Source organism: Haladaptatus paucihalophilus DX253 (assembly GCF_000376445.1).
Classification (GTDB): domain Archaea; phylum Halobacteriota; class Halobacteria; order Halobacteriales; family Haladaptataceae; genus Haladaptatus; species Haladaptatus paucihalophilus.
In genome coordinates this window covers 111030-166336 of record NZ_AQXI01000001.1, presented here as the reverse complement: position 1 = coordinate 166336, position 55307 = coordinate 111030, and the positions used below count along the sequence as shown (strand labels likewise).

Annotated in this window: 57 protein-coding genes and 1 pseudogene (2 of these 58 cut by a window edge); 34 read left to right on the top strand and 24 right to left on the bottom strand. The window is 63.3% G+C overall.

The window, feature by feature from the left end:
- On the top strand, positions 1-148 hold the 3' portion of the coding sequence (locus B208_RS0100960; RefSeq protein WP_026177688.1) for a BolA family protein. 101 nt of this gene lie to the left of the window's left edge; only the last 148 of its 249 coding nucleotides appear in the window; its start codon lies off the left edge, out of view; the stop codon is at positions 146-148.
- Between the two features lie 27 nt (positions 149-175).
- On the opposite strand, the gene B208_RS0100955 is transcribed toward B208_RS0100960, so the two are convergent.
- From B208_RS0100955 to B208_RS0100940, 4 genes are read right to left on the bottom strand one after another with little or no spacing between them, the layout of a single operon-like run.
- On the bottom strand, positions 176-1333 hold the full coding sequence (locus tag B208_RS0100955) for an ABC transporter ATP-binding protein (protein WP_007978524.1): 1158 nt from the start codon (positions 1331-1333) through the stop codon (positions 176-178).
- A gap of 36 nt (positions 1334-1369) precedes the next feature.
- A complete protein-coding gene (locus B208_RS0100950; RefSeq protein WP_007978523.1) occupies positions 1370-2305 on the bottom strand; it encodes a carbohydrate ABC transporter permease in 936 nt (311 codons plus the stop codon).
- Positions 2306-2330: 25 nt separating this feature from the next.
- Positions 2331-3317, bottom strand: a complete 987-nt coding sequence (locus tag B208_RS0100945) for a carbohydrate ABC transporter permease (RefSeq protein ID WP_007978521.1) — start codon at positions 3315-3317, stop codon at positions 2331-2333.
- 28 nt (positions 3318-3345) lie between these two features.
- Positions 3346-4701, bottom strand: coding sequence for an ABC transporter substrate-binding protein (locus tag B208_RS0100940; protein ID WP_026177687.1), 1356 nt, complete (start codon positions 4699-4701; stop codon positions 3346-3348).
- A 191-nt stretch (positions 4702-4892) separates the two neighbouring features.
- Between B208_RS0100940 and B208_RS0100935 the strand changes: the two genes are divergently transcribed.
- The gene (locus tag B208_RS0100935) at positions 4893-6305 is read left to right on the top strand and encodes a class II fumarate hydratase (protein ID WP_007978517.1); all 1413 of its coding nucleotides are present in this window, start codon (positions 4893-4895) and stop codon (positions 6303-6305) included.
- A gap of 54 nt (positions 6306-6359) precedes the next feature.
- Here B208_RS0100935 and B208_RS0100930 read toward each other — a convergent pair whose 3' ends face one another.
- The gene (locus tag B208_RS0100930; protein WP_007978515.1) at positions 6360-7283 is read right to left on the bottom strand and encodes a hypothetical protein; all 924 of its coding nucleotides are present in this window, start codon (positions 7281-7283) and stop codon (positions 6360-6362) included.
- Positions 7284-7520: 237 nt separating this feature from the next.
- Here B208_RS0100930 and B208_RS0100925 point away from each other — a divergent pair, with 237 nt between their 5' ends.
- Complete coding sequence (locus tag B208_RS0100925; RefSeq protein ID WP_007978513.1) at positions 7521-7982, top strand: PH domain-containing protein; 462 nt, start codon at positions 7521-7523, stop codon at positions 7980-7982.
- The gene (locus B208_RS0100920) at positions 7979-9496 is read left to right on the top strand and encodes a PH domain-containing protein (protein ID WP_007978511.1); all 1518 of its coding nucleotides are present in this window, start codon (positions 7979-7981) and stop codon (positions 9494-9496) included. The genes B208_RS0100925 and B208_RS0100920 overlap by 4 nt, the downstream gene beginning before the upstream one ends.
- Before the next feature lie 32 nt (positions 9497-9528).
- On the opposite strand, the gene B208_RS0100915 is transcribed toward B208_RS0100920, so the two are convergent.
- Positions 9529-10710, bottom strand: a complete 1182-nt coding sequence (locus B208_RS0100915; RefSeq protein WP_007978508.1) for a PAS domain-containing response regulator — start codon at positions 10708-10710, stop codon at positions 9529-9531.
- A 280-nt stretch (positions 10711-10990) separates the two neighbouring features.
- On the opposite strand from B208_RS0100915, the gene gatE reads away from it, so the two are divergent.
- On the top strand, positions 10991-12859 hold the full coding sequence (gatE, locus tag B208_RS0100910) for a Glu-tRNA(Gln) amidotransferase subunit GatE (protein ID WP_007978507.1): 1869 nt from the start codon (positions 10991-10993) through the stop codon (positions 12857-12859).
- A gap of 16 nt (positions 12860-12875) precedes the next feature.
- On the opposite strand, the gene B208_RS0100905 is transcribed toward gatE, so the two are convergent.
- From B208_RS0100905 to B208_RS0100895, 3 genes are read right to left on the bottom strand one after another with little or no spacing between them, the layout of a single operon-like run.
- Positions 12876-13763, bottom strand: a complete 888-nt coding sequence (locus tag B208_RS0100905) for an ABC transporter permease (RefSeq protein WP_007978505.1) — start codon at positions 13761-13763, stop codon at positions 12876-12878.
- Between the two features lies 1 nt (position 13764).
- Positions 13765-14688 carry an ABC transporter permease gene (locus B208_RS0100900; protein WP_007978503.1) on the bottom strand — a complete coding sequence of 308 codons (924 nt, stop codon included), beginning with the start codon at positions 14686-14688 and terminating at the stop codon, positions 13765-13767.
- Positions 14689-14697: 9 nt separating this feature from the next.
- Positions 14698-15831, bottom strand: a complete 1134-nt coding sequence (locus tag B208_RS0100895; protein WP_171970511.1) for an ABC transporter substrate-binding protein — start codon at positions 15829-15831, stop codon at positions 14698-14700.
- A 171-nt stretch (positions 15832-16002) separates the two neighbouring features.
- On the opposite strand from B208_RS0100895, the gene B208_RS0100890 reads away from it, so the two are divergent.
- On the top strand, positions 16003-17067 hold the full coding sequence (locus tag B208_RS0100890) for an ABC transporter ATP-binding protein (protein WP_007978500.1): 1065 nt from the start codon (positions 16003-16005) through the stop codon (positions 17065-17067).
- Positions 17068-17195: 128 nt separating this feature from the next.
- Here B208_RS0100890 and B208_RS0100885 read toward each other — a convergent pair whose 3' ends face one another.
- From B208_RS0100885 to B208_RS0100875, 3 genes are read right to left on the bottom strand one after another with little or no spacing between them, the layout of a single operon-like run.
- A complete protein-coding gene (locus tag B208_RS0100885; protein ID WP_007978498.1) occupies positions 17196-18032 on the bottom strand; it encodes a phosphatase PAP2 family protein in 837 nt (278 codons plus the stop codon).
- A gap of 36 nt (positions 18033-18068) precedes the next feature.
- Positions 18069-18818, bottom strand: coding sequence for an RNA methyltransferase (locus B208_RS0100880; RefSeq protein WP_007978495.1), 750 nt, complete (start codon positions 18816-18818; stop codon positions 18069-18071).
- Positions 18815-19339 (bottom strand): hypothetical protein, encoded by a 525-nt coding sequence (locus tag B208_RS0100875; protein WP_007978494.1) that lies wholly within the window; start codon positions 19337-19339, stop codon positions 18815-18817. Before B208_RS0100875 ends, B208_RS0100880 begins: the two co-directional genes overlap by 4 nt.
- A 204-nt stretch (positions 19340-19543) precedes the next feature.
- On the opposite strand from B208_RS0100875, the gene B208_RS0100865 reads away from it, so the two are divergent.
- From B208_RS0100865 to B208_RS0100840, 6 genes and pseudogenes are all read left to right on the top strand, one after another.
- A complete protein-coding gene (locus B208_RS0100865) occupies positions 19544-20245 on the top strand; it encodes a DUF7504 family protein (RefSeq protein WP_007978491.1) in 702 nt (233 codons plus the stop codon).
- Entirely contained in the window at positions 20242-22350 is a 2109-nt protein-coding gene (locus tag B208_RS0100860) for a hypothetical protein (protein WP_007978489.1), read from the top strand. The genes B208_RS0100865 and B208_RS0100860 overlap by 4 nt, the downstream gene beginning before the upstream one ends.
- Before the next feature lie 40 nt (positions 22351-22390).
- Positions 22391-23203, top strand: a pseudogene (gene folP / locus B208_RS0100855) (dihydropteroate synthase); the annotation flags it as partial.
- Positions 23204-23213: 10 nt separating this feature from the next.
- Positions 23214-23933 (top strand): 6-hydroxymethylpterin diphosphokinase MptE-like protein, encoded by a 720-nt coding sequence (locus B208_RS0100850; RefSeq protein WP_007978485.1) that lies wholly within the window; start codon positions 23214-23216, stop codon positions 23931-23933.
- A 67-nt stretch (positions 23934-24000) separates the two neighbouring features.
- A complete protein-coding gene (locus B208_RS0100845; protein WP_007978483.1) occupies positions 24001-24561 on the top strand; it encodes a maltose acetyltransferase domain-containing protein in 561 nt (186 codons plus the stop codon).
- 63 nt (positions 24562-24624) lie between these two features.
- A complete protein-coding gene (locus tag B208_RS0100840) occupies positions 24625-26034 on the top strand; it encodes an FAD-binding oxidoreductase (protein ID WP_007978481.1) in 1410 nt (469 codons plus the stop codon).
- 11 nt (positions 26035-26045) lie between these two features.
- Here the strand turns inward: B208_RS0100840 and B208_RS0100835 are convergent, their stop codons facing one another.
- On the bottom strand, positions 26046-26318 hold the full coding sequence (locus tag B208_RS0100835; RefSeq protein ID WP_007978479.1) for a hypothetical protein: 273 nt from the start codon (positions 26316-26318) through the stop codon (positions 26046-26048).
- 126 nt (positions 26319-26444) lie between these two features.
- Between B208_RS0100835 and B208_RS0100830 the strand changes: the two genes are divergently transcribed.
- Complete coding sequence (locus tag B208_RS0100830) at positions 26445-27092, top strand: class I SAM-dependent methyltransferase (RefSeq protein ID WP_007978478.1); 648 nt, start codon at positions 26445-26447, stop codon at positions 27090-27092.
- A gap of 54 nt (positions 27093-27146) precedes the next feature.
- Here the strand turns inward: B208_RS0100830 and B208_RS0100825 are convergent, their stop codons facing one another.
- Positions 27147-28835 carry a thiamine pyrophosphate-binding protein gene (locus B208_RS0100825; protein WP_007978476.1) on the bottom strand — a complete coding sequence of 563 codons (1689 nt, stop codon included), beginning with the start codon at positions 28833-28835 and terminating at the stop codon, positions 27147-27149.
- A gap of 166 nt (positions 28836-29001) precedes the next feature.
- Here B208_RS0100825 and B208_RS0100820 point away from each other — a divergent pair, with 166 nt between their 5' ends.
- The 3 genes from B208_RS0100820 to B208_RS0100810 all read left to right on the top strand — a co-directional run bounded on the left by B208_RS0100820 (position 29002) and on the right by B208_RS0100810 (position 30525).
- Complete coding sequence (locus B208_RS0100820; RefSeq protein WP_232423683.1) at positions 29002-29991, top strand: DMT family transporter; 990 nt, start codon at positions 29002-29004, stop codon at positions 29989-29991.
- Positions 29992-30151: 160 nt separating this feature from the next.
- Complete coding sequence (locus B208_RS0100815) at positions 30152-30295, top strand: hypothetical protein (protein ID WP_232423682.1); 144 nt, start codon at positions 30152-30154, stop codon at positions 30293-30295.
- A complete protein-coding gene (locus B208_RS0100810; protein ID WP_007978469.1) occupies positions 30295-30525 on the top strand; it encodes a hypothetical protein in 231 nt (76 codons plus the stop codon). The genes B208_RS0100815 and B208_RS0100810 overlap by 1 nt, the downstream gene beginning before the upstream one ends.
- On the opposite strand, the gene B208_RS0100805 is transcribed toward B208_RS0100810, so the two are convergent.
- The 4 genes from B208_RS0100805 to B208_RS0100790 all read right to left on the bottom strand — a co-directional run bounded on the left by B208_RS0100805 (position 30522) and on the right by B208_RS0100790 (position 33876).
- A complete protein-coding gene (locus tag B208_RS0100805; protein WP_007978467.1) occupies positions 30522-30932 on the bottom strand; it encodes a luciferase domain-containing protein in 411 nt (136 codons plus the stop codon). The genes B208_RS0100810 and B208_RS0100805 overlap by 4 nt on opposite strands.
- Entirely contained in the window at positions 30929-31249 is a 321-nt protein-coding gene (locus B208_RS0100800) for a 2Fe-2S iron-sulfur cluster-binding protein (protein WP_007978465.1), read from the bottom strand. The genes B208_RS0100805 and B208_RS0100800 overlap by 4 nt, the downstream gene beginning before the upstream one ends.
- A 245-nt stretch (positions 31250-31494) precedes the next feature.
- The gene (locus tag B208_RS0100795; RefSeq protein WP_007978463.1) at positions 31495-32496 is read right to left on the bottom strand and encodes a TIGR04024 family LLM class F420-dependent oxidoreductase; all 1002 of its coding nucleotides are present in this window, start codon (positions 32494-32496) and stop codon (positions 31495-31497) included.
- 90 nt (positions 32497-32586) lie between these two features.
- Positions 32587-33876 carry an MFS transporter gene (locus B208_RS0100790; RefSeq protein ID WP_007978461.1) on the bottom strand — a complete coding sequence of 430 codons (1290 nt, stop codon included), beginning with the start codon at positions 33874-33876 and terminating at the stop codon, positions 32587-32589.
- Between the two features lie 88 nt (positions 33877-33964).
- Here B208_RS0100790 and B208_RS22865 point away from each other — a divergent pair, with 88 nt between their 5' ends.
- From B208_RS22865 to B208_RS0100755, 5 genes are all read left to right on the top strand, one after another.
- Positions 33965-34351, top strand: coding sequence for a winged helix-turn-helix domain-containing protein (locus B208_RS22865; RefSeq protein WP_007978459.1), 387 nt, complete (start codon positions 33965-33967; stop codon positions 34349-34351).
- A 173-nt stretch (positions 34352-34524) separates the two neighbouring features.
- Entirely contained in the window at positions 34525-35601 is a 1077-nt protein-coding gene (locus tag B208_RS0100775) for a putative sulfate/molybdate transporter (RefSeq protein WP_007978457.1), read from the top strand.
- 25 nt (positions 35602-35626) lie between these two features.
- Positions 35627-36811 (top strand): alpha-hydroxy-acid oxidizing protein, encoded by a 1185-nt coding sequence (locus B208_RS0100770; protein ID WP_007978456.1) that lies wholly within the window; start codon positions 35627-35629, stop codon positions 36809-36811.
- A gap of 69 nt (positions 36812-36880) precedes the next feature.
- Positions 36881-37855, top strand: coding sequence for a PrsW family intramembrane metalloprotease (locus B208_RS0100765; protein ID WP_007978453.1), 975 nt, complete (start codon positions 36881-36883; stop codon positions 37853-37855).
- A gap of 201 nt (positions 37856-38056) precedes the next feature.
- Positions 38057-38503 (top strand): plastocyanin/azurin family copper-binding protein, encoded by a 447-nt coding sequence (locus B208_RS0100755; protein ID WP_007978449.1) that lies wholly within the window; start codon positions 38057-38059, stop codon positions 38501-38503.
- A 233-nt stretch (positions 38504-38736) separates the two neighbouring features.
- On the opposite strand, the gene B208_RS0100745 is transcribed toward B208_RS0100755, so the two are convergent.
- Complete coding sequence (locus B208_RS0100745) at positions 38737-40293, bottom strand: long-chain-fatty-acid--CoA ligase (protein WP_007978447.1); 1557 nt, start codon at positions 40291-40293, stop codon at positions 38737-38739.
- Positions 40294-40440: 147 nt separating this feature from the next.
- On the opposite strand from B208_RS0100745, the gene B208_RS0100740 reads away from it, so the two are divergent.
- Complete coding sequence (locus tag B208_RS0100740) at positions 40441-41835, top strand: cryptochrome/photolyase family protein (RefSeq protein ID WP_007978445.1); 1395 nt, start codon at positions 40441-40443, stop codon at positions 41833-41835.
- A gap of 365 nt (positions 41836-42200) precedes the next feature.
- The gene (locus tag B208_RS0100735) at positions 42201-42566 is read left to right on the top strand and encodes a hypothetical protein (RefSeq protein ID WP_007978444.1); all 366 of its coding nucleotides are present in this window, start codon (positions 42201-42203) and stop codon (positions 42564-42566) included.
- A gap of 111 nt (positions 42567-42677) precedes the next feature.
- Here B208_RS0100735 and B208_RS0100730 read toward each other — a convergent pair whose 3' ends face one another.
- Positions 42678-42941, bottom strand: a complete 264-nt coding sequence (locus B208_RS0100730; protein WP_007978443.1) for a DUF7521 family protein — start codon at positions 42939-42941, stop codon at positions 42678-42680.
- 2 nt (positions 42942-42943) lie between these two features.
- The gene (locus B208_RS0100725; protein WP_007978442.1) at positions 42944-43294 is read right to left on the bottom strand and encodes a winged helix-turn-helix domain-containing protein; all 351 of its coding nucleotides are present in this window, start codon (positions 43292-43294) and stop codon (positions 42944-42946) included.
- 118 nt (positions 43295-43412) lie between these two features.
- Between B208_RS0100725 and B208_RS0100720 the strand changes: the two genes are divergently transcribed.
- The 5 genes from B208_RS0100720 (at position 43413) to B208_RS0100700 (ending at position 46992) form a co-directional block, all read left to right on the top strand.
- Complete coding sequence (locus B208_RS0100720; protein WP_139025491.1) at positions 43413-44210, top strand: DsbA family protein; 798 nt, start codon at positions 43413-43415, stop codon at positions 44208-44210.
- Complete coding sequence (locus B208_RS0100715) at positions 44207-44743, top strand: hypothetical protein (RefSeq protein ID WP_007978440.1); 537 nt, start codon at positions 44207-44209, stop codon at positions 44741-44743. The genes B208_RS0100720 and B208_RS0100715 overlap by 4 nt, the downstream gene beginning before the upstream one ends.
- Positions 44744-44814: 71 nt before the next feature.
- Entirely contained in the window at positions 44815-45417 is a 603-nt protein-coding gene (locus B208_RS0100710; RefSeq protein WP_007978439.1) for a superoxide dismutase, read from the top strand.
- 120 nt (positions 45418-45537) lie between these two features.
- Positions 45538-46149, top strand: a complete 612-nt coding sequence (sod, locus tag B208_RS0100705) for a superoxide dismutase (protein ID WP_007978438.1) — start codon at positions 45538-45540, stop codon at positions 46147-46149.
- A gap of 183 nt (positions 46150-46332) precedes the next feature.
- Positions 46333-46992, top strand: a complete 660-nt coding sequence (locus B208_RS0100700; RefSeq protein WP_007978437.1) for a hypothetical protein — start codon at positions 46333-46335, stop codon at positions 46990-46992.
- A gap of 146 nt (positions 46993-47138) precedes the next feature.
- On the opposite strand, the gene B208_RS0100695 is transcribed toward B208_RS0100700, so the two are convergent.
- Complete coding sequence (locus B208_RS0100695; protein ID WP_007978436.1) at positions 47139-47567, bottom strand: DUF7522 family protein; 429 nt, start codon at positions 47565-47567, stop codon at positions 47139-47141.
- Positions 47568-47710: 143 nt separating this feature from the next.
- Between B208_RS0100695 and B208_RS0100690 the strand changes: the two genes are divergently transcribed.
- Both B208_RS0100690 and B208_RS0100685 read left to right on the top strand, forming a co-directional pair.
- Positions 47711-47977: a DUF5827 family protein gene (locus B208_RS0100690; protein WP_007978435.1), complete on the top strand. Its 267-nt coding sequence runs from the start codon at positions 47711-47713 to the stop codon at positions 47975-47977.
- Positions 47974-48762 carry a hypothetical protein gene (locus B208_RS0100685; protein WP_007978433.1) on the top strand — a complete coding sequence of 263 codons (789 nt, stop codon included), beginning with the start codon at positions 47974-47976 and terminating at the stop codon, positions 48760-48762. Before B208_RS0100690 ends, B208_RS0100685 begins: the two co-directional genes overlap by 4 nt.
- Before the next feature lie 10 nt (positions 48763-48772).
- Here B208_RS0100685 and B208_RS0100680 read toward each other — a convergent pair whose 3' ends face one another.
- Positions 48773-49351 carry an MBL fold metallo-hydrolase gene (locus B208_RS0100680; RefSeq protein ID WP_007978431.1) on the bottom strand — a complete coding sequence of 193 codons (579 nt, stop codon included), beginning with the start codon at positions 49349-49351 and terminating at the stop codon, positions 48773-48775.
- A gap of 86 nt (positions 49352-49437) precedes the next feature.
- Between B208_RS0100680 and B208_RS0100675 the strand changes: the two genes are divergently transcribed.
- A complete protein-coding gene (locus tag B208_RS0100675) occupies positions 49438-49938 on the top strand; it encodes a twin-arginine translocation signal domain-containing protein (protein ID WP_007978429.1) in 501 nt (166 codons plus the stop codon).
- A 30-nt stretch (positions 49939-49968) separates the two neighbouring features.
- On the opposite strand, the gene B208_RS0100670 is transcribed toward B208_RS0100675, so the two are convergent.
- Positions 49969-50454, bottom strand: a complete 486-nt coding sequence (locus B208_RS0100670; protein WP_007978427.1) for an Lrp/AsnC family transcriptional regulator — start codon at positions 50452-50454, stop codon at positions 49969-49971.
- A 250-nt stretch (positions 50455-50704) separates the two neighbouring features.
- Here B208_RS0100670 and B208_RS0100665 point away from each other — a divergent pair, with 250 nt between their 5' ends.
- The 3 genes from B208_RS0100665 to B208_RS0100650 all read left to right on the top strand — a co-directional run.
- A complete protein-coding gene (locus B208_RS0100665) occupies positions 50705-51604 on the top strand; it encodes a DMT family transporter (protein ID WP_232423681.1) in 900 nt (299 codons plus the stop codon).
- Between the two features lie 280 nt (positions 51605-51884).
- Positions 51885-54905 (top strand): FAD-binding and (Fe-S)-binding domain-containing protein, encoded by a 3021-nt coding sequence (locus B208_RS0100655; RefSeq protein WP_007978421.1) that lies wholly within the window; start codon positions 51885-51887, stop codon positions 54903-54905.
- A 148-nt stretch (positions 54906-55053) separates the two neighbouring features.
- Positions 55054-55307, top strand: the 5' end (the start) of a protein-coding gene (locus B208_RS0100650; protein ID WP_026177684.1) for a ferredoxin--NADP reductase. Its footprint extends 784 nt past the window's final position; the window shows 254 of its 1038 coding nt (coding positions 1-254); it begins with the start codon at positions 55054-55056; its stop codon lies beyond the right edge, outside the window.

Below are 55307 nucleotides of genomic sequence, written 5' to 3'. Positions count from 1 at the left end.
CGCGACCGTCGTCTCCCCGGCGTTCGAGGGCAAGACGCTGGTCGAACAACACCAGTTGGTCTACGACGCGCTCGGCGACCACATGACGACGGATATCCACGCGCTCGAACTGAAAACGTACACGCCAGAAGAGTACGACCAGCGGTAGGTCGGGATTTCAAATACCGATTCGGGGTCAGCGATTCGGAATCGTCGCCTCTTGGTCGAGACGCCGGTTGCGAAGCGCCGTTCCCGTCTCGGCATCGAACAGGTGTATCGCTTCCTCGGGAATCCGGGCGATGACCTCCTGCCCGTCCTCGATGGTCCGCATTCCGCTGAGCGTCGCGACGAAGGTTTCCCGTTCCTCCATCGGTTTCGACTCGTCGCCGCCCGCGAACCGAAGGTAGACGTTGTTCTCGTTACCCATCGGTTCGACGACATCGACGACGGTCCGGAATTCGTGGTCGCCGCTGCCGCTGGCGACGAGTTCCACGTCCTCGGGTCGGACGCCGAGCGTCACGCGCTCGGCGTCGTCGAGTTCCGCTGCCGTCTCCGAGGACAGCGGATATTCGAACCACTCGCCGACGAGCGAATCGCCGTTCCGCTCCATCTCGAAGAAGTTCATCGACGGCTCGCCGATGAACCCGGCGACGAATCGGTTCGCCGGTTGGTGATACGCCTCGATGGGGGTGGCGACCTGCTGGAGTTTCCCGTCGTTGAGGATGGCGATTTTATCGCCCATCGTCATCGCCTCCGTCTGGTCGTGGGTGACGTAGACGGTCGTCACGCCGAGGTCCTCCTGCAACCGCTGGAGTTCGGTGCGCATCTGCGACCGAAGCTTCGCGTCGAGGTTCGACAGCGGCTCGTCCATCAGGAACACTTCCGGGTCCCGGACGATGGCGCGGCCGAGCGCGACGCGCTGTTGTTGCCCGCCGGAAAGTTCGCCGGGTTTGCGGTCGAGGAGGTCCGCGATGCCGAGCATCTCGGCGGCGTCCTCGACAGTCTGCGTGATTTCGCTTTTCGGCATGTCCGTCGATTCCTCCAGCCCGAAGCTCATGTTCTGGCGCACGGTCATGTGCGGATAGAGCGCGTAGGACTGGAACACCATGGCGATGTTGCGCGCCGTCGGCGGTTGGTCGTTGATGACCGTCTCGCCGAGGCGAATCTCGCCAGTCGAGACGGTTTCGAGCCCCGCTATCATGCGGAGCGTCGTCGATTTTCCGCATCCGGACGGACCGACGAGGACGAGGAATTCGCCGTCGTCGATGTCGACGTCCGCCGAATCGACCGCAACGATGTCGTCGCCGCCGTCGTCGAACACCTTCGTCACGCCGTCGAGTGTGAGCTTAGCCATCCGTACTCCTCCGTTGTGTCGTGTATATCGATATCATTAGCTTGCAACTCCTTTTGCGAACTGGTCTCCGAACAGGACGTAGACGATGAGCGTGGGTATCGCCGCGATGAACGCCCCGGCCATCTGCAGGCCGAACGATTGGATGATACCGCCGCTCAAGTTGTTCAACGCGACCGTCACCGGTGCCGACGAACCGCTCCCGCTCGGGATGATGACCAGCGCGAACAGGAGGTCGTTCCAGACCTGCGTGAACTGGTAAATGAGCGTCACGGCGAACATCGGCTTCGACAGCGGAAGGACGATGTTCCGGTAGATGCTGAACACGCTCGCGCCGTCGAGTCGCGCCGCCTCCAACATCTCGTCCGAGAAGTTCCGGTAGTACGACCGGAACAGCAGGAACGTGATGGGAATCCCGTACGCCGTGTGCGCGATGATGAGATTGATGAGGTTCGCGTAGTACTCGTGCATGAACGGCAGTCCCCACAGCGGCGAGAGAAGCGCCTGCGTGTCCACGATGGTGAACAACCGTGCGAGCGGCACCAGCACCGCCTGATACGGGATGAAGATACCCGCGACGAACAGCGCGACGATGGGCATCTGGTACTTCCAATCGACGTTGGTGATGCCGTAGGCGGCGAAACTACCGAGCGTCGCCGACAGGACGGTCGCCGGGATGGCCAACAGCAGGCTGTTCACCAACCCGGACTGAAGTTTGTCCAACGCGACGCGCCACGCTTCGAGCGTGAACCCGTCTCCGAGCGGGGGGAAGAACGGCAGCGACGTGTTGAACGCGTTTTGGGTCTTGAACGCCGTCATGATACCCGCTTCCAGCGGTGCGAGGTAGAACGCGACGAGCGCGAACAACACGACGTACAACAGCGCCCTGCTCGTGCTCGTCGTTCGAACGCTGCGTCTCACCCGGTCCGTCCACGTCCGATTTTCGGGGTCGGGTGCGGCCGGTGTTCCGCTCATCGCTGCCTCCGTTGAAGTCGTGTCGTCATAGTTCACCTCGTCGATATTCGTTGTACAGGTACGGCGTCACGACTGCCAGCGCCATCACGAAGAGGACGATGGCGATGGCGGACCCGTACGCCCAGTGAAGCGAGCCGAACGCCTCGCGGTACATCATCGTCGCGAGGATGTCCGCGGCGGGACCGGGCTGACGGCCGAACATCACGTACAGGAAGTCGAACGCCTTCAGCGCGAAGACCATGAGCACGACCGCCGCGCTGACGGTCGAGGCCCGAAGCTGCGGCACGATGACGCGGCGGTACATGCGCCACGTGCTCGCGCCGTCGACCCGCGCCGCCTCGAAGTGCTCGTCCGGAATCGCCCGCAAGCCCGCGAGGTAGACGACCATCGCGTACCCGCTGAACTGCCAGATGAGCGCGAAGATGACCGCGGCCAACTTCGTCGTCGGGTCGCTTATCCACTGGTGGGCCAGAAAGTCGAGACCGAAGCTCCGGAAGGTGACGTTGATCATCCCGCTGTTGAAGTTGTACATCCACGCCCAGAACTTCGCCGTCACCACGAACGAGAGGCTCATGGGGAGCAAGTAGATGGTTCGGAACGTGTTCTCGAACCGGATGTCCCGGTCGACGATGATGGCCAGGATCAACCCGAAGACGAGACACAACCCGGTGAACGCGACGAGCAGGACGAGCGTGTTCCGCGCCGCCGTCCAGAATCCCGGGTCGTTGAACAACTGCCGGTACATCTCGAAATCGAGCGCCGAGAGTTTGTACGTCGGCAGTTGGAACGTCTCGAAATCCGTAAGCGAGATGATGAAGTTCCAGCCGATGGCACCGTACACGAAAAAGCCCATCAACAGGAACGGCGGCAACCAGAACGGGAGGCTCTGGACGAACTCGCTCGATAGCAGTGACTCGCTCTCCGCGTGCTCGACCGTCGTTCCGCCGTCGGCGCGGAGCGATTCGTCCTCGCCGGATACCAACCGCTTCAATTTTCTGTATATTCGTTGCATGTGGAAAAGTTTGGTGTGCGTTTCGGATTTAGTTGAACGAATTCGAGAACTGGTTGGCCGTTTTATCGACGTTCCAGTTCGAGATGAACGACGCCGTTGCGTCTTTCAGGTTCGTCAACGTTTCCGGCGTCGTCGCCAATCCGTGGGCGACGGACGGCGGCTGCGATTTCGAGTTCTTGAAGTCATCCATCTGCTGGGAGAGGAACGGCCCGAACTTCTCCTTGGAGATGTCGGTCCGCGGCGGAATCGACCCCTTCTTGGGGTTGAACCGCTCCTGTGCGTCCTTCGAACCCACGTACTGGAGGAACTTCTTGGTCGCCTCCGGCGACGGGTTCTGTTTCGGGAAGGGGAACGAGTCCATGTTGAGCGCGTACATCTTCTCGGTTCCGGGGAACGGAACGTGGTTCCACTGCTTTTCATACTCGAAGTTCTCCTGTTCGCGGTACATGCTCGCCGCCCAGTCGCCTTGGTGGAAGAACGCCGCCTCGCCCTTGAGGATCTTCTTGTTGGCCTGTTGCCAGTCGAGCGACCCGGAGTCCTTGTTGAAGTGCGCCTTGTACTCCTTGACGATGGAGAGGGCGTTTTTCACGGCCTTCTTGTTCGCGTCGACCTTGCCGCTCATCACGGCGTTGTAGGTCTTCACGCCCGACTCGCCGAGGAGGACCTGCGCCCACAGTTGGAGGGTGGACCACGGCGATTTCGTCTGCTGGGCCATCCCGACCGCATCCGTGTTGCTCTCCACCTTCTTCATCGCGGCGGTGAGGTCGGACGGCTTCGAGATGGATTTCGGATCGACGCCCGCGTCTTCGACGACCTTCGTGTTGTAAAAGAGGTTGTTCAGCCGGTGGATGTTCAGCGGAACGGCGACGAACTTCCCGTCCAGCTTGGCGACCTCCTTCGGACCGCTCCGATAGGCGTCCTTCATTCCGTTTTCCGACCAGACCGAATCGCTGATGTCGTGAAGGATGTCGTTGTCGACGTAGGGCGTGAGGTTCTTTCCGGGCCACGCCTGCCACGAGCTCGGCGGCTTGCCTTGGAGGACGCGCTTTTTCACGACGTCTTTCAGGTTCTGTCCCGCACCACCCGCGATGGGGTTCGGTTTGACTTCGATGTCCGGGTACTCCTCCTTGAATCCGTCGAGGAGGGCCGTAATCGCGGCGTGACCGTCGCCGCCCGTCCACCAGTGCTGGAGTTCGAGCTTCTTGTAGTCCGTCTTACCGTCCTTTCCGCTTCCGTCGTCGTTCTTGTTTTCGTTGTCGCCGCCGTTGTCGTCGTCACCGCCGCCGGTGCATCCGGCGAGACCAGCGACTCCGGCAGTACCGGCGAGACCCATTCCTTTGACGTACGTCCGTCGATTCAATCCGTTGTCGTTATTGCCTGTCATATTGATGCCTCGGTATGCGTCTATTTACCTATTCGGTAAGAGCTACTTAATTATTTTTAAATTAATTCTACTCCGAGTGAATGCTTACAGCCAGGATAGTGTTTGAATTCAGTTGTTTCGGCCTCGTAGCCCCATTTCGGTAGCCCCGTTTCGATGGGTTTTACGCTCGCCCACATCGACCCTCCACACGCATGAGCGACGAGGATTATCGAATCGAGGAGGACAGCCTCGGGGAGATGAAAGTTCCGGCGGACGCCTACTGGGGCGCACAGACCCAGCGCGCGGTCGAAAACTTCCCCATCTCGGGAATCACGTTCGGGCGGCGGTTCATCCGCGCGCTCGGAATCGTGAAGAAGGCCGCCGCGCAGGCGAACGAGGAACTCGGGATGATAGAAGAGGACGAAGCGGAAGCCATCGTCGAGGCCGCCGACGAGGTTATCGCGGGCGAACACGACGACCAGTTCCCGGTGGACGTCTTCCAAACCGGGTCCGGTACGTCCTCGAACATGAACGCGAACGAGGTCATCGCCAACCGCGCCGCCGAAATCTACGGGGAGGAAATCGGGGACCGCGTGATTCACCCGAACGACCACGTTAACTTCGGCCAGTCGAGCAACGACGTGATTCCGACCGCGATGCACGTCTCCGCGCTCGAAGCCGTCGAAAAGGACGTGCTTCCGGCCCTCGACACCCTCCGCGAGGCGCTCGCGGAGAAAGAAGAGGAGTACGACGGCGTGGTGAAGACGGGCCGCACGCACCTGCAGGACGCCACCCCCGTCCGCGTCGGGCAGGAGTTCGGCGGCTACCGCTCGCAGATAGAGAAGGGACTCTCCCGCGTCGACCACGTTAGGGACCACCTAAGCGAACTCGCGCTCGGCGGAACGGCGGTCGGGACGGGGCTGAACACCCACCCCGAGTTCCCCGCGCTCGCCGCCGACTACATCAGCGAGGAGACCGGCATCCGATTCCGCGAGGCCGACAACCACTTCGAGGCGCAGGCCGCCCACGACGCGATGGCCGAGGCGCACGGCGCGCTCCGCACCGTCGCCGGGTCGCTCAACAAGATAGCGAACGACCTCCGCCTGCTGGCGTCGGGACCGCGCAACGGACTCGGCGAAATCGACCAGCCCGAGAACCAGCCCGGCAGTTCCATCATGCCCGGCAAGATCAACCCCGTCGTCGCGGAAGCCGTCAATCAGGTTCACAAGCAGGTCGTCGGTAACGACACCACCGTCGAGTACGGCGCGGCCGAGGGCCAGATAGACCTCAACCTGTACAAACCCGTCCTCGCGCACAACTTCCTCGAATCGGCGGAACTCCTCTCGAACGTCAGCGAGACGTTCGCGGACAAGTTCGTTCGAAAACTCGACGTCGACGCGGAGTATTGCGAGGAGCAGGTCGAACAGAGCATGGCGCTCGCCACGGCGCTCAACCCGCACATCGGCTACGACAAGGCGTCGAAAGCCGCGAAGGAGGCGCTCAAGGAGGACAAGACCGTCCGGCAGGTCGTCATCGAGAAGGGCTACCTGAGCGAGGAGGAAGCGAACGAGATCATCGACCCCGAAGCGATGACTCACCGCGGCATCCTCGGACAGGACGAGTAAACAGCCGTCCCGTTTTTTATTCGGCGCGTCTGCCGCGAAAAACGTTTCTCCGCGTCAGAACAAGCTGGTGAAGAAGGATACGACCCCTTCGATGAGGGAGACGAACCCGCTCCAGAGCTTGCCGAAGAAGCCTTGACTCTCGTTGGAGGGCGGAGTCGTCGTCGTCGTCCCCTCCATCGGAGTGGTCGTCTCCCCCGACCCTTCCGTCGTCTGCTGGGTCGTCTGCGTCGTCGTTTCGGACTGACACGCTTTCGAGGAGATGGTGATGGGCTTGTTCATGTTCAGCTTCGTGCGGGTGGGGTTGTTCACGTCACCCGACAGCACCTCCCATTTCTTGATTTTACCGTCGTACACCCCTCCTTCCCCCGCCAGTACCGCCTTCTCGTTGAACTGCGGGTTGATAGTGATCTTGAAATCTTTACCTAGACTGCGATAGACGGCACCGTCGGCGCGACCCTCCTGCCACGTCCAACTGACGTTCGCACTTGCGCTTTCCTTCCCGTTCCAGTTGCGATGTTTCGAGTAGTCGAACGTGTCTCGGTTCGTCGAGGCGTCGTAGGAGTCATCTTTGACGATGAACTTCCCCTTGACGGGGAGGTTGGTTATGCGGAACGTCACCGCACCTCCCGCACCGGCGTCGATCTTGTCGTGAATCATCACGAGGCTCAGCCCCTTCGGTCCCTGATAGAGGAAGAGGATGCTGGTGTCCTTTCGTTGGAGGTTTTGCGTCCCGAAGGAGGCGTACTTGTACGACGACGGGTCGGTGTCCGGCGTTCGGTAGTCGTAAAACTCCTCGACCGGTAGTCCCGACATCGAGAGCGGTTCGATGGGGATGCATTTCCCGTCCTGTTCGATGGAGAACTGGGCGTTCCCCCCGGATTGGGCATTTGCCGACGAGACGCCTCCGAGTATGGCAGTCGAGGCGACAGTCGCCTGAACGAATCGGCGACGGTTGATAGTGGGCGAGTTCTCGGTCATGCTGTCCACGAAATGTACGATTTCCCGGCGTCTTTGTTCCACGCCGACTGACTGAAATCAGTACCAGCCGAACGAAACGGTAGGGAATCCGTACTCCTCCGGTACGGGTGGTATTCCGGCACAGTAAGTGTGACATACCTTTCCAAGGTCGTGCCCCGGCTCGGGGGTGCGTTCGTTCGACGACGCGACCGGTAGACCACGCCTACCTTTATCCCCTATCCACCCTGTCGTGTAGATATGGAGACACTCAACCCCCGCGTCCGCGTCGTTTGGTTCGTGAGCGTCCTCGTCCTCGCGGCGCTCGTCGGCGGTGTGCTCGCCGGGGTTCGTCGGTTTCTCGTCGAGTTCGCGCTCACCCTCGTCGGCGCGGGCGTTCTCGCCGCTGCCGTCATCGGGGTCGCGTACGTCCTGTTCAAGTATCGCACGTGGCGGTTCGAAATCCGCGACGACGACCTGTACCTCGAACGCGGGGTTTTCACCCGCGTCACGACCGTCGTTCCCTTCGTCCGCGTTCAACACGTCGATACGCAACGCGGTCCCATCGAGCGACTGCTCGGCCTCGGCAGCGTCGTCGTCTACACCGCCGGGTCGCGGGGAGCGGACGTGACGATACCCGGACTCACGCCCGAACGGGCGAGCGAACTACAGGGCCGTCTTCGGAACCTCGCGGTCGAGAGCGAGTACGAGGACGCGGTATGAAGTTACACCCCCGCTCGCTCCCCTATCGGATGCTCACCCGCGGTGGCCGCGTCGTTTCCACCGTTTTGTTCGCCGGATTCGCGGCCATCGGCGCGATAGAGTGGTTGAATCTCGAACTCTTCGCGGTCCTCCTGCTCGCCGTCCTGCTCATCGTGATGGCCTGGGAAGTCGCCTACCACCGCCGGTTCGAGTACGAACTCACGGACAACTCGCTCGACATCGAATCCGGCGTCTTCTCGCGTCGACGGCGGGAGATTCCGCTCCGACGAGTACAGAACGTGGACATCCACCGGAACGTCGTCCAGCGAATCGCCGGAATCGCCTCGCTCGGACTGGAAACCGCGGGCGGCGGCGAAACCGAAGCCAGCCTCGAATACGTCGCCTACGAGGAGGCGCGACGACTCCAACGCGAGATACAGCGCCGAAAGAACGGAATCTCGACCGGTCGGGAGGCGGAAGACGAAACCGACGGTCCCGACGAGGAAGTGTTGTACGAGATCAGTTCGGAGGAACTGCTGTTGCTCTCGGCCGTTTCGATCGAGCCGCGCGCCGTCGGATTGGTGTTTCTCATCGTCCCGTTCGTCACGAGCACGGTGGACCTCGCCAGCGTGACGTTCCTCGTCGGTCTCGCCCAGATAGTGTTCTCCGCGCTCATCCTGTGGGTGAGCAGCGGGATGATAACGTTCGCGCGCCACTACGGCTTTCGGCTGACACGCGTCGGCGACGAACTCCGCTACGAACGGGGATTGCTCCAGCGCTACGACGGGAGCATCCCGATAGACAAGATACAGACGCTCACGGTCCGGGAAAACCCCGTCATGCGATTGGCCGGTTACGCGGCGCTCTCCGTCGAAACGGCGGGCTACGCACCCGGACAGGGACCCTCCGCCTCCGGCGGGTCCGAGGCGGCGATTCCCCTCGCGGTCCGAAGCCGCGTCCGCTCGCTCGCCCACTCGCTCGAATCGTTCGAGGACCCGACGTTCCAGCGCCCGCCGAAGCGGGCGCGACGGCGTTACACCGTCCGCTACGCCATCGCGGCCGCGCTCCTGACCGGCGTCGCCTACGGTATCGACCGATTCACCGGCTTCGTCGATTTCTGGTACGCGCCGCTCGCCCTCCTGCTTCTCGCACCGGTCGCCGGACTGTATCAGTGGAAACATCGCGGCTATCACGTCGGCGACGAACACGTCGTGACGCGAAACGGATTTTGGCGACGGACGACGCGCATCGTGCCCTACTATCGGGTGCAGACGGTTATCCAGCGCGAAACGCTCTTCCAGCGACGGTGGTCGTTGGCGACGGTCGTCGTGGACACCGCGAGTTCCATCGGCTTTCGAAGCAAGGACTCACACGCCGCCGACGTGGACGCCGACGACGCGGCCGAACTCCGTGAACTGGTGGCCCGTCGTCTCGGCCGAGCGGTGAAACGCAGGCGGACCGAACGCGGTCGAGAGGGCGGACGAAAACGGGCGGAAGCGGTGTCAGACCAACCGACGGACTCCGAAAACGACTGATTTCCGCGTCTCCACGGTCGGCCATCGGGTCGTCAACACGCCGGGTCGATTTCCGAGTCGGTCACGTCCTCGACGATGAAGACGATTCGTTCCACGGTGCCGTCCTCGGCGTGGACGGGTGCCCCGTTCACGGAGAAGTGACGCCACTCCCCGTCCGGGGTCCGGTATCGCGTCCGCACGCCACGAAGCGTCGTTTCGTCCTCGAAAATCGTCGTCAACGGGTGGCCGTTCTCTCCGATGGGTGTCCCGTCCTCGTCAGTCACCGTCCACTCCGAGGAGTCGTAATTCCTGTTCGTGATTCGCTCCTTCGGAAGTGCCAGCATTTCGGCCATCCGCTCGTTGACCCGCTCTATCTCACCGTCCGTGTCGAGGATGATGATGCCGACGGGACTCGTTTCGAACACGCGTTCGAGCAGCTCCCGCTCGCGGCGGTGTTCCTTCCGAATCCGGGTTTCGTCGGTGACGTCGCGGAAGTACACCGACAACCCTTCCGTCGAGGGGTAGGCGTGGACTTCGAACAGGGTTTCGAGGGGTTCGAAGTAGGCTTCGAACGTGGTCGGTTCCTGTCGCTCCATCGCCCGTCGGTACTCCGATTCGAACGTCGAGTTGACCGATTCGGGGAACTCCTCCCAGACGACGTTTCCGAGGAGGTCCGCCTCGGGACGGTCGAGCAGTTCCTCGCCGCGCGCGTTGACGAACGTGAACCGCCAGTCGGCGTCCAACGCTAAAAACGCGTCCGTCACCCGGTCGTAGACGGCGTTCATGTGCCGTCGGTACGCGTCCGTCGCTCGTTCGGCGCGATGGCGGCTGACGACGTTTTCGATGCGGTTCGCCAGCACCGCGTATCTGTCGGGGCCGCCCTTCTGGAGGTAGTCGGTGACGCCCGCGGAGATGGCTTCGCTGGCTATCTCTTCGCTCCCTTTGCCGGTGAAGAGGATGAACGGCAGTTCGGGCGAGCGCTCACGAACCGCTTCCAAGAATTCGAGTCCGTCCATCGACCCCATGTCGAAATCGCTGACGATACAATCCACCGTGAGGGAATCGAGACGGTCGATGGCTTTCGTGGGTGCCGTTTCGGTGTAAACGGCGATATCGGAGATGTGTTCGGACAGCAACGGGTCGGAGAGGCGCAACCGTGCCGGGTCGTCATCGACGTGGAGGATACGAATCGGCGCGTCCGCTGTTGGATTCCTCGACGCGAGGAAATCGTTCATATCCGGTTTACTGTTCGTATCATTTTTATATCTATGGGGAGCATGCCGATATCGAATTCATATCTTCGAAGAAATTCACGAATGAGTAAGCATTTGCGTGTCATTTATGCGGTCGTCCCTCTCGCTCGTCGGTGGCGTGCGCGAACCGTGACCCGACGGTTCCGCGGTACGTCCGCGCCCGGTCACGGCCCCACGTTTCGGACCTCTTGTCGACGGTTCGAATGGACAGACTCGCCCGAACTGGTCGGTTTTTTACCCCTCCACATCTCATGTCCGACCAATGAGTGAGTACGACTACGAGAACCTCGGTCTCGTGGCGGGGCTGGAGATACACCAGCAACTCGACACCGAGACGAAGTTGTTCTGTGGCTGTCCGACCGAACTACGCGACCCCGAGGAGTCGTCCCGAACGTTCACCCGCTATCTCCATCCGACGCGGAGCGAACTCGGCGAGATAGACGAAGCGGCCCTCGAAGAGAGCCAAATCGACCGCGAATTCGAATATCTCGGCTACGACTCCACTTGTCTCGTGGAGGCCGACGACGAACCGCCACACCGACTGGACGGGGAAGCCCAGCAGGTCGTCCTCGAAATCGCCCAACTGCTCGACATGGACGTGGTGGACCAAGCGCACATCATGCGAAAAATCGTCGTTGACGGGTCGAACACCTCGGGATTCCAGCGGTCCACGCTCGTCGCAACCGGCGGCGAAATCCAGACCAGCGACGGTCCGGTCGGCGTCGAGGACCTGATGCTCGAAGAGGAGAGCGCCCAGCGCGTCGAGGAGCGCGAGGACGGCGTTACCTTCAGCCTCGACCGCCTCGGAATCCCGCTGGTCGAAATCGGCACCAGCCCTGACATCAGTTCGCCCGAACAGGCTCGTGAGGCCGCAGAACGCATCGGTATGCTCCTCCGCTCGACCGGCCACGTCAAACGCGGTCTCGGGACTATCCGCCAGGACGTGAACGTCTCCATCGAGGACGGCGCACGCGTGGAGATGAAGGGTGTCCAGAGTCTGGACGACATCGACGACCTCGTTCGGTTGGAGGTCGGCCGACAGGTCGAACTCCTCGACATCCGCGACGAACTCCAGTCGCGCGACGCCGAGGTCGGCGAGGTACAAGACGTGACGGACGTGTTCGAGGGGACGGAAAGCGGCGTCATCGAGGGCGCGCTCGACAGCGGTGGGAAAGTCACCGCGGTTCCCCTCTTCGGCTTCGACGGCCTCGTCGGCCGGGAGATTCAGCCCGACCGACGCCTCGGCACGGAACTGTCTGACCACGCCAAGCGCCACGGCGCGGGTGGCATCTTCCACACCGACGAACTGCCCGCCTACGGCGTCACGGAGGAGGAAGTCGATGCGCTCCGAGACGCGGTGGACGCGGGCGAGGAGGATGCAGTCGCCATCGTCGCCGCCAGCCCCGAGGTCGCTGACGGGGCCATCGAGGCCGCCGCGGAGCGCGCGGCAGTCGCCATCGAAGCAGTCCCCGAGGAGACCCGCGGCGCGAACGAGGACGGCACCTCGGGCTACCTCCGTCCGCTCCCCGGCGCGGCGCGGATGTACCCCGAAACCGACGTTCCGCCGGTCGATTTGGACCCGACGGAGGTCGAGACGCCCGAACTGCTCACCGAGAAGGTCGAACGCTACCAGTCCGAGTTCTCGCTCGGCGCGGGACTCGCCGAACAGGTCGCCTACGGCCGCCGGATGCCGCTGTTCGAGCGGGCGGTCGAAACCGGTGCTGACCCGACGTTCGTCGCCGGACTGGTCGAGAGCACGGTGACGGAACTCCGGCGCGACGACGTGCCGGTCGAAAATCTCGACGACGAGCACTTCCTCGCCGTCATCGCGCTCGTCACCGACGGCGAGTTGGCGAAGGAAGGCGTCAACGACGTGATGACGCTGCTGGCGGAGAACCCCGAACTGACGGCGGAAGAGGCCGTCGAAGAAGCGGGGCTCTCCGGCGTGGACGACGAGGAGGTTCGAGAAGCGGTGGTCGAAGTCGTCGAGCGCAACGAAGAACAGGTCGAAGAGGAGGGAATGGGTGCCTTCTCCGGGCTGATGGGTGAATGCATGGGAAGCCTTCGCGGGAAGGCGGACGGCGACCTCGTGAGTCAGCTTCTGCGCGAGGAAATCCAAAAGCGCGCCTAGAAAAGAAATCAGCTCGCTACTCTTCTTCTCCGCCGCCCGTCCCGGCCACGTAGCCGGTGACGTTGCCGACGTTCATCGCCACCGCCAGCGCGACGGCGATGACGAAGACGATGAACGTCGAGATGGCGTTCATCTTCGGCGCGGTTCCGTACTTTATCATCGAGTACATCGACACGGTTATGACGTTCATCGTGCCGCCGACGAAGTGCGCCCGGATGAAGTCCTCGAACGACCGAATCCACGCGAAGAGGAATCCGGCACCGATGGCGGGGGCGACGATGGGGAGCGTCACGTCCCAGAACGTCGTGAGCGGGTCGGCCCCCAAATCGCGCGCCGCGTCCTCCAACGACCTGTCGAAGGTGTAGAGGCGGGCCGTCACCATCAACAGGACGAACGGGAAGCCGTAGATGCTGTGGGTGAGGATGAGCGTGATGGGTCCCATGGTCATCCCGAGGACCGTCTGGAAGTAGATGATGAGCGCGATGCCCAACACGACGCCCGGAATGACCATCGGGAGGATGCCGAACGTCCGGTACAGCTCCTTGAGCGGGAAGTCGTAGCGGACGAGGGCGAAGCTCGCCAGCACGCCGAGAACCGTCGCTATCAGCGCCGAGAACGTCGCCACTTGGACGCTGTTCAACAGCGCGGTCATCAGCGACCCGTCGGCGAACGTCGCCGTGTAGTGGGCGAACGTGAACCCTTGGAACGGGAAGAACGTGCTGGAGTTGACGGCGAACGAGAGGAACATCATGGCGACCAGCGGTATCCACAGGAACACCAACAGCAGTCCCACGATGACGTACAGGCCGCGGCGGAGCAGTCGCTGTCTCCGCTCGTGTCCGAACGTCGGCGATTCACTCGACTCGTCGGCTCGCTCCGTCGTGGTTCCGGTTTCGGCAGCCATCTCAGACACCTCCCAACTCTTCGATGCTGACGTAGCGGAACGCGAGCGCGAAGGCGACCACGATGGAGACGACGATGAACATCGACGCCGCGCTTCCGTAGTCGATGGCGTACTGTCCCGTGATTCGTCCCTCGATGAGTTGCCCGACCATCAACACCCTCCCCTGCCCGAGGAACCGCGGCGTGATGAACGCGCCGAGCGCGGGGACGAACACGAACAGGCTTCCGCTGATGATTCCCGGCAAGGTCAGCGGCAGAATGACGTCACGAAGCGTTCCCGTCCGGGACGCCCCTAAATCGCGCGCCGCCTCGACGAGCGAGAAGTCCAGCCCCTCCATGCTCGCGTACAGCGAGAGGAGCATGTACGGGAAGTAGGCGTGCACCAGACCGACCACGATGGCCGGGATGCCGTAGTTGAACAGCCCGATGGGACCGTTCACGATGCCGGTTTTCAGCAGCGTTCGGTTGATGACGCCGCTCGGACCGAACATGAGGTACCACGAGTACGCACGTACGAGGTACATCGTGAAGAACGGCAACAGCACGAGGAAGATGATTACCTTGAACGTTCGGCCGCCGCGACGGGCGAGGAAGTACGCGAGCGGGAACGCCATCACCAGACAGAGGATAGTGGTGATGCCCGCAATCGCGTACGAGAGCATGAGCGAGTGGAAAAACGGCGTCTCCCAGAACGGCCCGCTCCCCGTGAACAGCCCCGAGTAGTTGGCCATCGTCGGCTGCCAGACGATTTCGTAGGCGTCGTTGATGCTCATGAAGCTGATGACCACCATGAACGTCAGCGGCGCCATCAACAGGAGCAACAGCCAGAGTAGGCTGGGACTGAGCGTGAAGCCGAGCGTTCGCTTCCGCGAGGCGAAGGCACTGATGACTGCTTGGCGTTTGGACCCTGAAGTATCGGAAGACATTGTGGGTGGTTATGCCGTTTTCACTTCGTCCCACGCGTTCTGCCACGCGTCCTCGTTCTCGACGGCCTTGAACGGGATGAAGTCCTCCAAGCGTGACGGCTTGATGGACCCGAACATGTCGTTCTGTTCCTTCGAGAGGTGTTCCTGCGTCTTCGGGTTACAGCTCGGCGAGTAGCCCGCCTTGGCGAGGTCGGCACCGAGTTTCGGCGCGATGAACTCGTTTATCACCTTCCACGCGAGGTCCTTGTTCTCGGACTTCTTCGAGACGACGGCGGACTCGAACCACGCGAGCGACCCCTCCTTCGGCGTCGCCATCTTCGGCCACTCGGTGCCGTTCGACCACATCTCGACGATTTCGTTGCGGCCGGATTGGCCGACCAGGAAGTTGCCCTGCTTGAACGATTTGATGTACGTCGGGTCGGCCGCGATGTACCCCTGCAGCTTCGGCTTCTGCTCGATGAGGGTCTTTTTGACCTTCTGTATCTGCTTTTCCGAGAGGGTCACTTTGTTGCCTTCGAAGGCCTTCTTGTACCCGAGGTACAGCGCCGTCGCGCTCATCGCCTTGAAGTGGTTGTCGTACATGACGACCTTCCCGTTCAGGTCGGTCCCCTTGTACTCGTCACTGAACAGCACGTCGTAGCTCTGTTCGTGGTCCTCGGGAATCTTGCGCGAGTCGTAGGAGTAGCCGTACCAGCCGAATCGGATGGGAACGCCGTACTGCTCGCCGTCCTTCGTGAACTGGTTCTCGCTGAACCCTTTGAACGTGTCGTAGATGTCGGACTTGTTTGTCACGATGTCGTCGGGCACCGGTTCCACGAGTCCCGCGTCCATCATCTTCGGGACGTAGTTGTTGTTCGGAACCGCGATGTCGAACTGTTCGTCCTTCCCGGACTTCCACCCGGTGAACATGTTCGAAGAGGACGTAGATTTGGTGAATTTGACGGTCACGTCCAAGCGGTCCTCTATCTCCTTTTTCAGGTCCGCGTACTCCTCCCACGTGAGGATGTTGATGGTGTTACCGCCGCCGCTTCCGCCACCGCCGCTGAAGAGACATCCCGAGAGACCGGTAATTCCGACCGCACCCGCCGTTCCCGCGGCCTTCAGGAACGTTCGACGACCGCTCCCCGTGCTACTATTCGTCATGTTTTCTCCACCCATGTCTTTGTCATCCATACTCATGAGAAAGTCACGGATTCACATGATATTAATTCTTCGGCACATAACCGTTACTCGGCAATTAATAATTAATACTACTGAAGTAATTACCTAAATTTCCCCAGTAGGTTTATACCAAGTGCTGATAGTGGGTAGCACATGGTAGATGATAACGATGTCCTCATCGATCTGCAGGCGGTCAGAAAGGAGTACGACGAGGTGACGGCGGTCGAGAGCATCGATTTCACCATCCGGCGCGGGGAGTTCTTCTCGCTCGTCGGTCCGTCCGGGTGCGGCAAGACGACCACGCTCCGCATGATAAGCGGCTTCGAGACGCCGACGCAAGGACGCGTCTCGCTCAACGGCGAGGACATGACCGGCGTCCCCCCCAACGCTCGGGACACCAACCTCGTCTTCCAGCACCTCTCGCTGTTCCCCCACATGAGCGTCGGGGAGAACGTGGCCTACGGTCTGAAGAAGGCGGGCATCGATTCGACGACGCGGGAACGGAAAGTGAGCGACTACCTCGAACTCGTGAATCTGGGCGGCTACGAGGACCGCCGTCCCGACGAGTTGTCCGGCGGCCAGCAACAGCGGGTCGCCCTCGCCCGTGCCCTCGTCAACGAACCCAGCGTCCTCCTGTTCGACGAACCGCTGTCGAGCCTCGACCGGAAACTCCGCAAGCAGATGCAGGTCGAACTCAGGAAAATTCACGAGAAGACGCAAGGCTCCTTTTTCTACGTCACCCACGACCAGGAGGTCGCCATGACGCTCTCCGACCGGATGGCCGTGATGAACGACGGCACCATCGAACAGGTCGGCAAGCCCGAGGACATCTATCGCAACCCCGCCAGCCCCTTCGTCGCCGACTTCATCGGCGACACCAACCTCTTCGACGGGGAGGCGCGAACCCAGAACGGCGCGACGACGGTCGATATCGACCGGGATTTCTCGTTCGTCGCCGAGGAAAGCGTCCGCGACGGTCCCGTTACCGTCTCGATTCGACCCGAGGAGTTCGTCCTCACGGACGGTAACGGACCCGTCAAGGGACGAATCGTCGAGCGCTACTTCCAAGGTGATCAGACGAACTACATCGTCGAACCCGACTCGGAATCCCTGTCGGACGTTCGCGTCGTGATGCAGGGCCGCGAATCGCCGGTCTCGCGCGGTGAACGCGCGGCGTTCGACGTTCGGGACGGCGCGCCGGTCGTCTTCGAGGCGTAGTCGCTCTCGTTTCTATTCAGCGCGTTTGGCGTCGAATCGCGTCGCTCGGCGACGAGTTACATCAACCGCACGGCTGGATGAACGAGCGACAGCCTAACAGCGGTCGTGGCCCGTCGCGCGGCGCGACGCTATCGGTTGGTCGTGCGGCGAACTGCCGCAACCGCCTCGCGCGAGACGACCGACCAGCGCGGTTCGCTGAACTGGCGCGAAAGCGTGTACGCACAGGCGACGAGGACGAGGGCGAAGGCCGCGTCGGTCAACCAGTGGACGCCCAGATAGAGCGTGGACACGACGATGGCCGTCGAGAGGAAGGCCATCGTGTAGGCGTACGCTGTATCGGCTTTTCGAGCATAGAGCGCCGCGAGTACCGACAGGCCGGTGTGGAGGCTGGGGAATGCCTTCACCAGCGTATCCGTCGAGAAGATACCGTACTGGATGGCGGGGCTGAGTTGGTACATCAGCGGTTGTACCGAGGTCAGATACAGCGACGACACCTTCACCGGGAAGAGGACGAAGAACGGAACCGCCAGCGTGACGAGGATGACGTACGCCAGCGCGTAGCGGTGTGCCTCTTCCTCGTCGTGGGCCTTCAGTTTGAAGTACGTGAACAGCACGGCGAACGGGAAGCCCACGAGGTACACGGCGGTAAACGCGAGTGTGAGCGGTTGCGAGGCCACGGTTTGGAACGTGGCGACGGTCGCGCCTTCGATGGCGTAGACGAACCCGGTGAAGGTCCGCCCCACGTGGAAGTGGAGCGCGACGCTGTTGACGGCCTGTGTGACGACCCACGCGACGCCGAGGTATTTCCAGTCGGTCTTGAGGAAGTCTCGGAGGAGGGTCGTGAGTCGTTCCTCCGGCAAGAACACCTGCTTGCCGACGAACATCACGAGAACGCTCGGTACAGCGACGAGGAGGGTAAACTGCGTCCCGAGCGGGAGGGAATGAAATTGGAGGGCGGGAAGCATCGCTACACCCTACTTTATCGACAGAATATAAAGAAGTTACTTATCGTTGCGGGACGTCCGCGGCGTGTCCGACGCTGACGCCCGCTGGTTCGCCCGTCGAACGATTCCTCGCAGTGTCGCTATTTCCCTGCCGGTGGGATGCGCGCGGCCGAACACGCGCCGAATCATCCGCATGTTCTTCTCGTGTTTCTCGGTCGGTTGGCCGACGGTTTCGAGCAGGTCGGAGAACGCTCCGTAAAACCCCTCAATTTCCGCTTCGTCCGCACGCTCCCGCGAGACGTCCGGGAGTTGGGTCTCCTCGACCGTCAGCGTTCGGAGTTCGTAGAGGGTGACGGTCGCCGCCTGTCCGAGGTTCAACGCCGGGTACGACGCGCTGGCGGGAATCGAACACACCTCGTCGATGCGCGAGAGTTCCTCGTTCGTCAGGCCGTTCGCCTCCCGGCCGAAGATGAGGACGGTATCCGTCGTCACGTCCTGCAAGCTTTCGGCGAGTTCGCGCGGCGTCTTGAACGGGAACCGAACGTGGTGGCTCGCGTCCTCGTTCGTCGTCGCCGTCATCCCGACGGTGTGGTAGTTCTCGATCAACTCGTCGAACGTCACCTCGTCGTAGTTCGGCAATACGTCCTCGCGGGCCTGTCCAGCGAAGCCGTAGGCCTCGCTGTCGCGGCCGAACTCCGGCGGATTCACGAGTTTCAGGTCGTCCATTCCGAAATTTTTCATCGCGCGTGCGATGGTCCCGATGTTGCCGGGCGTCTTCGGTTCGACGATGGCGACCGCGGGTTTCATTTCGGATACTCTCGGGACATGTCCACGTCCCGCAAGTCGATTCGCTCCTGTTCCTCCTCGGGGAGGTCTACGTTCAGTTCGCTCTGGTCGGCCTCCGGCGGTTCCGGCAGGTCGTCCGGGTCGGTATCCACGTGTTCCATCCCTTCGTACCCGTCCGGCGCGCGCCCGCCGTCGGCGAACCATTCGAGGAACTCGTCCTGCAGTTCCTCCTCGCCGCGGAACCGGTCGCCGCCCTCCTCGAAGTACCAGTAGAGGAAGTCGGTCTCGTGGTCCGAACAGACGCCGACCTCCGCCAGCGGTTCGCCGTAGACGACTTCCATCACGTTACACATCGTGATGTTCTCGTCGCCGTGTATTAACCAGCAGGCGTGGCACGGGGACCCCACGAGCGCCGACAGCCGAAAGAGCCGCGTCCGCGTGTCCTCGTCCATGTCGTCCATCGGTCGGTATTCACCGTTCTCGGTGAACACCTCCTCCTCGTCGAATCGCCACCCGCGAAGTCCGATGCTCACTTTACCCATCACGTTCCCGTAGCGACCGGAAGGACAAAAAGAGCATGTCTGCGGGGCGTGCGTGCGAACGCATCGAAACCGGTCTCGAACTGGTCGTCGAGCAAACGGGAGCAATTCGAGACGTGAAGGAGGTGTAGGGCCGAGATGGCGGATCGAACGCTCCACCATCCATCCGAATGTTTATCATCTTTCACCCGAATCTCGTATCAAACAATGCGTTCTGCAGAGATTTCGTTCCGTGGTGGGGATGATTCGCCGAAGTTCCACGACGTTCTCTCCGACCTCAAACGGCGGGGCTGTAACATCCTCGTCACCGGCCGAGTCTCTGAGACGACGACGAACAGGACGACGATGCAACTGTTGGGAGCGTCCACCGAGGAACGGAAACGCATCCTCGTCCTCACCGACACCGTGGCCCGGTACGCGAACTCGAAGCTCCCCGGCGGGACGAACGCCGACGACCCGGACGTCTGGGTCATCGATTGGGGCGATGACGAGCGCGCGGCTTCGCGGTCGATGGCGGCACCGTCGCAACCGGGCGTTACGGTCTCTTCCGAGGAGTCACTACGGGAACTCCGGGGCGACATCGTTACCGCCGTCAGCTTCTTCGACGAATGGGCCGACGGGCTGTCCACGTCCGAGTTACGGCTTTCGTTCGACTCGCTCATCAAACCGCTCGAACAGTGTGAGCAGGAGACGGTCGAGCAGTTCCTCAGAACCGTCACGGCCCTCGTTCGGGGGGTCTCCGGGATGGCACACTACCATCTTCCGGTACCCGATTCGAATTCGGTGGTGCAGGAACTCACGCCGCTGTTCGACGCGCGCGTCGAACTCCGACAGACGAACGGGCTGGTTCCGGAACAGCGCTGGCACATCCCGGAATACGGCCAGACGACCAACTGGGTTCGACTATGAGTTTCGAGTGGGACACCGAAGAGCCGCTCGGCGTACCGACGTTCGAATCCAACCCCGACGCGCCAGGGGTTAGAATTTGGGACCCCATCGACAAGGGGAGCTTCGTCTTTCTGACACCATCCCCGGTTTCGCTCCGGCCGGGTGAGACGGAAGATTTCGTCGTTCCGTTGGACTCCGCCGTCGAATTCCGAACGAGCGAACTCGAAATTCCCGAGCGTATCGATTTCAACGTCTGGAACTCCCCGGAAGGAGTCTCCGAGCAGGTTTTCCCGTCCGGCGACGGCTGGCAGTCCTCGGAACCCGTCGAATACCTCGAACTGCCGTCCACCGCGGTGAAAATCTACATCCGCGTCGGTTGTGACCTCACCATCCGAGAGCGGGACGGCTCGATGTGCGTGGAACTGGACGCCGAACGGACGATTTCCATCGGCTGTCGGTCGCTCAACGAGTCACCGGCGGGAACGATAACCGTCACGGACGACATCGAGGACGTGATGCGGGCCGTTTCGCTGTTCGGGTCCGCACTGAAGACGCTCTCGCCCGAGCGGTCGTTTCCCAGTTTGCGCGGCCACCCACCGCTCATCGAACGCGGGGAGGAGTTTTCCGTCCCCTCGCACATCACCCGTCCCGACTCGGAGGTTCGACTGGTGCTCCCGCCGGAACGACGGTACGTCTACGCCGCCACGTCGCTCGCGTACTATCTAGGTGCCGAGGTGGTTCCCGGCGACACCCCGAGGCTCGAAACCCCGGTGGGCGAGTATTCGTTAGCGGGCGGTGGGGGTTTCGACGGGTTCGAAGCCGAGGTTCCCCGCGTGTTTCAGCACGTCTTCTTCTTCGATTGTGTCATCCGGGAGGAGGGGTTCTACGACGTCCCGGTCTACGAGCGCCAGCAGGTCGAACCCCTCGTCGAGTTCGACTTCGACGACCTGTATGCGAAATCGCTCCCGGAACAGTTGGACGCGTATCTGTCCGTGCCGTTCGACGCCATCGAGGCCGTTCTACCGCCGTGGCACCTGACCATGGACATCGTTCCGTCGGCGGAAAACGCCGACGTGCTTCCGTTCGTCGCCGACGAGCTCCCGCTGATTCGATGTCCGACGCCGACGACAGCGAGCCGCGTCGAGGCGCAACCGACGGAGATAACCGACTTTTGTCGAAGCCCCCGGACGGAAACGAGTGAGCCGCTCGAAACGCGGCCCGTGAGCCCGGAGCCGGTGGAGACGATAGAACACGTCTGGGTCGGCGACGGCGTTCCGATGGGGAGTAACAAAGCGACGGTCGAATCCTACCGTCGTCGCGTCGATTCCGAGACGTCGAATCGCTCGACGATTCACGTCCAAATCGTCTGTAACGACCCGATGATGAAAGCCGAGGGAACGGTACGAGAGCGCTATCAGTTCGGGGATTCGACATGCCACGAGGTCGATATCGCGTACGGCGTGACGACGGACGAACTTCGGTCCCTGTTCGCCACGGAGGTTGACTTCCTTCACTACATCGGTCACGTCAACCACGACGGAATCGAGTGTATCGACGGCGTGCTCGACACGAGAACGCTCGACACCGTGAACGTCGAATCGTTCCTGCTCAACGCCTGTCGCTCCTACGAACAGGGGGCCACGCTGGTGGAGAAAGGCAGTCGTGCGGGCGTCGCCACGCTCTCCGAAGTGCCCAACGAACCGGCCACCAAAATGGGTTGCTTAATCGCTCGCGGACTCGGGTCGGCGCTCTCGTTTCGAACCGCACTCTCCATCGCACAGTCACAGACGCTGTTAGGTGACCGGTACGTGACTATCGGCGACGGCGGAATGTGTCTCTGTCTTCCGTTTTCGGGCACCACTTCGATGGTCCACATCGAGGACATCCGCGACGGAATCTACACCGTTCGGCTGAAACCGTACAGGACACCACGCTACAGCGCCGGGTCGATGAGCGGGTCGATCTGGGACGACGACGCCAAACTGTATTTAGCGCCCAAATCGCACACCACGTTCGAGATGACGGGGGACGAGTTCGAGGCGGGGGTGTGCGAGCAGTCGATGCCGATCGAATACGAAGGGGAACTGTACTGGAGCGAGGATATCACCGCCGCGGACCTGCACTGAAAGGGCCGATTTTTATCCCTTCGTTCCCCCTATTTCTGGTATGCAGAACGTTGTCGCCGCGGGACTTGGCATCGGGCCGGAACATCCGCCGCGAATCATGGGTGTGTTGAACGTCAGCGAGGAGTCGCCGTACGACCCGAGCGTGTACGACGACCCGGCTGACGCCGCGGAGTACGTGGACGAAGAACTCGTCGGAGAAGGCGCGGACATCGTGGACGTCGGTCTGGAGTCGGCGAACAAACGCTTCGACGTGCTATCCGCCGAGGAGGAACTCGACCGACTTGGTACCGCCCTCGAAACCATCGAACTCGTCGAAGGGAATCCCGTCTTCTCCATCGAAACCCGCTACGCCGAGGTCGCTGACGAGGCGCTGTCGGGCGGGTTCGACATGGTGAACGACATCTGTGGCTTCGCGGACCCTGAGATGGCGACGGTCTGTGAGCGACACGACGCCGCGGTCGTGAAGATGGCTAGCCCGCCGGATTTGACCCGACCGGGTGCCATCGAACGCGTGGACGACATCTACGACGCGCTGGCGTCCGAACCGCTGACGGACAAGACCATCCTCGACCCGGCGTTCGGCGGGTGGAGCGAAGCGAAGACGCTCGCCGACGACAGGGAGACGTTCCACCGACTCGGCGAGTTCCGAGAACTGGGCCGTCCCATCCTCGTCTCCATCAATCGGAAGAACTTCATCGGCGACGTGGTGGGACGGGACACGGAAGAGCGCCTTCCGGCCAGCCTCGCCGCGACGGCGCTGGCGGTCGAACGCGGCGCGGACGTCATCCGAACGCACGACGTGGCGGAGACGCGCGACGCCGCCCTCATCGGCCACGCGTTCGGTCGGGAGCGCCAATGACGCGATGGCGTCGGTTCGGAGGAACCTCGTGAAGTTCGCCGAGTGGGAACCGGCCTATCGCGCAATCCTCTCCGATTTCGGGTTTTCCCGCGACCGGGACGAGCACGCCCGCGACGTGCTCGCCGACTTCGCGCTCCCGTTCGACCACGCTCGGTTCGATTCCGTTTCGGGGAGCACCGTCGCCGTCGCCGGTGCCGCTCCGTCGCTCGCGGACGAACTCGACGTGGCTCGGGCGGCGGACGTCGTGTTCGCCGCATCGACGGCGGCCGACGTCCTCCTCGACGCCGGAATCGACGTGGACTGCATGGTGACGGACCTCGACAAGAACCCCGAGACGGCCCGCGAATTGAGCAAACGGGGGGTTCCGGTCGCGGCACACGCGCACGGGGACAACATCCCCGCGATTCGAACCTACGTCGCCACGTTCGACGCGGACAACGTGTTGGCGACGACGCAAGCGAAACCGCGGGAGGCGGTCGAGAACTTCGGCGGGTTCACGGACGGCGACCGGGCGGCGTTCCTCGCCGACCACTTCGGGGCGAGCGAACTGGTCTTCCCCGGATGGGACTTCGACGACCCGAGCGTCGATTCGATGAAGCGGCGAAAACTCGACTGGGCGGAACGCCTCCTGTACTGGTTGGAACGGCGGCGGGACGAGCGGTTCTCCGTACTGGACGGTCGGCGGAAAGCCATCGACGCCGACGTATCGGGATTCGACCGATAATCGGGGTCGGGCGACGACTGGAACCGAAGGATGATTTTAGTGCGTCGGCGAGAAAGCGACTCGGACGATGGTTTCCGAGAAGGAAAAGATGCTGGCGGGCGAGTTGTACGACCCTGCCGACCCGGAACTCGCGGACGAGCGACGGCGGGCGCGGGAACTCACGCGACGGTTCAACGCGACGGACGAGACGGAAACCGAGACGCGAGAATCGCTGGTACAGGAATTGTTCGGTTCGACGGGGGAGCAGCCGCACGTCGAACCGCCGTTTCGGTGCGATTACGGGTACAACATCCACGTCGGGAACGGCTTCTACGCGAACTTCGACTGCGTGATTCTGGACGTGTGTCCCGTCGAGATGGGACGGAACTGCTGGCTCGGTCCGAGCGTCCACGTGTACACGGCGACGCATCCGCTCGACGCCGAAACGCGGGTCCAAGGCCCGGAGTACGGGAAACCGGTGGCGATGGGCGACGACGTTTGGGTCGGCGGCAGGGCGGTCATCACCCCTGGCGTGACGGTCGGCGACGGGGCCGTCGTCGCCGCCGGTGCCGTAGTGACCGACGACGTTCCGGAGAACACGGTCGTCGGTGGGAATCCGGCGACGGTCGTCGAGGAACTGGACGGCTGAGCGGCCCCGTTTCTTCACCGACGGTCGAACAGGTTTATTTCATAGGCCGTCGAGTGCTACCGCATGACGCACGACTGTTCGTTTCTCCGCGACCTGCCGTTAGACGACGACCGATACTCCTTCGGCGACTCACACCGCGCCGGACACGCGGGCGATTGGGGAACGCGGGAGACGGAGGAGGTACGACCGGATGCCGTCGTCTGGCCGGAATCCACGGCGGAGGTGTCGGCGGTGCTCGCGGCGGCGGACGAGCGAGGCGTTCCGGTGACGCCCTACGCCGCCGGAACGGGACTGGAGGGCAACGCGGCACCGACCCGCGGCGGCATCAGCCTCGACATGACGCGGATGGACGCGGTGCTCGACGTGCGGCCGGACGACTTTCAGGTGGACGTCGAACCGGGAATCATGGGAACGGCCGTGGACGAAGCGGTCGCCAAACACGGCCTGTTCTTCCCGCCGCTCCCCTCCTCCGGCGACATCTCGACGGTCGGCGGGATGATAGCCAACGACGCGAGCGGGATGCAGACGGTGAAGTACGGCGAGATTCACGACTGGGTGCTCGAACTGGAAGCCGTCCTCGCCGACGGGTCGGTCGTCACGGCGGGGAGCAAGGCGGTCAAAACGTCGAGCGGGTACAACCTCAAGGACCTGCTCGTCGGGAGCGAGGGGACGCTCGCGGTCGTCACCCGTGCGACGCTCGAACTCGCCGGACGACCCGAACAGATTCGCGGCGGCCGCGCCATCTTCGACTCCTTTTCGGACGCCGTGGACGCGATTTCCGATGCGGTACGCTCCGGCGTGGACGTGGCGAAGATAGAACTCGTGGACGAGACGAGCGCGACGATGGCGAACGCGTACACGGGGTCGTCGCTGCCCGACATCCCGATGGTGTTCCTCGAATTCCACGCGAACCACGGCATCGAGGACGAAATCGCGTTCTGTCGCTCGGTGTTCGAAGCCCACGACGTGTCCCGATTCGAGGTCGGGGACGAGGAGGAGATGGACGACCTCTGGCAAATTCGGCGGGAGATGGCCTTCGCGGTCGAAGCGTACGACCCCGACCTCTCGCCGCTCCACCTCGGCGACGTGACGGTTCCCATCAGCGAGTACCCCGAGATGGTCCGTCTCGTGCGGCGACTCGCCGACGAACTCGATCTATTGATTCCCTGTTTCGGCCACGCCGGGGACGGCAACCTCCACTACTCCGTTTTGGTGGACGAATCCGACGACGACCACATCGAACGCGCGCGCGAGGCACAGACCGAAATCGTCCACACCGCCATCGAGTGGGGCGGTACCTGCACCGGCGAACACGGTATCGGACGCGGAAAACGGGAGTACCTCGAACTGGAACACGGCGAGGAGAGCGTCGAGGCGATGCGACGGCTAAAGCGCGCGCTCGACCCGAACGACACGCTCAATCCGGGGAAGATGTTCCCCGAGACAGTCGATGGCGGGCGAATCGAGAACTGAACCGCCGAGCCTCAGGCGTCGAGGTCGCGTTTCGGCACTTCCCGGTAGCGCTCGCGTCCGACGGGGGTTCGCGTCTGCACGAGGTAGGTCTCCTCGGTGAGGTCGTAGATGGTCTTCGTCCGACCCGATTCGGTCCGTTCCGTCACGCGCGGAACGTCGTTACAGTCCGAGAGGTGGTCTCCGAGTTCCCAGCTGATCGGGGTACCGCGCGCCGACGGCTCCGCCGAGGAGGGGGTCGCTCCAGATGTACGTGTGCCGTTCTGACATTCCCCACGCAAATCCATATCACATAGAATGATAGTAGGTGATAAAACAATATCGGCATCGAATTGGCTAAAAAGAACCGGGAAAAACGCCGGGACGGTTCCGAACGTCGGGGGGTTTTACGGGTGGACCACATAGGGAGACGGATGGACCCCAACAGCGTCCGCCAACAGTGGGCAAAACGGTCGGGAGAGTACTCGCCGGACTACTACGCCTACTACGGCCCCAACGAGACGAGCGAACTGATACGCGCCCGCCTCGACGCCGCCGTCGCGCCGGACGCGTCGATTCTCGAACTCGGCTGTAGTTCGGGTCGGCACCTCGCCCACCTCCGCGAGGCGGGGTACGAGAACCTCCACGGCATCGAAATCAACGACGAAGCGCTCTCGGTGATGGAGGACACGTATCCGACCCTCGCCGAGGAGGGAACGTTCCACATCGATTCCATCGAGAACACCGTCCCCGAGTTCGACGACGGTCGGTTCGACGTGGTGTTTTCCGTCGAGACCCTCCAACACCTCCACCCCGACGACGAGTGGGTGTTCGACGAACTGTCCCGGATAACCGACGACCGCCTCATCACCGTCGAAAACGAGGGGGGAAACGGAGAGGAAGACGAAGCAGAGGATGAAAATGGGGACGAGGAACCGGACGAAACGGACGTGAACTACGTCCGCGACGAGTTCCCGCTGTACTATCGAAACTGGAACCGCATCTTCACCAAGCGCGGGTTCGTCGAAATCGATTCCGAACCCCTCGACCGGGACACGCTTCGGGTGTTTCGACCCAATTGATTCGGCCGATTCCGTCGAGCCCTCCGATTCTCCTTCGTCGGCCGATTCCCCTTCTCAGTCGTGAACCAACACGTCTACGACGCTCGGCCCGTCCTCCGCGAGGGCCGTCTCCAGCGTCTCCGCGATGTCCTCCGGTGACTCGACGAGATAGCCGGACGCGCCGTGGCTCTCCGCGTTCGTCGGAATATCGACGGGGGGTTCGAAGTCCATGCCGACGTACTCGTGGTCGTCGTCCTCGCCGCCGAACAGCTTCAGCGTGTTGTCCTTCAGGATGCGATAGTTGCGGTTGTCGGGGACGACGACGGTCAGGTCCACGTCGTACCGCGCCGCCGAGTAGAGCGTGTGGGGGTAGTAGAGATACGACCCGTCGCCGACGAACCCGACGACCCGCCGCGGGTCGTCCGTCTCGGCTTCGGCCATCGCGGCACCGACCGCGGCGGGGAGACCGTAGCCGAGGCCGCCGCCCTTGTTCGAGATGTAGGACTCGCGTTCGAAGGGCCAGCGGAGGAGCATGACGTACTTCGAGGTGATGCCTTCGTCCACGATGTAGGGGGACGACAGCGTTTCGCGGAGGGTATCGACGAGTTCGGCTTTCGACGCGCGCGGGTCGTCCCCGCTCCCCTCGCCCATCGACGCCATCTGCTGTCCGGCGAACTCCTTGAACTGTCGGACGCGTTCCAACCGTCCCGCGAGTTCGTCGTCCGATAGCTCGACCGCCTCGGCGAGTTCGTCCATCACGAGACCCAAGTCGCCGGTCACGGCAACGTCGGCGGGCGTGTTCTTGCCGACCTGCCACGGTTCGTCGTTCAGGTCGATGAGGGTCGCGTCGTCGGGCACGAGGTCGCGGTCGTGGCGCGTGAGGGTCGTGTTGGTCGAACAGCCAGCGAAGACGAGGGTATCGCTGTTCATCGTCGCCGCGGCGATGTTCTCGTCCGGCGGGACGTGGGAGACCCACTGCTCGTGGTCGCCGGGGAAGTCCACCTCGCAGGCCAGAATCTCGGCGTGAACGCGCGCACCCGTCGCCTCCGCCAACCGAACCGCCGCGTCCAGCGCGTCGGCGTCCGAGTACGCATTGTGTCGCGGGATGTGGTCGCCGACGACGAGCACGGGGTCGTCCGCCTCCGCGAGCAGCTCGGCGGCCCGCGCGATGGCGGTCGGGTCGCCCGCGCCGGGGTTCTGAATCCGGCCGAGCCGTTCGGGTTCGGCGTCGGTCTCGTCCATCATCACGTCAAGCGGGAGCGAGAGGAAGACCGGACCCGTGGGCGGCGTTTGGGCCACGCGGAACGCCCGCCGGAGCATCGTCGGGACGGATTCCACGTCGGTCACTTCTGCGCTCCACTTCGTGAACTGCTCCGTCATGGCGAGCACGTCGCCCGACAGGATGGGTTCCTCGTGGCGGAAGTCGAGGCTGTGTGCCCCGGCCGTGACGACGAGCGGTGCGCCGGTCACCGACGCGCCGTAGAGGTTCCCGAGGCCGTGGGCCACGCCCGGCGCGACGTGGAGGTTGACGACGCCGACCGGACTGCCGTCCTCGTCGGCGCGGTAGTTCTTCGTGCTCGCGTACCCGGCCGCCATTCCGACCGCGATGTCCTCGTGCGGCGCGAGGACGTACTCCAGTTCGCTCCCGCTCAACGCCTCCATGACGGGAAGTTCGGTCGTTCCGGGGTTGCCGAAGACGTACCGAACGCCGTAGGATTCGAGGACGTCGGTGAACAACTCGGCTCCCGTCCGTGAGTCTGCCATGGCGGTGACTGGATGCGAGCCACCAAAGGAGTTCTGGATGTATGTAACTATTTTTCGAGAAGGGACGATAAAACCGTGTACCATGGTACCGTCTCTTCGAGAATTTTCAAGTGTGAGGGCCTACTACGGCCGTCACCAACTGAACGAAGGTGTTCGAGAAGATCTCATGATTCCATCACGATATCGAAATGCGGTGTTGTTCGCCCTGCTCGCGGTCATCTGGGGTTCGTCGTTCGTCGCCATCGAAACCGGCTTGCGAACGCTTCCGCCCGTGCTGTTCGCGGCGCTCAGATACGACATCGCCGGTGCGCTGCTGTTGGTCGCCGTCGCCGTCTTGGGACGCCGACGCGACGACTTCCAGTGGCGGCCGGTGACGCGAACCGACTGGACGCTCGTCGGCATCGGCGGCGTCTTCATGTTCGGCCTCTACCTCGCGCTCGTCTTCACCGGCCAACGGTACGTCACCAGCGGCGTCGGTGCCGTCGTCCTCAGCCTCAAGCCCGTCGTCACGCCGCTGTTCGCGCTAGCATTGTTGCCGAACGAGCGGTTCAACGCGCTCGAAGTCGCGGGCGTCCTGCTCGCGCTCGTCGGCGTCGTCGTCGTGGCCGACCCGACTTCGCTCGGCGGTTCGACCGTCGGCGTCGGCCTCCTGTTCGTCGCCGCGACCGTCTTCGCGCTGGCGTCCGTGCTGACCCAGCGACTCCGGACGACGCTCCCGGCCCTCTCCCAGCAGGCGTGGATGATGGCCGTCGGCGCGCTGGTCCTGCACGCGACGAGCGCCGCGCTCCGCGGTTGGCCGAGCGTTTCGTTCACCCAACCCGCCCTCGTCTCGTTGGCGTATCTCGCGGTGGTCGTCAGCATCGTCGGGTATTTCATCTACTTCGACCTGTTGGAGGGCATCGGCGCGAACGAGGCCAACCTCGTGAACTACGTCGTTCCCGTGGTCGCCACGCTGTTCGGGGCGCTCCTGCTCGGCGAACCCATCACCGACGCCACGATTACGGGATTCCTCGTCATCGTCGCCGGGTTCGTCCTGCTGAAATGGGCGGCCCTCAAGCGCGGCGTCGTCGCCGCGCGCCGCCCGTCCCGCTCGCTCCCCGGCGCGACTTCCTCCGAAACGGTCGTCGTCTCCGGGAACGTCTACTACCGCGGATAACCGGGTGAGGTAATCGGGAGCTGTTCTCTCTGTTTTGTCGGGGTCGGGTCGGCGGACTCGCGGGTATCGAGTTGGTTTCCCGACACCGAACAATGTGTTAAAAATGTTGACTCTCCGGCTCGCCCGAACGTACAAGTCGAACGCCGTCGTGTCGAATCGCATGGCGACTTGTCCCTACTGCGAGGAAGACATCACCGACTGGGCACAGCGTCTCGAACGCGGGGCCGCGGCGAGCACGCCGAAGGTCTGGACGTGTCCCGACTGCGACCGCGTGCTCGGCATCACGGACTGGGGGTCCGCGTAGTGCCCCTCGAAGGGTGGCGACGGCGGGAGGATTTGGAGGGCGGCAAGCAGATTCGAATCTGGCGCAGCGACGACGGCGCGCGGGAACTGTACGTGGAGAACCTGACCTACCGCGACGAGGGATACGCCGTCTACGCCTACGACGTGCCCGAGGACGAGTGGCACGCCATCGCCGAATCCGATTCGCGGGCCGAGGCCGTGGAAGCGGCGACCGAGTGGGCGACCAGTTAGAGGAGCGCCCGCAGTTCGTCGCTGGGGTCGAGGGCGTCGAGTTCCGCGTCCACGTCGAGGTCCGACAGGGCGTCCTCCCCGGCCGCGGTGTTCGCCATCGCCGTCGCGTGCGAGAGATAGGACAGTCGCAAGAGCCAGCGCGCGTCGGCAACGTCGTCCGAGTCCCCGACGTGGAAGGTCGTCCACCCCGATTCAGGATAGATGTGGTGGGGTTCCGTTCGCCCCGCCGCGACGAGTTCGTCGCGCACGCGCCGCGGAAACGCGATGTCGAGGATACCCCACTCGTGAACGTGGCCGATCTCCCGCGGGCCGAGCGTGAACTCCGTCCCGCCGAACCGGTGTTCGCCGATTTCCACGCCGTCCCACTCCGAGACGTCCGCGACGAGCGCGTCGATTTCGGCGGTCATCGCTCCACCTTTTGCCCCCAGAAGCCGCCGTGTTTTCGAACCGTTACGTCGCCGAGCACCCGCGTTTGACAGGCGAGTCGAAGCCCCGACTCCGGGTCGTGGGGGGGTTTCGAGAGCCGATTTCGCTCGCTCGATTTCTGCTCGCTCACGTCTCCTTCCACCTCGACGGCACACGTTCCACAGACCGCGTTTCCTCGGCAGTTCAGATAGTGCGCCGACCCGTTGTGCGGCGTCTCGTCGGCGGCGAGCAACACGTTTCGAAGCACCGACCCCTCCTCACACTCCATCTCCCGACCGCGATAGCTGACGGTGGGCATACTATGTTATTATGTCGCACGCACGCTTGCTCCTTTCGGGAAAATCGCGTCGCGGGTACGATGTCGTCGCTCCGGAGACGGTTCGGGTACGAAGAAACCGGGCGTGGCAATAGAGAGATGGCCCGTCGCGGGCCACCGTTCTGTGGTTGCAGTCTCTATGAGGCACGTGTGGGACGCCGGGAACACGTCCCGGTTTCCACTGGGTATCCCACGGAAAAACTGCTATTTCCTAACTAGTTGGGGAGTCACGGAGCCAGCGCGCGCATGGTCTCGCGCGCCTCCTCGACCGTCGCACCGCGGGGGGACCCGACCGCGACCGAATCGACGCCGTCGATGTCGGCGAACTTCTCGAACTCCTCGCGGGCGCGTTCGGGCGTTCCAGCGGCAGAGAGGTGGTCCAACAGGTCGTCGTTCACCAGTTCGGTCGCCCGCTCCTTGTCGCCGTTGCCCCACGCCGTCGAGATGTCGTAGGCGACGTCCTCGTAGCCCTGTCGGGCCAGCGAATCGCGGTAGTACGTTCCCATGCCGCCGATGTAGAAGGCAGCGTGCTGGCGGGCGAGGGTTCGGGCGCGCTCGCCGTCGTCCAGTGCACAGCAGGTCAGCGAAAGCGTCACTTCCACGTCGTCCTCGTCGCGGTCGCCGAGGTCCACGCCCCTGCGCAGGTCGTCGAGTCGGTCTTCCATGCCGTCGGGGGTGAACAGCGTCGCGTGCCAGCCGTCGGCGAACCGCCCGGCGAGTTCCACCGACTTCGGCCCCATCCCGGCGGCGTCTATCGGCGGCGGCGTCTCCGGCGGGTCACACCGCAGTCGGAAGCCACCCAGCGTGAAACAGTCGCCGTCGTAGTTCACCGTCTCGCCGGAGAGCACCTTTCGAACGATGTCGATGGTTTCGCGGGTGCGCCGGAGCGGGCGGTCGAACGCCTCGCCGTGCCAGCCCTGGATGACGGCCGGACCGCTCGGGCCGATACCGACGCGAAACCGCCCGTCGGACACCTCTTGGAGCGTCGCCGCGGTCTGGCCGATGAGCGCGGGCGACCGCGAGTAGACGTTCACGATGGACGGCCCGAGACCGATTTCGTCGGTCCCGAGCGCCATCGCGGTCAGACTCGTCACCGCGTCGCGGCCCCACGTCTCGGGGAGCCACGCGTGGTCGTACCCCAACTCCTCCGCCGTCCGTGTCAGGTCCACGAGCGTGTCCACGCTCGGTTGCGCCGCGACCGGGAGATGCACCGTTTGCTTTGCAGGCATTTCCTACGAATGATTCGTGTGGACACCTATCAGTGTCGATGTTCACGATTCGTCAGTTTCCGGGAGTTGTTTTTCCGGTTCCGACCGTCCTCACACGCCGAACGAATTGGACTCGATGTCCGTGACGGGCGGGAACGCACGAAGTGACGGCACGACCAGCCAGTAGCCGACGAGCAGACAGTACCCCACCGCGGAGAGGCCGATGACCGTCGCGCTTCCGTACGCATCTCCGAGGAAGCCACCGACGAGGTACCCGAGTGGGCCGATGGCGGCGACGAGGCTCCCGATAGTCGAACTCACCCGCGCGAGCAAGTCGTTCGGAACGCCGGTTTGAATCGTCGCGCTGACGAGGACGTTGTAGATTCCGATAGGGATGGTTGCGATTCCGTAACAGAGGAGCGCCGCGGGCAGCCAATCGACCGAGACGACGCCGAGTTTGCCGACCGCGGCGACCAGAAAGCCGACGACGACGAAGCGACCGAACGGAACCGTCTCGAACCGCGACGCGACGAGCGACCCCACGAGGAGACCGACGGTCATGGCCGCGATGAGCAATCCGTACGTCTCCGCCCCGCCGAGCGAATCGGCGAACGCCGGGAGCACCGCCGTCGATGCGCCCGTGAACGCGCTCACGAGACTCGCCGCGATGACCATGTGTCCGACGACCGAGTTCCGAATCAGGTCGCACCCCTCGCGGATGTCGGCGACGTACTCCGCGGCGCTCGGTGACGTTCCGGTCTTCTCGGTCGTGGGGACGTTCAGCAGGGCGAAAAAGACGGCACCCACGACGAACGTCGCCGCGTCGAATGCGAACAGCGCGACGGCACTGAAGAGGGCGATGAGCGCCCCCGACAGGGCTTGCGCCACCGCCCCGATGGTCTGGTGCGTCGCCGAATCGAGCGAGTTCGCACGCGGCAGGAGTTCGTCGTCCACGAGTCGGGGGAGGGCGGCCTTTTCCGCCGGAGCGTTGATTCGTTCGAGCAGTGCGAGCACCCCGACGACGGCGAGGACGAGAGTGACACTCGGAGTGTGAACGGACGCGACGAGGGGAATCGAGAGCACGACGACGGCTTGCGCCGCTGCGACGAGAACGAGGAGTCGGGAGATGCGTGAGCGGTCGACGATGGGACCGAACAGAAACCCGAACACCACCGGAAGCCGGGACAGAAATCCGGCGAGTCCGGTGTAAAACGTCGAGCCAGTTAGCTGATACACCAACCACATCGACGCGATGGAGTACAGTTTGTCGCCGACCCTGTTGACGATGCGAGCGAAATACAACCGGCGAAATCCCGTGTTCGCGAGCAACGTTCCCGTCTTCGACGCGCCGAACCGTTCGCGCCACCCCGCCGATTCGGACGACGAATTGACATCTTCCATACGGACCATCGCGCCGCACGGATAATGAGGATTCGGCGAACGCCGCTTCTGTAAGAATACATACTATTTTGCGAGGGATTGATGGGAGATGCCGTCGAACGACTTCGACATGACCTACGGGACGGACACCTCGATGGACGAACTCGCCGTTCTCGGCAACGAGATTCGCATGTCCATCCTCCGGGAACTCGCCGACGCTTCGGAGTCGCTCTCTTTCACCGAACTCCGCGAGCGGGTCGGCGTCCGCGACACTGGCAAGTTCAACTACCACCTGACGAAACTCTGTGAGTACTTCGTCCGGCAAACCGACTCTGGATACGAGTTGGGCCACGCCGGAACGCGGGTCATCACCGCGGCGACGCCGGAGGCGGCGACCGAGTTCGACGCGAACGAGGCCGACGATTCGTGTCCCGTCTGCGGCGAACGGGACTGTCAAAAACTGTTCCACGTCCACCTGACGCCGAATCGGTTCTGACGGCTGCCTTCGCCAGCGACCGTATCGATAGCGGACGGAGATTCGAGCGACGATTTCGAAGACACCGTGCGAGCTTTTTAAAATGTAACCGAATATGGTTACTAAATTGGTTGAGAATAGCCGCATTCGGTTTCTGCGTAACCATTTACCGCTTCATTTCGTATCTCTCTCCGATGACAGAGGTCGCGCTTGGAAACGACACGCGGTTCGAACTCACGGCTTCCGACGTGACCGGTGCGGTCGGCGATTCGATAACCGTCCTTCCCATCGTGGTCGCCGTGGCCGCGCTCACCGACCTGCACCTTCCGACCCTCCTCCTCGGCTTCGCCGTCTTCCAAATCGTCTGGGGGGTTCACTACGACCTCCCGATTTCGGTCGAACCGATGAAGGCGCTCGCCGCGCTCGTCATCGCGGGGTCGCTCACCACCGGCGAGTTCGTGACCGCCGGGGCAGTCGCGGGAGTCGTCCTCCTCGCGGTCGGCCGGACGGGGACGCTCTCTCGCATCACGCCGTACGTCGGCGAACCGGTGGTACGGGGCATCCAGGTCGCGGTGGCGCTCATGCTCGCCCGAACCGGGGTCGAACTCGGGGCGGGAAACCCGACGGTTGCGCTCGTCGCCGTCCTCATCACGGGCGTCGTCGTCGCGCTGGGCTACCGCCGGGCGAGCGCGTTGGTCGTCCTCGCGTTCGGCGTGGTGCTCGCGGAACTGAGCGTCGGCGTGCCGTCGCCCCGGCTTCCCCAACTCGCGCTCGGATTCTCGCCCGCGCTGACCGAAACCACCCTCTCGGCGACGCTGGGGCAACTGGCGATGACGGTCGGGAACGCCGCGGTCGCCACCTCGCTCCTCCTCGCCGACCTGTTCGACGCCGACGTGGCCCCGGACGAACTGGCGACGAGCATGGGCGTCATGAACCTCCTCGCGGTGCCCTTCGGCGCGATGCCGATGTGCCACGGGAGCGGCGGCGTCGCCGGGAAGTACGCCTTCGGCGCGCGGAACGCCGGTGCCAACCTCGTCCTCGGAATCATGTACGCGCTGGCCGCGATTTTCGCGGCGTCGGTCGTCGCCGCCTTCCCGCTCTCCGTCTTGGGCGTCGTCCTCGTCGTCGTCGCGTTCTCGCTCGCTCGGTCGGGACTCGACACCACGAACCGGTGGTTCGCGGTCGGCGTGGGCCTGCTCGGCCTCCTCACGAACGTCGGAATCGCGTTCGTCGTCGGCGTCGGCGCGTGGTGGGTGCGGAACAAGCTATAATCCGTCCCGACCTGACAGTTCGTCCATGAACGACCCCTCGAAACCGTTCGGACCGAACCGCCAGCGAGAGGTGTACGCGGGCGGCATGCTCGCCGACCAGACGCCGGACCTGCCGACCTCACCCGACGAACTCGCCGACCTCGCGCGCGAGCATCTTCCGCCGGAAGCCCACGCCTACGTCGCCGGGTCGGCCGGGTCCGAGAGCACGAAGGGCGAGAACCGCCGCGCGTTCGACCGCTGGCGAATCGTCCCGCGGATGCTCCGCGACGTGTCGGAGCGCGACCTCTCGGTCGAAATTCTGGGCCAAACGCTTCCCGTCCCGGTCATGCTCGCGCCCGTCGGCGTCCAGTCCATCATCCACGAGGAGGGCGAACTCGCCACCGCGCGGACCGCCGCGGACCTCGACGTGCCCCTCGTGTTGAGTTCGGCGTCGTCCGAGACGATGGAGGACGTGGCCGAGGCGTTGGGCGACACCCTCGGCTGGTTCCAACTCTACTGGAGTGCCGACCGGGACGTGACCGCGAGTTTCGTCTCGCGGGCCGAGGACGCGGGCTACGAGGCCATCGTCGTCACGCTCGACACGCCGATGATGGGCTGGCGCGAACGCGACGTGGACCACGCCTACCTCCCGTTCCTCGACGGCGAGGGCGTGGCGAACTACCTCTCCGACCCCGCGTTCCGCGACGCGCTCGACGCGCCGCCCGAGGAGGACATGAGTTCCGCACTCTGGCGGTTCACCGAAACTTTCGGGGACCCGTCGCTGTCGTGGGACGACCTCGATTTCCTCCGGGAACACACCGACCTGCCGATACTGCTGAAGGGAATCCTCCATCCCGACGACGCGCGCGAAGCGGTCGAACGCGGCGTGGACGGACTCGTCGTCTCGAACCACGGTGGACGGCAGGTGGACGGCGCTATCGGCGCACTCGATGCCCTGCCCGACGTCGTGGATGCCGTCGGCGACGACGTGCCGGTCCTCTTCGACAGCGGCGTCCGTCGCGGGGCCGACGCGTTCCGCGCGGTCGCGCTCGGAGCCGACGCCGTTCTGCTCGGGCGACCGTACATCTACGGCCTCGCAATCGCGGGGCGGGAGGGTGTTCGAGGGGTGCTTCGAAACTTCCTCGCGGACCTCGACCTGACGCTGGCGCTCTCGGGTCACACCTCGTTCGAGGACGTGACGCGCGCCACGCTTCGAGAGACGGGCGACTGATTCGCCCCGTGAGCGAGGAAACCCTTTGAGGCTCGCGGCCGTATCGAAGACGAGTATGGGGGAGAACGGATGGGACCGGACGACCGGACCGAGGGACAAGAGCGGACGATGATGGGGGGAGAGGACCCGTACGACATCGAGTCGTGGGAGCCGCGAACGTGGATGGACAAGCTCTCGCTTCGCTTATATCACCTCCTCTCGGAAGCGACTCGCATCGTCACGCTCGCGCTCGCGCTGACGTTCGTCGTCATCGAACTCGGATTGGTCGCGACGACGCTCTCGCGTCGTCCGCTTCTCGGCCTGTTCTCGTTCCTCTCTATCGTCCCCGCGTTGCTCCTCGCGGTGTACATCTGGCGCGTCGATCCGACCGAACGGGAACCGATTCCGACGCTCGTCGTCACCTTCCTCCTCGGCGTGGTGTTCGCCGCGTTCGCCGCGATTATCAACACCGTCGGAATCGGGCTGTTGTCCGAAGTCGGCGTGGAGGCGCTCGCCATCGTTCCGTTTTTCTTCTTCGTCGTCGGTCCAGTCGAGGAGACGGTGAAGTGGCTCGCGGTCCGGTTTCACGCCTACCGCACGCCGCACTTCCAAACGGCCGTCGATGGGGCCGTCTACGGCGCGATGGCCGGACTGGGCTTTGCGACCATCGAGAACCTGACCTACGTCGTCGGGTCGGTGGGTCCCCACGGCGGTACCGCCGTCACCGTCTCGGGCGTCGCCGTGACGCGGGCCATCGTCGGCCCGAACCACGTCCTCTGGGCGGCCATCTCGGGCTACTACCTCGGCTTGGCGAAGATAGTCCCCACGAACCGCGGGCCGATAGTCATCAAGGGAATCGCACTTCCGGCACTCCTCCACGGCTTTTACAACTCGACCGCCGGGTTCGTGACGAACTTGCTCGCCACCATCTTCGGCGGCGACGTGTTGCTGTGGCTGCTGGCGTACGTGCTCGTCTTTTCCGGCCTCGTGGCGACGTACCTGTTCCGGAAGATTCGCCGAGCGCGGGAGTACTACGAGGAACAGATACGAATCGGGTGGCTGTGACGAACGGCGTCGCCGACGATGGAATCGATTCCGGAATCGTCGTTCCCCGCCGCGCTCGCGGGGACGAACATGTTCACGATAGAGTTGATGGCGTGGTCTTCCCTCGAAAACGAACGTGAACGCTCGCATCGACGACTCCGAGGACGACGCAATCGAACCCCACTTTTACGCGTGCTTCGTGGGGGAGAGTGAGAGAGATTCATGACCGAATCCGAAAGCGGAACGACGCGCCGGGCGTACCTCCGGCGAATCGGGGTTTCGGGAGCGCTCGGCGTAATCGGGGGGCTCGCCGGGTGTACCAGTTCGTCCGACGGCGGGACCACGACGCCGACCACCGCGGTGGACGCCGACGCGACGGTCGAAGTCGGGCCGGACTACGAGTACGGCTTCGAACCCGGCACCGGAAAACCGCTGCACGTTTCGACGGGGGATACCGTCCTCTGGGTCTGGAAGTCGAACACGCACAACATCATCGTCGGGTCGCAACCGGACGGCGCGAACTGGGACGGAACGCCGGGCGGTCGAAGCGACGTGTACGACGCGGGGTATCGGTACCACTACACGTTCGAGGTACCCGGGAAGTACCACTACTGGTGTCAGCCGCACAAGGCGATGGGTATGGTCGCGGATATCGTCGTCGAAGAGTAGCGTCCCGTCGAGAAATAGGGAGTCACGGAGTCGCGTCGCGTCGAAGAAAGGTGTCGCGTCGAAGAAAGGTGTCGCGTCGAAGAAGCGGGATGTCCATCTGGTGGCGCATCCCGCCCCGTGAAACCATGAACAACGGAAACCGTTCGCGTCCGAACGGTCACGATGCGGCTGGTGAACGCCAGCCACAGACACGTTGTGACACGGGTACTATCAAATTTTCTATCAGTGTCGGCCTACTGCTGTCGCAGTTCGAACTTTTGGACCTTTCCGGTCGTCGTTCGCGGGAGTTCGTCCACGAACGCGACTTCGCGGGGATGTTTGTACGCCGCGAGGTTGTCGAGGCAGTACTCCTGAATCTCCTCTTCGGTCACGTCCGCGTCCGGCACCGTCACGACGAAGGCCTTGACCGTCTCGTTCCGGCGCTCGTCGGGAATGCCGACGACGGCGGCGTCCGCGACGGCCGGGTGCTCGAAGAGCAACTCTTCGACTTCACGCGGATAGACGTTGTACCCCGCCGTGTTGATCATGTGCTTCTTGCGGTCCACGACGTAGAAGAAGCCGTCCTCGTCCCAGTAGCCGATGTCGCCCGTGTGGAACCAGCGCTTTCCGTCCGCCTCCGTGAAGGCCTCCGCCGTCGCGTCGGGGAGTCCGGCGTACCCGGCCATCACGTTCGGCCCGGCGATGACGATTTCGCCGGTCACGTCGTCCAATTCCGCGTCGTCCTCGGCGAGCGGTCCCTTCTCGACCGGCGGCAGTTCCTCGAAGTCGTCGTTCACGATGCGGGCGCTAACGCCGTCGATGGTCGTACCGATGCTGCCGACCCGACGACCCTTCTCGGGCGTGTTGAAGTGCGTGACCGGACTCGTCTCGGTCAGGCCGTAGCCCTCGTAAATTTTCGCGTCGTACAGCTCCTCGAATCGACGGAGCACTTCGATGGGGATGCCGCCGCCGCCGACCCCGGCGAGTCGGAGGGACGAGAGGTCGAAGTCGGCCGCGTTCGGCTGGTTGATGATGTCGTTGTACATCGCGGGCACGCCGTGCATCAGCGTCAGTTCCGCCTCCTCGATGAGCGACAGGGCCTGTTGAGCGTCCCACGTCGGAAGGGGGTAGAAGACGCCGCCGCTGAACAGGGTGGCGTTCATGCACACCGTCATCCCGTAGATGTGGAACAGCGGGAGGACGCCCAGCAGCGAGTCCTCGGAGTCGATGCCGCCCGGAGCGAGGGCCGCGGCTCCGTGCGCGTTCGACGTGAGGTTGTGGTGGGTCAGTTTCACACCTTTCGGCGTCCCTGTCGTCCCGCTCGTGTACGGTTGGACCGCGAGGTCGTCGTCGTCCCGCGGTTCGATTTCGCCGTCGCCGTCGCCGAGGAAATCGCCGAAGAACGCCGCGTCTCCCTCGCTTTCGCCGACGGTGACGACGTGCTCGACGTTCGTATCCTCGCGGACGGCGTCCACGACGGGCACGAGGTCGGGAAGGGTGACGACGACCTTCGCACCGCTGTCGGCGAGCAGGTGGCTGATTTCGCGCGTCCGATACTGTGGGTTCATCGGGACGACGACGCCGCCCGCCGCGAGCGTCCCGTGGAACGTCAGGACGAACTCGGGTACGTTGGGCAGGTAAATGGCAACTCGGTCGTCCACGCCGACGCCGCGCTCCTCCAACCCCGCGGCGAAGCCGCTGATTCGCTCCCAGAGGTCGTCGTACGTCAGCGTTCGCTCCTCCGTGACGATGGCGGGGGAGTCCGCCTGGTCGGAAACCGTGTCCGCAACCGACGCGGTAAGATTTACCATGGCTAGTTATAACGAGGACCCACATTATAAAACATCACTGGAAAATCCTGTGGGATGGATTACCATTGTTAACTCCGTCGCCGGACCGTCGAGAAAACCCCACTGAGTGGGTTCGACGGTTAAGTGGGTCGTCGCCGTTCGTCCTCTATGCACGTCCATTGGCACCGCCGCGACCTTCGGGTCGCGGACAACCGCGCGCTGTCGAGGGGGAGCCCCGTCCTTCCAGTGTTCGTCTTCGACGGGGCGGTGCTCTCCCACGCGGCCCCGCCTCGGGTGTCGTTCATGCTGTCCGCGCTCGAATCGCTCCGGGAGTCCTACCGCGAGCGCGGCGGCGACCTGCTCGTCCTCCGCGGCGACCCGCGCGAGGAGATTCCCCGAATCGCGGCGGCCGCCGACGCCGACCGCGTGGTCTGGAATCGAGATTACTCCGGGCTGGCGAAGGAACGCGACGCCGACGTTCGGGACGCGCTCTCGGATGCGGGAATCGAACGGCGGGCGTTCCACGACGCGCTCTTGCACACGCCGGGGAGCATCACGACGAATCAGGGCGACTACTACTCGGTGTACACCTACTTCTGGAAGAAGTGGCGCGACGGGGCAAAGGACGCGCCGTTCGACGCGCCCGACGAAATCGTCGTCCCGGACGAGGTGGTCGAAGAGGGCATCGAGATACCGACCCTCGCCGACCTCGGCTTCGAGGACCCGGAAGCCGAGATTCCCCCCGCCGGGACCGAGGCGGCCCGCGACCTGCTTTCGGCGTTCTGTGAGGACGACGTGTATCGGTACGACAAGGCGCGCGACTACCCCGCCCGCGAATCGACCTCTCGACTCTCGCCGCATCTGAAGTTCGGCACCGTCGGAATCCGGGAGGTGTGGGAGGCAACCGAGCGGGCGAAAGACGCCGCGGAGAGCGAGGACGCGGCCGAATCCGTCGAGGAGTTTCAGGGACAACTCGCGTGGCGGGAGTTCTACGCGCACGTCCTCGACGACACCCCGTCCGTGGTCGTGGAGAACTACAAGGACTACCAGTACGACATCGCGTGGCGCGACGACCCCGACGGCGTGCGGGCGTGGAAGGACGGCGAGACCGGCTATCCCATCGTGGACGCCGGGATGCGCCAACTCCGCGAGGAGGCGTGGGTGCACAACCGCGTCCGCATGATAATCGCCTCCTTCCTGACGAAGGACCTGCTCGTGGACTGGCGCGAGGGCTACGACTGGTACCGGAGGAAACTCGTGGACCACGACACCGCGAACGACAACGGCGGGTGGCAGTGGGCGGCCTCGACGGGCACCGACGCCCAACCCTACTTCCGCGTCTTCAATCCCACGACGCAGGGCGAACGGTTCGACCCCGACGCGGAGTACATCAAACGGTTCGTCCCCGAACTGGCGGACGTACCCCCGAAGACGGTTCACGAGTGGACCGAGTTGGACCCGGACGAACGTCGGGAACTGGCACCCGACTACCCCGACCCCATCGTGGACCACTCGGAGCGCCGCGAGATGGCTATCACGATGTTCGAGAACGCGAGAGGGTAGGTCAGAGGATAGCGGAAGTGAGCGCCACGGGAGTAGCGTTCACAACCGCGCGTAGCACGTTTTGAACGGCCGTGAAGCGTCGTCGTTCACGCTCGACGGACGGACCAATCGCCGATTGTCGGCGCGTTGTCGTCGTTGTCAGCGGCGGTGCGTGCATGCGGCGAGCGTCGTAACTCCCGCTATCGTCGCGGTAATACGGAAGACGGTCGGTAAGGAGTCGGTGGACGCCGCTCAACGGTGACCGGGGTTGAAATAGCGACCCCCCGACAGGCGAGGACAGGGTTGCGTCACCTTCCGACCGACCCGCGGGAGGACCGACCGAACCACGGGGACCGGGAGGTGAACTCGCACCCGCGGAGAAAACCATGAAAAAGACGCTCAAAATCCTGCTTTCGATGACGGTTATCGCCAGTCTGTTCGCCGTCGGCTTCGCCGGAAACGCGGCCGCGGTGGCGGACGACAACCAAGTACAGCTCAGCGGCCAAGCCGCCGTGTCGAACGTAGACCAAAGTCAGGCGGTCGCACAGGGGAACTACAACCATCAGGAAGATAACGTCGCGCTCTCGGGTGCCATCAGCGTGAACCCGAGTGACGGCGACAACGGCTACGACAGCGGCGAAGCCGAATCCGGCGACGCGATTGCCGTCCAAGCGAGCGCCCAGAGCAACGAGAACGTGCAGGCCGCGTGGTCGAACGCCCAGAACTGGAACGCCCAGAACCAAGACGACTAACTCGGTCGCACGCGACCGAGGACGATTCCTTCGCGGTACCTCTCGTTTTTGCGACGCACTTTTCGCCGTCGAGCCAAGCGTCCGTGACGGTCGGTCGAGGACCGCGACGCGTCATCCGTACAGGGAATAGAGGACGAAGCCCATGCCGACCGCGACCAACATCGTCTGCGCGATGCCGAGCACGAACGCGGAGATACCGAGGGTGTGGATGAGCGTACAGCCCATCGTCCCGCCGAGCGTGAGGAAGACGAAGCCGACGGCGACGAAGAACATCGGTTCGCTCTGATTCCGTCGGTAGCCGCGGAATCCCTGATACGCGATGAGCAGTCCGAGCGCCATGACGAGGAGTTTCCCGGCGAGGAGTTCGAGGCGCATCGTCAGTCCCTCCGCAGTCCTTCCCAGACGCGAGTGAAGCGGTCGGCCGTGTCCTCGCGCTCGGTGACGGTGACTTCGAGGTCGCCGTCCTCGATGTCGATTTCGACGTTTTCGACCGCGGCTTCGTACATCGAGCGGTGGTTTCCGTCCGGTTCCGGGCGGGTGTATTTCTCTATCAAGTCACACGCTTCCAAGTCGTTGAGCCGCCGGTAAATCGTCGGAAGCGAGGCGTCGCATTCGTCGCGTAGGGTCTGTGCTGACATCGGTCGTTCGCTCGTTTTCGTGAGGATGGCACGCGCGTACTCGTCGTCCAGCAAGCGAAACAACTCGGCCGGACGCGGCTCCTCACTCACAAATCGAGTACCGCACTTCGGCGGTTAAAACGTACCGGGTGGTTTCTGACTCTGAAAACGTCCCATCGGGGATTTAACCGACACCCGTGTTGGGTGAACACGAGACGGGTATTCAATAATGACTGGCAACGAGAGACGGATGCGTCGCAGAGCATTTCTCGGGTCGGCCGCGGTGGCCGCCGGATTGGCCGGATGCGCGAGCGGCCAAACGGACTCGAACGACACGACGGGGACGACGAAATCGACGTCATCGGACGGGGGCGACGGCGGAACGGGGGGCGGAACGAACGGGGATACGAGCGACTCGCTCGTGTTCGGAAGCGACGAAACGACGGCGTACGGAGTCGATCTGGCGGGCAATCCGATCCTCGGTGCGCCGGATGCGGACGTCGATATCTACTACTGGAGCGACTATCAGTGTCCGTTCTGCAGCCGGTTCGAACAGGACACGTTCCCGAAGTTGGTCGAGAACTACCTCCGGCCGGGGAAGATTCGCTTCGTCGTCCTCGAACTGCCGAACATCGGGAGCGCCTCGACGACGGCCTCGCGGATGGCGAAGTGCGTCTGGCGACAGGTGCGCGACGACTCTCCCGCGGCGTTCAAGCGCTGGCATTCGACGATGTTCGACGAGCAGGGGAAACCGAACTCCGGGTGGGCGTCGAAGGAGAACCTGCTCGACATCACCCGCACGGTCGATGGGGTGGACGCGAAAGCGGTCGAGTCGTGTTTGGGGGAGAACGGTGCGTCGCTCCAATCGAGCATCGACGACGACGTGAACGCCGCTACGCGGAGCGACGTGAGCGCGACGCCGGGGTTCATCTTCTTCGACCGGGAGTCGGAGAAGGCCGGGAAAATAATGGGCGCACAGCCGTATCCGCGGTTCGAAAGCGCCATTCGGAAGATTCGAGACGCATGACGGGGAAATCGCGCACCCGACGGCTACTCTCGCAACTCGCCGCCGCCCTCGCCTATCCGGTGAGTTCGCTCCCGCGAGCGGTGGGGACGGCCGTCGTCGCCGCCGTCACGTACGTCCTGCTCATCCTCTCGACGTTCCCGGAGATGTCGATGCAGATGCTCGGGGCGGGGATGCAGTGGGCGGACGATACGCTCGTCCTGCTGACCGAGAACGTCTTGGCGACGAACGGTTGGTTCGGGCTGGGTCTCATCGTCTGTTACGCGGTGCTGACCGGCGTCGCGGTGACGAACGCCGCGGCACAGGCTCGCGTCACGGGTGTGTCGAGCCTCTCCGACCTGACCGGCGTCCTGCCGGGACTCGTCGCGTCCGGGTGCGCGAGTTGCGGCGCGGGCCTGCTCGGTTTCCTCGGCTTCGCGGGCGCGATGGCCGCGCTGCCGTTCCACGGCGACCTGCTTCGCGTCGGCGGTATCGTGCTCCTCCTCGGGTTTCTCGGCCGTGCGGGAGACCCTCGTTCCTGCCGGGTCACCGTGTGATGACACGTCGTCTGCGTGCGTCGCCTCAACACTTAACACGACGACCGTTGACCACCTTCCGGGGGTTACCAATGGCGACCTACGAACTACCGGACCTACCGTATAGCTACGACGCACTGGAACCGAGCATCGACGCGCACATCATGGAATTGCACCACGACAAACACCACCAAGGCTATGTCAACGGTGCGAACGCGGCGCTCGACAAGTTGGAAGAGATGCGCGAAAACGACGAGTGGGGCGACGTCAAAGGCGTCGAGCGCAATCTCGCGTTCAACCTCTCGGGACACGTCAACCACTCCGTCTTCTGGGAGAACATGTCCCCGGACGGCGGCGGCGAACCCGGCGGCGACCTCGCCGACGCCCTCGACGAACAGTTCGGGTCGTTCGAGGAGTTCAAAACGCACTTCTCGGAGGCCGCGAAGGGCGTCGAAGGCTCGGGATGGGGGATGTTGCTCTACGACCACGTGGCCGACATTCCCATCGTGAGCATGGCCGAGAATCACCAGAACCAGTCACCGCAAGGGACGACGCCGCTCTTGGTGCTGGACGTGTGGGAACACGCCTACTACCTCCAGTACGAGAACAACCGCGGCGAGTACGTGGACAACTTCTGGGACGTCGTTAACTGGGACGACGTTGAGGAACGTTACGACGAAGCCAGCGGGATGTAACGGCCGCGTTGGCGTCCGAAAGCAGAATATTTTGCCGGCGTATCATGCTGTATGTTAGCGAACTTCTCCTCAAGGTTTAACAGGCCGAGGTGAGATATAGTTAGTGGAGGTAATACATATATGGCAGAAAAATCGAACGCGGAACTACCACCGCTCCCGTACGACTACGACGCGCTGGAACCGCACATCTCCGAGCAGGTTCTCACGTGGCACCACGACACCCACCACCAGGGCTACGTAAACGGCCTCAACAGTGCCGAGGAGACCCTCGCGGAGAACCGCGAGTCCGGTGACTACTCCAGCACGGCGGGTGCGCTGGGTAACGTGACCCACAACGGCTGTGGTCACTACCTCCACACCCTCTTCTGGGAGAACATGGACGAGAACGGCGGCGGCGAACCCGAGGGAGACCTCGCCGACCGCATCGAGGAGGACTTCGGTTCCTACGAGGGATGGAAGGGCGAGTTCGAGGCCGCCGCGAGCGCCGCCGGTGGCTGGGCACTCCTCGTGTACGACCCGGTGGCCAAACAGCTCCGTAACGTCAAGGTCGACAAGCACGACCAGGGCGCGCTCTGGGGCAGCCACCCGATTCTCGCGGTGGACGTGTGGGAGCACTCCTACTACTACGACTACGGACCGGACCGCGGCGACTTCGTGGAGAACGTCTTCGAAGTCATCGACTGGGACGAGGTTGCTGACAACTACGAAAACGTCGTTTCGCGGTTCGAATAATCCCGAACGCACCGATATTTTTTGCGGTAGTAATTAGCTTCTGAGTCACTACCGTGAGCGCGACCGATGGAAAATACCGCACAGCGGCTATCTAAATAATCTAACTATGAGTACATATATATTCTTTTATAAAATATTAATTTTTAAGTTATAGTACAAAATTAAATTTCGTGTGGTCTTTAGATGAGTGAGGACACACGCGACAAATCCGAGGAGAGAAGCATTGTGAACACGACCTCTCGACGACGGGTTCTGAAGACGGCGGGTGCCGGACTCGCGTCACTGACTGCCGCGACGACGGCGGCGTCCGCGTCGAGCCCCAACGTTACCCCCGAGGCGGGGACCTCGTTCTATCTCTCCCCGTCGAGCTACGATACGAAAAAGAAGGCCGGGCAGATCACGAGAGCAGAGGTCCAAGTCGATACGATAGAGAACAAGATTTGGGCGGTTGCGAACTCGTCCGTGGACGGCGAAGGATATGTCCTCGCACGGCTCTACGGGACGTACACCCCACCGGAAGACCGTGGCTACAAAGTCACGCTTGACTATTATCGACGTTGCTCGCACAAGGATTCGACCTCGACCATCTCGGCGTTCGTCCGGAGCAACGACTACGGTCTGGAGGACCAGTCGATGGAAACCCTCTCGACGCTGTACGACAGCGGACACACGGAAACCAAGGACTTCAGCCTCGTCGGCGGCACCAGGTACGACATCGGTATCCAACTGAAGGCGCGGGCGAGTTCGCTCGGTAGCGCCGCATCGGTTTCCGATTACTGGAACACCGGGAACAACGGTCGAAAGCACCTGAAACTCGATAGCATCAAGCTGACGCCGAAGTAAACCAAACGACGCTTTTTTCAAATAGACGCCGGACGGGGCGAATCCGTCAACGACCGAACTCTCCGCGGTACCGAAATAGAAGCGATAGTTCGTAGCGTTCCGTTACCCCATCGTGAACGAAACGATACCCGTGCCGTACGTGGGGCTTATTCGTCGTCAGGACTCACGACCGGAACATCGTAGCCGGATGCGATATCCGTGACGTGTTGAAACAGCGATTCGTAATCGTGGCCGCCGGACTGCCGGTCGAAACTGGCGAACACGCCGACGTGGCGGTCGTCGTCGTCGAAGAACATCCGGAACTGTTCGAAATCGTCGAACCCCCGAACTGTGTACTGATACGTGGCGTAGTAGAGTTGGTCGTAGGTGTCCTGCGTGATGAACCCGAACCGCTCGTTATCGACGAACTTCTCCACGTCGACCGCTTCGAGCTTTTCCTCCACGTCCTCCCGAAGAAAGAGCTGTTCGTGATCCGATTGGTCGAACAACCAGATATCCCGGAGATAGGTACCGCCGAATTCAGCGAAGGCGGAGACGAGCGCCTCTTTCGTCTCGTTCTCCGATTCCTCGTACATGTCAGTTCCTATCTCGAACGGCTGTTATAAATACTCGGTTGTCATGGTTGTCCGTTATATTTATAACCGCCTCCCTGAATTATACCCGAGACTCCGCGGGTCGATTCGAGAGCTTTTACGCCCGTTCGGACGTACGTCCACCCATGCCAAAGCCAAAGGACGAGTTCGAGCAGTTGTACCCCTGTGATTTTTACGAACCGGACGAACTGCTCGACGAGGACACGATGTACTCGGTCTACGAAATCGCTCGACTGCTACAGGGTCTCGACCCGGACGCCGAAATCGACGTCGAGACGGAGGACATCCTGTTGGACTGGGCGATTCCGTGGGTGATGCGGAACTCCGAGAAACTCGTGGTCGCCGAACCTCCGACCGACGAGGAACCGGGCTACTACGGCCTGAAGACATGACGGTTCTCGTCGCCGGAAGCGACCGCGTGGACGCCGGGAAGACGACGTTCACGGTCGGCCTCCTCGACTACATCGGCGGCGTCGGGTTCAAGCCCCGCGCGGGCAACGACTTCTGGTTCGACCACGACGACGCCACGGCCGCGCTTACGGACGGAAGACTCTACGGCAAGGACGCGAAGCGACTCGCGTCCGCGAGTCGAGGCGACGCCGACCCCGAAGACTTGAACCCAGTCCATCGACTCTGGCGGCCCGCTCCCGGCTCGGGCAAAGGACTGCTCGGGCAGTCCCGCCGCGAGTTCCTCGTTGACCGCGTTGGAGACGGCTTCGTCGTCAACGGCACCGTCTCGCTGCCCGACGCCGTGCGCGAGGCCCTCCCGCTCTCGTCCGCCGTGGTCGTCGAGTCCCTCGCGGAACTGAACGACCAGACCGAGCGCCGCTACCTCCCGCACTTCCGGGCGCTGGCCGAGCGCATCCGGTCGGAAGACCGGGCGGTCGTGGAGTCCTACAGCGACATCGCCCGCCCGATTCAGGGCGTCGAATTCGACACCGTGGCCGTCGTCGAACCCCGCCGCGTCCGAGTGTACGACGGCGCGCGCTACGCGAAGGCGTGCGAAGTCGCCGACAACAGCGTCCACGACGGGACGATGGAAAAACGCGTGTCGGACGTGGTGAACCTGCTCGACCCCGCCGAAACGATGACCCTCGAACCGCTTTCGAAGGCGGAGCGAAACGACCCCGAGAAAATCGCATCCGAGTACGGAGACGCGTATGAGTCGCTTCTCTAGTCGTCGTTCGTTACCGTATCCGCGCGGCCTGTGACGCCAGTTCGATGTCGTGGTACGGGTTGGTCGTCACGCTCGGGCCGTGGCCGACGTGCATCTCGCGCAGGTCCTCGTCCACCGCGTCGAGCACGCGGTCGATGCTCTGGATGAGCGCCGCGCGGTCGCCTTCTTCGAGGTCTGTTCGGCCGAAACTGCCGTTCTGGAACACGAGGTCGCCCGCGAAGAGGATGTCCGCCGATTCGGAGTAGAAACAGAGGTGGTCGTCCTTGTGCCCCGGCGTGTGGAGCGCGCGGTAGTCGTCGTCGCCGATGGTCACGACCGCCTCGTCCTCGATTCCGACGTCCACGCCGGGTTGGTCGGGGTCGAAGCCGAACGCCTCGACGTCGAAGGCCTCCGTGACCGCATCGAGGGTGCCAACGTGGTCGGGGTGCGTGTGCGTGACGATGACGGCATCGAGGTCGCCGACGGCCTCCTCGACCCGCGACACGGCGTCGAAGTTCGACCCGGTGTCCACGAGGACGGTGCGGTCGCCGTCCACGAGGAACGCGTTGCTGGTGAACGCCTGCACGTTCGCCGCGATGTTTCGAATCATATCCCGGCGTAGGGACGGCAGGGGTTTCGTGTTTTCGTTCGGCGCGGGTAGACAGAATTATCCGTGGGTTCCCCAAAGCGTGGCACGTGAACCGCCGCCAGTTCCTCCGAGTCGGAGCGGTCGGTGCCGCGGCCTCGGTCGCCGGGTGTACGAAGGCCGTTCTCGGCACGAATCAAGGCCGCGTGGTCGAAAAGACCGTCCGCGCCGACGAAACGCGAGTCCTCTCCGCGACCGCGAGCGGCGTGTCGGCACGGGACGAGTACCCCGGAAACGCGGGCAGCGACCCCGGCAACGTCGTCGTGAACGAATCGGTAGGAACTCGACTCACCGAGTCGTTCGGCACCGTGACCTACGAGGTGACTATCGAGCAGTATCGGTCCGCGTGGCCGAACGACGCGAAGGAGGGCGAACGGACGCTGTACACCACGCATCGCACGCTGTTCAACGAGATTCAGGTGGGCGACAGCATCACGTTCCAACCGGACCCGACGGACACCGGTCGCATCAGCTCTATCTCCTGTGTCGCGGCCGACAGGGAATCGCTTTCGGCGCGCTGCTCGACCGGCGACGGCGGAGGCGGCGACTAACGGGAACGCGAACGGCGGCGGCTCGTCGATTCAGTCCTCCGCGAGTTCGTCGACGAGCGTGTCCAAACTGTAGCTCTGGAGCACGCGGTGGGAGTCGCGGAGCGTGGAGATGACGAACGTGGAGTTCGTTCGGTCCACCTCCTCGATGCGCTCGAAATCGCCGATGAGCCGTTCGACCATCTCGCGCCCGGTGAGGTGCGCGACGACGATAAAGTCGGTTTCGCCCATCGTGAAGTACGCTTGCGTAACGCCCTCGATGTCGAGTATCTTCTCCCCGAAGTCCCGATAGGACCCCGTGTAATCGGCGAACACCTCCACGACGACGGTGACGCCCAGACCGAACTCCTCCAAGTCGATGTCGTAGAGGTCGTTTTCGATGACACCTGCCTCCCGGAGGTTGTTCAGTCGGTAGTGGATGGTGGAAACGGGGATGTCCGTCTCCTCGTGTAGTTTCTCGGGACTTCCCGTTTCGAGGTCCGATATCGCCTTGAGTAGGGTGACGTCGCGTTCGTCCATTGATTTCGAATTATACGTCCGTCATACTTAACGTCTGGAGTTCGGCGAAGATGGACGATTTCCGTTCGAATCACACACACCCTCATGATTCATAATAACGAATTGGTGCAAAGATTGCGTTGAAGTTTGCATGAGATTCAGTATCAGTGCTATTCTTTGTAGAAGGGTTTAACAAGGTGCATCTGGTAGGATTGGATAGAAATCCATGACTCAGACGAAATTTGGTAGATACCTACCGATGAACGGAGTGATGTTTGCATTATTGGCGCTGTTCTGGGGCGGTTCGTTCGTCTCCATCGACGTGGGGCTTCACCACTTCCCGCCGCTCCTGTTCGCGGCGGTGCGCTACGACGTGGCTGGCCTGCTCATCCTCGGCTACGCCGCCGTGACGACCGACCGCTGGAAGCCGCAGACCAGAGGGGACGTGCTCGGAATCGTGACTATCGGCGCGTTCATCATCGCGGGCCACCACAGCCTCCTCTACCTCGGCCAAGAACACGTGCCCGGTGCGCTGGCGGCGGTCATCGTCAGCCTCTCACCGGTTCTCACGGCGGTCTTCGCCAGCACCCTCTTCGCCGACGAACACGTCACCCCGCTCGGTGCCGTCGGCCTGCTCTGTGGCGTCGTCGGCGTCGCCATCGTCGCCAACCCGACCCCCGCCAACCTCCTCTCGACTGATGCGGTCGGCATCGGCCTCGTCTTTCTCGCCGCCGCGAGTTTCGCCCTCGGGTCGGTGCTCAGCCAACCGTTCGAAACCGGCGTCTCGGTGCCCGCGCTGCAGGGTTGGTCCATGCTGTTCGGCTCGATCCTCATCCACGCGGTCAGCCTCGGGACTGGTGAGTCCCCCGCCGCAATCGACTGGTCGATGTCGGCCGTCGCGTCCCTGACCTACTTGGTGCTCATCTCGGGCGTCGTCGCGTTCCTCATCTATTTCCACCTGCTGGACACCATCGGCGCGACCGAACTCAACCTCGTCGGCTACCTCGAACCCGTCGTCGCCACGCTTCTCAGCTGGTTGGTGCTGGGCGAACTCGTCGCCAGCACGACGGTCATCGGCTTCGCCGCCATCTTCACCGGCTTCGCCCTGCTGAAGCGCGACGTGCTCTTCGACTTCTGGCGCGCGGCCTCGCCGAGCGTCCGACGAGTCTGAACGAGCGTCCGGTCGATGTCCTGTTAGTATAGTTCAGTAGTATTCAGGGAGAAATAGTTGAATTCAGTACCAGCGCGGAATCGCTTCGGACCGGGTGAACGACGACCGTTCGAAACGAACGGGGGAAGATGACCGCGCGAACGACGATCGGTCGAAACGAACTACGACCAAACGAGGGACGAACTGACGCGAGTGCGCGGCGTCCGGCGTGTCGCGCATCGCCCCCATCGGTTGCCCCAACCCCACATGACTTTTCGGGTCGCCTTCCTTACGACACCGTATGGCAACACGTGACGCGGGTGACCCGGCCCGCGACGACCGCGCGAACTACGACTATCATTCGGATAGCGTGGCACGCACAGGATTGGTCTCCGACCTCGTGACGCTGGTGGACGGCGAGGTCCGCTTCGACGAGTACTCCCGACAGTTGTACGCGACCGACGCGAGCGCCTACGAGGTGACGCCCATCGGCGTCGTCTTCCCGACCTCGACGGACGACGTGGCGTCGGTGATGGAGTACTGCGCCGACCGCGAGATACCCGTCCTCCCCCGCGGCGGCGGGACGAGTCTCGCCGGGCAGTCTGTCAACGAGGCCGTCGTGCTGGACTTCACGCGCCACATGGTCGACCTGCTCGACTTCGACCCGGAAGCGGAAACCGCCCGCGCCCAATCCGGAATCGTCCTCGGTGAGTTGAACCGCGCGCTGGCCGAGGAGGGCCTGAAGTTCGCGCCCGACCCGGCGTGGCGCGACAAGAGCGCCCTCGGCGGAGCCATCGGCAACAACTCCACGGGGTCACACTCCCTGAAGTACGGGAAGACGGACGCCTATATCGAGGAGTGCGAGGTCGTCCTCGCCGACGGCACCGTGACGCGCTTCGGCGACGTGACGCTGGACGAACTCCGCGAGGGTGCCGGAGACGACTCGCTCGAAGGCCGCATCTACGCGGAAGTGCTCCGCATCGTCGAGGAGGAGCGGGACGCGGTGGCGGAGGTGTTCCCGCAACTCAAGCGCAACGTCTCGGGCTACAACCTCGACCGACTCGTCGAGGAAGCCGAGGAAGGACACGTCAACCTCGCGCGCCTGCTCGCCGGGAGCGAGGGAACGCTCGCCATCGTCACGGAGGCGACCGTCTCGCTCGAACCCATCCCCGAAACGAAGGCGATGGCGCTGTTGACCTACGGAAGCCTGAACGACGCGATGGAGGACGTCGCGCCGATTCTCGACCACGACCCGTCGGCCGTCGAGGTGCTCGACAACGTGCTCATATCGCTTGCCGAGGATACCGAGGAGTTCCGCGATGTGGTGGAGATGCTCCCGGACGGAACCGATTCCGTCCTCCTCGTGGAGTTCTACGCGACCGACGACGAGGACGGGCGGGAGAAAGTCTCGAAGCTCCGGGACGACCGCGAGGGAGTCCGGGCGCTCTCCGCGATGGAGGCCCACGACGAGGACGAGCGCGCCCGCTTCTGGAAACTGCGCAAATCCGGCCTGCCAATTTTGCTCTCGCGGACGACGGACGCGAAACACATCTCGTTCATCGAGGACAGCGCGGTTCCGCCGGAGAACCTGCCCGAATACGTCGCCGACTTCCAGCAGGTGTTGGAGGACAACGACACGTTCGCCAGCGTCTACGCCCACGCCGGACCGGGGTGTCTGCACGTTCGCCCGCTCGTCAACACCAAGAGTCCCGCGGGGGTCAACCAGATGGAATCCATCGCCGACGCCGTGACCGACCTCGTGGTCGAGTACGGCGGCAGCGTCTCGGGCGAGCACGGCGACGGCCGCGCGCGAACCCAGTGGAACCACAAACTGTACGGCGACCACGTGTGGGAGGTCTTTCGCGACCTGAAGACGGCCTTCGACCCCGACTGGCTCCTCAACCCCGGACAGGTCTGTGGTGACGTGGACATGACCGAGAACCTCCGGTTCGACCCCGGCTACGAGTTCGACTCCGGCTTCGCCCCGACCCTCAACTGGGAGAACGAGAACGGCTTCGAGGGGATGGTCGAACTCTGTCACGGCTGTGGCGGCTGTCGCGGCGGGCAGGAGACCACCGGCGGCGTGATGTGCCCGACTTACCGCGCGGCGGACGAGGAGATAACGAGCACCCGGGGACGGGCGAACATGCTCCGGCAGGCCATGAGCGGTTCGCTCTCCGACGAGGAGCAGTTCGACGTGGAGTTCATGCACGAGGTGATGGACCTCTGTATCGGCTGTAAGGGCTGTGCGAAAGACTGCCCCTCGGAGGTGGACATGGCGAAGCTGAAGGCCGAGGTGGAACACGAGTACCACGAGCGACACGGGGCGAGCCTCCGCGACCGCATCTTCGGGAACATCGACCGCCTCTCCTCGCTCGGGAGCGCGTTCGCGCCCGTCTCGAACTGGGCGACCGAACTCCCCGGCGCGCGGTTCGTCGCGGAGAAGGTGCTGGGCATCGCCAGCGAGCGAAGTCTGCCCACGTTCCACCGCGAAACCCTCGAAGACTGGTTCGAAGAGCGCGGAACGCGGGTTTCCGAGGAGGAGGCCACCCGGCGCGTCCTGCTCTTTCCCGACACCTACACGAACCACAACCACCCGGAGGCCGGGAAGGCGGCGATTCGCGTCCTCGAAGCGGCGGACGTGCACGTCCGAATCCCGTCCGGCGTGGCCGGGAGCGGGCGACCCGCCCACTCGAAAGGACTGCTCGATACGGCCCGCGAGCAGGCCGAGACGAACGTGGACGCCCTCTCGTCGTTCGTCCGGGACGGCTGGGACGTCGTGGTGGTCGAACCGTCCGACGCGGTGATGTTCCAGTCGGACTACCTCGATTTGCTGCCGACGGACGAGTCGTCCGGGTCGTCGAGCGGTCAGTACACCGAACCGCGCTCCGCCGACCCCGAGGCTGGAGGACTCCGAACGGAAGCCGAACGCCTCGCCGCGAACACGTACGGAATCTGCGAGTACCTCGACGCGTTCGACCTCGACCTGCCGCTGTCGGGCGAGGGGTCGCTGACCTACCACGGTCACTGCCACCAGAAGGCGACGAAGAAGGACGGCCACGCCGTGACCGTCCTCCGCACTGCGGGCTACGAGGTGGACGCCCTCGACAGCGGGTGTTGCGGCATGGCGGGCAGTTTCGGTTACGAGGCCGAACACTACTCGATGAGCAAGGCGGTCGGGTCGATTCTGTTCGAGCAGGTCGAAGAGAGCGACGGCGGGGAAGTCGTCGCGCCCGGCGCGTCCTGTCGCACGCAACTCGGCGACTGGCAGGGCGAGGAACCGCCACATCCCATCCAGAAAGTCGACGAAGCGCTTCGATAATCGTGGGCGCGTTTCGATAGTCGTGGGCGCGTTTCGGTGACCGCCGCCGTTCTCCGCGAAGACGGCCGCATCAGGGATGTTTTCACCGGCTTTCGAAACGGCGAGAAGCGTTTTACCGCTCGCACCCGTCGCGGTACACGGTGCGGCTATGGAGATTCCATCACAGCACTCACAACACAGACGGGCGGAAGAGCTGCCGCTGGTGACGGATTCCGCGAGGGTCGAGCGCGTGGAGCCCCTCGACGAGGACCGTACCGAGCGCGTCGTCGAACGGGCCGCGGAACTCCTCGACGTTCACGGCCGCGAGGAGTGGGCCGAGCGAGTCGCATCCGAGGACGCCGACTGGGACGAACTGAAATCGGCGATAGAGGGCGAAGAGCGCGGCCACGAGAACCTGTTGAC

Excerpts from the sequence above, each read along its gene's own strand:
- B208_RS0100955 (WP_007978524.1), bottom strand. The coding sequence starts at position 1,333 with ATGGCTAAGCTCACACTCGACGGCGTGACGAAGGTGTTCGACGACGGC.
- B208_RS0100950 (WP_007978523.1), bottom strand. The coding sequence starts at position 2,305 with ATGAGCGGAACACCGGCCGCACCCGACCCCGAAAATCGGACGTGGACG.
- B208_RS0100945 (WP_007978521.1), bottom strand. The coding sequence starts at position 3,317 with ATGCAACGAATATACAGAAAATTGAAGCGGTTGGTATCCGGCGAGGAC.
- B208_RS0100940 (WP_026177687.1), bottom strand. The coding sequence starts at position 4,701 with ATGACAGGCAATAACGACAACGGATTGAATCGACGGACGTACGTCAAA.
- B208_RS0100935 (WP_007978517.1), top strand. The coding sequence starts at position 4,893 with ATGAGCGACGAGGATTATCGAATCGAGGAGGACAGCCTCGGGGAGATG.
- B208_RS0100930 (WP_007978515.1), bottom strand. The coding sequence starts at position 7,283 with ATGACCGAGAACTCGCCCACTATCAACCGTCGCCGATTCGTTCAGGCG.
- B208_RS0100925 (WP_007978513.1), top strand. The coding sequence starts at position 7,521 with ATGGAGACACTCAACCCCCGCGTCCGCGTCGTTTGGTTCGTGAGCGTC.
- B208_RS0100920 (WP_007978511.1), top strand. The coding sequence starts at position 7,979 with ATGAAGTTACACCCCCGCTCGCTCCCCTATCGGATGCTCACCCGCGGT.
- B208_RS0100915 (WP_007978508.1), bottom strand. The coding sequence starts at position 10,710 with ATGAACGATTTCCTCGCGTCGAGGAATCCAACAGCGGACGCGCCGATT.
- gatE (WP_007978507.1), top strand. The coding sequence starts at position 10,991 with ATGAGTGAGTACGACTACGAGAACCTCGGTCTCGTGGCGGGGCTGGAG.
- B208_RS0100905 (WP_007978505.1), bottom strand. The coding sequence starts at position 13,763 with ATGGCTGCCGAAACCGGAACCACGACGGAGCGAGCCGACGAGTCGAGT.
- B208_RS0100900 (WP_007978503.1), bottom strand. The coding sequence starts at position 14,688 with ATGTCTTCCGATACTTCAGGGTCCAAACGCCAAGCAGTCATCAGTGCC.
- B208_RS0100895 (WP_171970511.1), bottom strand. The coding sequence starts at position 15,831 with ATGACGAATAGTAGCACGGGGAGCGGTCGTCGAACGTTCCTGAAGGCC.
- B208_RS0100890 (WP_007978500.1), top strand. The coding sequence starts at position 16,003 with ATGGTAGATGATAACGATGTCCTCATCGATCTGCAGGCGGTCAGAAAG.
- B208_RS0100885 (WP_007978498.1), bottom strand. The coding sequence starts at position 18,032 with ATGCTTCCCGCCCTCCAATTTCATTCCCTCCCGCTCGGGACGCAGTTT.
- B208_RS0100880 (WP_007978495.1), bottom strand. The coding sequence starts at position 18,818 with ATGAAACCCGCGGTCGCCATCGTCGAACCGAAGACGCCCGGCAACATC.
- B208_RS0100875 (WP_007978494.1), bottom strand. The coding sequence starts at position 19,339 with ATGGGTAAAGTGAGCATCGGACTTCGCGGGTGGCGATTCGACGAGGAG.
- B208_RS0100865 (WP_007978491.1), top strand. The coding sequence starts at position 19,544 with ATGCGTTCTGCAGAGATTTCGTTCCGTGGTGGGGATGATTCGCCGAAG.
- B208_RS0100860 (WP_007978489.1), top strand. The coding sequence starts at position 20,242 with ATGAGTTTCGAGTGGGACACCGAAGAGCCGCTCGGCGTACCGACGTTC.
- B208_RS0100850 (WP_007978485.1), top strand. The coding sequence starts at position 23,214 with ATGGCGTCGGTTCGGAGGAACCTCGTGAAGTTCGCCGAGTGGGAACCG.
- B208_RS0100845 (WP_007978483.1), top strand. The coding sequence starts at position 24,001 with ATGGTTTCCGAGAAGGAAAAGATGCTGGCGGGCGAGTTGTACGACCCT.
- B208_RS0100840 (WP_007978481.1), top strand. The coding sequence starts at position 24,625 with ATGACGCACGACTGTTCGTTTCTCCGCGACCTGCCGTTAGACGACGAC.
- B208_RS0100835 (WP_007978479.1), bottom strand. The coding sequence starts at position 26,318 with ATGGATTTGCGTGGGGAATGTCAGAACGGCACACGTACATCTGGAGCG.
- B208_RS0100830 (WP_007978478.1), top strand. The coding sequence starts at position 26,445 with ATGGACCCCAACAGCGTCCGCCAACAGTGGGCAAAACGGTCGGGAGAG.
- B208_RS0100825 (WP_007978476.1), bottom strand. The coding sequence starts at position 28,835 with ATGGCAGACTCACGGACGGGAGCCGAGTTGTTCACCGACGTCCTCGAA.
- B208_RS0100820 (WP_232423683.1), top strand. The coding sequence starts at position 29,002 with ATGATTCCATCACGATATCGAAATGCGGTGTTGTTCGCCCTGCTCGCG.
- B208_RS0100815 (WP_232423682.1), top strand. The coding sequence starts at position 30,152 with ATGGCGACTTGTCCCTACTGCGAGGAAGACATCACCGACTGGGCACAG.
- B208_RS0100805 (WP_007978467.1), bottom strand. The coding sequence starts at position 30,932 with ATGACCGCCGAAATCGACGCGCTCGTCGCGGACGTCTCGGAGTGGGAC.
- B208_RS0100800 (WP_007978465.1), bottom strand. The coding sequence starts at position 31,249 with ATGCCCACCGTCAGCTATCGCGGTCGGGAGATGGAGTGTGAGGAGGGG.
- B208_RS0100795 (WP_007978463.1), bottom strand. The coding sequence starts at position 32,496 with ATGCCTGCAAAGCAAACGGTGCATCTCCCGGTCGCGGCGCAACCGAGC.
- B208_RS0100790 (WP_007978461.1), bottom strand. The coding sequence starts at position 33,876 with ATGGAAGATGTCAATTCGTCGTCCGAATCGGCGGGGTGGCGCGAACGG.
- B208_RS22865 (WP_007978459.1), top strand. The coding sequence starts at position 33,965 with ATGCCGTCGAACGACTTCGACATGACCTACGGGACGGACACCTCGATG.
- B208_RS0100775 (WP_007978457.1), top strand. The coding sequence starts at position 34,525 with ATGACAGAGGTCGCGCTTGGAAACGACACGCGGTTCGAACTCACGGCT.
- B208_RS0100770 (WP_007978456.1), top strand. The coding sequence starts at position 35,627 with ATGAACGACCCCTCGAAACCGTTCGGACCGAACCGCCAGCGAGAGGTG.
- B208_RS0100765 (WP_007978453.1), top strand. The coding sequence starts at position 36,881 with ATGGGACCGGACGACCGGACCGAGGGACAAGAGCGGACGATGATGGGG.
- B208_RS0100755 (WP_007978449.1), top strand. The coding sequence starts at position 38,057 with ATGACCGAATCCGAAAGCGGAACGACGCGCCGGGCGTACCTCCGGCGA.
- B208_RS0100745 (WP_007978447.1), bottom strand. The coding sequence starts at position 40,293 with ATGGTAAATCTTACCGCGTCGGTTGCGGACACGGTTTCCGACCAGGCG.
- B208_RS0100740 (WP_007978445.1), top strand. The coding sequence starts at position 40,441 with ATGCACGTCCATTGGCACCGCCGCGACCTTCGGGTCGCGGACAACCGC.
- B208_RS0100735 (WP_007978444.1), top strand. The coding sequence starts at position 42,201 with ATGAAAAAGACGCTCAAAATCCTGCTTTCGATGACGGTTATCGCCAGT.
- B208_RS0100730 (WP_007978443.1), bottom strand. The coding sequence starts at position 42,941 with ATGCGCCTCGAACTCCTCGCCGGGAAACTCCTCGTCATGGCGCTCGGA.
- B208_RS0100720 (WP_139025491.1), top strand. The coding sequence starts at position 43,413 with ATGACTGGCAACGAGAGACGGATGCGTCGCAGAGCATTTCTCGGGTCG.
- B208_RS0100715 (WP_007978440.1), top strand. The coding sequence starts at position 44,207 with ATGACGGGGAAATCGCGCACCCGACGGCTACTCTCGCAACTCGCCGCC.
- B208_RS0100710 (WP_007978439.1), top strand. The coding sequence starts at position 44,815 with ATGGCGACCTACGAACTACCGGACCTACCGTATAGCTACGACGCACTG.
- sod (WP_007978438.1), top strand. The coding sequence starts at position 45,538 with ATGGCAGAAAAATCGAACGCGGAACTACCACCGCTCCCGTACGACTAC.
- B208_RS0100700 (WP_007978437.1), top strand. The coding sequence starts at position 46,333 with ATGAGTGAGGACACACGCGACAAATCCGAGGAGAGAAGCATTGTGAAC.
- B208_RS0100695 (WP_007978436.1), bottom strand. The coding sequence starts at position 47,567 with ATGTACGAGGAATCGGAGAACGAGACGAAAGAGGCGCTCGTCTCCGCC.
- B208_RS0100690 (WP_007978435.1), top strand. The coding sequence starts at position 47,711 with ATGCCAAAGCCAAAGGACGAGTTCGAGCAGTTGTACCCCTGTGATTTT.
- B208_RS0100685 (WP_007978433.1), top strand. The coding sequence starts at position 47,974 with ATGACGGTTCTCGTCGCCGGAAGCGACCGCGTGGACGCCGGGAAGACG.
- B208_RS0100680 (WP_007978431.1), bottom strand. The coding sequence starts at position 49,351 with ATGATTCGAAACATCGCGGCGAACGTGCAGGCGTTCACCAGCAACGCG.
- B208_RS0100670 (WP_007978427.1), bottom strand. The coding sequence starts at position 50,454 with ATGGACGAACGCGACGTCACCCTACTCAAGGCGATATCGGACCTCGAA.
- B208_RS0100665 (WP_232423681.1), top strand. The coding sequence starts at position 50,705 with ATGTTTGCATTATTGGCGCTGTTCTGGGGCGGTTCGTTCGTCTCCATC.
- B208_RS0100655 (WP_007978421.1), top strand. The coding sequence starts at position 51,885 with ATGGCAACACGTGACGCGGGTGACCCGGCCCGCGACGACCGCGCGAAC.